The sequence below is a fragment of the Kitasatospora sp. NPDC101176 genome (assembly GCF_044768035.1).
Taxonomy (GTDB): Bacteria; Actinomycetota; Actinomycetes; order Streptomycetales; family Streptomycetaceae; genus Kitasatospora.
Genome location: NZ_JBIWPA010000007.1, coordinates 201,356 through 259,026, shown reverse-complemented (window position 1 = coordinate 259,026; position 57,671 = coordinate 201,356). Strand labels below are relative to the sequence as shown.

Genomic DNA, 57,671 nt, shown 5'->3' with positions numbered 1-57,671 from the left:
CGGCAGGCCGACCGTGCCCACCGGCCGCGCCCGCCTGCCCGCCCGGGGCCGGCCCGGCCGTGCCGGCGGCGCTTCCGCCGGCGCCGGTTCTGCCGCTTCTTGCCGCCTGACCTGCCGCCCGACCTGCCGCTTGCCGGGCCCGATCGTTCCTAACGTTCTCCCCGGGGCCGGGGCCGCCGCGGAACACGCGCCGGAGTTCCCGGACCGCCGGCCGGGGCGTCGGCGGCACGCCATCGACGATCTCTACCGATGAGGGCTGAGTTGTGGAGCACGGAAATGCCGAACAGACCGGGCTGGACGTCGTCGTGACGACGATGGCCTCGGACTCGCACACCTGGAACCTGGTCTTCCTGCAGTTGCTGCTGGAGGAACTGGGCCACCGGGTGACGAACCTGGGCGCCTGCGTCCCGGACGGGCTGCTGCTCGCCGAGTGCCGCCGGATCGAACCGGACCTGATCGTCATCAGCAGCGTCAACGGCCACGGCCACCAGGAGGGCCTCAGGGTGATCCCGGCCCTGCGGGCCTGCCCGGAGCTGCGGACCACCCCGACCGTCATCGGCGGCAAGCTCGGCATCGCCGGAGCCGACGACCCCGACCGCGAACGGACCCTGCTGGAGGCCGGGTTCGACGCGGTCTTCGAGGAGGGCGGCTCGGTGGCCGGGTTCCGCGAGTTCGTCGGCGGGCTGCGCTCCCGGGTCCTGCTGTGACGAGCTTCGGAGGGTTCGTGGCGCAGGCCGCGGAGGCCGGCGCCCTGGTGGTCCAGCCCCGGATGGGGATGGCGGAGGCGTCCCGGATGCGGGAGGGCCTGCTCGCCACCCGGGGGGCGGCCGCCGTCACCGTCGGCACCATCACGCTGGACAGCTACACCCGCACCGGCGACCTCGACGCGGCGCGGCGCGCCCTGGCGGCCGGGGCGGGCCTCAACGGCTACCCGATCGCCACCCATCCGGTCGAGGTCACCCGGGCGGTGCTGCACGGGGTGGCGGACGCGGGCTTCCCGGTGCAGGTGCGGCACGGCTCGGCCGCGCCGGAGCGGATCGTCGAGGCGCTGCTGGCCGTCGGCCTGGACGCCACCGAGGGCGGGCCCGTCTCCTACTGCCTGCCGTACGGCCGGACCCCGCTCCACAAGGCCGTGTCCAACTGGCAGCGCAGCTGCGAACTCCTGGCCTCGGTGCGGGAGTTCGGTGCGGATCCGCACCTGGAGACCTTCGGCGGCTGCATGATGGGCCAGCTCTGCCCGCCCTCCCTGCTGATCGCCATCAGCGTGCTGGAGGCACTGTTCTTCCGCCAGCACGGCCTGCGCAGCATCTCGCTAAGCTACGCCCAGCAGGCCGACGCGCGCCAGGACGAGGAGGCACTGGCCGCCCTCGGCCGGATCTCGGGCGAGCTGCTCCCGGACGTCGACCGGCATCTCGTGGTCTACGCCTACATGGGCGTCTACCCGCGCTCGCCCGGCGGCGCGCGGCTGCTGTTGGAGGACGCGGCGCGGCTCGCCGTGCGCGGCGGCGCCGCCAGACTGATCGTCAAGACCACGGCGGAGGCACACCGCATCCCGACCGTCGCCGAGAACGTCCGGGCGCTGGAGACGGCCGCGGCGGCGGCGGCCGCCGAGCGCGACCGCCCGCGGCCCGCCGCGCCGCCGGACACCGGCATCGAGGCCGAGGCCAGGGCGCTGATCGGCGCGGTGCTCGACCTCGACGCCGACCTCGGGCGGGCCCTGGTCCGGGCGTTCGCCGCCGGCTACCTGGACGTGCCCTACTGCCTGCACCCCGACAACGCCGGGCGGGCGCGCAGCTCGCTGGGCCCGGACGGGCGGCTGTACTGGTCCGCCGTCGGCTCGATGCCGATCGCCGGGCTCGTCGAGGGCGGCCGCCCGCCGATCCTCGGCTCGGCCGGACTGCTGACCGCCCTCTCCCACGTCCAGCGGAGCTACGACGGCAGGGCCGGGGACGCCTCCGAGCCGGCCGCCGCCCGCAACGTTCCGGCCGCGCGCTGAGCCGACCGTCGGCGCACCCCCCCGCCCACCGCTCACCACGGCCCGACCACGGCCCGCGCCCTTCCCCGGCCCCCGCCCCTCCCCGGGCGCGCCGCGCCGGGCCTCCCATCACCCAGCACCCGCACGCCCACCGACCCCCGCGAGAAGAGGACCCCGACCATGCCCGACGCCACGCCCCTGCCCCCGACCGACCCGGGCCGGCACCTGACCGCGCCGACCACCCGGAGCGCGCTCCGCGTCCAGCAGCAACTGCTGGTCTCTGCCCGCGAGTTCCTGCGCGGCCGCGGCTTCACCGAGCTGCTGCCGCCGATCATCGGCCCGGTCACCGACCCCGGTGCGCGCGGCTCCAAGCAGGTGGACATCGACTTCTACGGCCACCGCTACAAGCTGATGACCAGCGCGATCCTGTACAAGCAGGCCTCGCTGCTCGCCTTCGACAAGATCTTCTGCATCGCCCCGAACGTCCGGCTGGAACCGCTGGAGACCGCCGGGACGAACCGGCACCTGGCCGAGTTCCACCAGCTCGACGTGGAGGTCGCCGGCGCGAGCCGGGACGAGGTCGTCCAGCTGGCCGAGGAGCTGGTGGTGCACATGGTGGACGGCGCGGTGCGCGAGCTGCCCAAGGAGTTCGCCGAACTCGGCCGCGACCCGCAGGCGTTCGCCGAACTCCTGCAGGGCTCCTTCGGCCGGCTCCGGCACGCGGAGGCCGTCGAGGAACTGCGCGGGATCGGGCACCCGCAGAGCGCCGAGGCCGAACTCGACTGGGAGGGCGAGGCCCTGCTGTCGGCCCGGCGGGACCGGCCGTTCTTCGTCACCGACTACCCGAAGGGGTCACGCGGCTTCTACGACCGGGAGCACCCGGACGACCCGGGCCTGCTGCGCAACTTCGACCTGCTCGCGCCGGAGGGCTACGGCGAGCTGTGCAGCGGCAGCCAGCGCACCAACGACTACGCGGAGATCATCACCCGGATGCGGGAGACCGGTGAGAACCCGCAGAAGTACCGCTGGTACCTGGACCTGGTGCGCGAGGGCGTGCCGGCCAGCGCCGGCTTCGGCATCGGCGTCGAGCGGTTCACCCGCTACGTCGCCGGGCTGGACGCCGTCTGGCAGGCCAGCGCCTTCCCCAAGGTCGCCGGGGTGGTGTCGCCGTGACCGCGCCGAGCGAGACCCTCGCCGAGCCGGGCGGGCGAACGCCCGCCCCCGCAGCGCCGCCCGCCCCCGCCGGGCAGCCCGGCACCGCCGGTCCGGGCGGCGCGGACACCGAGCGGGACCTCAGCGCACCGGGGTTCCCGGAGCAGGAGGTCCGGCGCCGAGCCCGGGCCGGGGCGGCCGCCGCCTTCCCGCCCGCCGAGGACTACGGCCGGGTGCTGTTCGGAGCCGGCCGGCCCGGGCCGGCGGACGGGGCGGCGGCGGAGCCCGACGCACTGGACGCGCTGCGGATCGTCCCGCCGCTGTTCCTGCCGAAGCGGCTCGCCAAGCTGATCGACCTCGGCCGGGAGCCGGACTACCGGGACGTCGAACTCGCCACCCCCATCGGCGGGTTCGCCTCCTCCCTGCCGGTCTACGTCTCCGCGACGGGCTCCACCCGGGCCGCCGGCGGCGACGTCGGGCTGGCGCTGAGCCGGCAGGCCGGGGCGCTCGGGATCCCGATGGTGATCGGCGAGAACGTGGTGCCGGTCAACGGCTACGGCCGGCTCGGCGAGGCGGCCGACCGCACGCTGCTCGGCCGGCTGCGCGCCTACGCCGAGGAACTCCCGGACGGGCTCGGCGGCGTGGCCGTCCAGCAGAGCACCGAGGACGCCGACGCCGAGGTGTGGAACCTCGTGCACAGCGATCCGGCCGCGCTGCCGCTGCTGGAGTCCGGCCGGCTGGCCTTCGAGCTGAAGGTCGGCCAGGGCGCGAAGCCGGGCCTGGGCGGAATGACCGTGCTCGACGCCGCGGCCGCCGCGGCGCTCGGCGACCGCTTCGGGCTGGACCCGTTGTTCGGCGACGGCCGGGTGCTGCGCTCGGCGACCCCCGGCACCTTCACCGCGGAGATCCTGCGCCAGCAGATCCGGCTGATGCGCAACAACTACCCCCGGGTGCGGATCTGGGTGAAGCTCTACCCCGGCCGGGACGTGGCCGAGGCCGCCCGGGTGGCGCACGAGGCCGGGGCGGACGCCGTCGTGGTGGACGGCGCGGAGGGCGGCACGGGCTGGGCGCCCGGGGTGTTCCTGCCGCACGTCGGGCTGCCGCTCGCGGAGTGCCTGCGCCGGCTGGCCCCCGCGCCGCCGCCCTCCCTGCTGGTCTCCGGGCGGATCTGGGAGGGCGCCCGGGCGGTCAAGAGCCTGGCGCTGGGGGCCCGCGCGGTGGGCCTCGGGCGTGCGGCGCTGATCGCCGCCGCGGAGGACCGGGAATCCGGGCTCCGCCGTTTCGCGGAATGCCTGGCGCTGGAACTCCGACTGCTGATCAGCGCGCTCGGGAAATACGCTCCGGAGGACCTGGAGCGGGAGGACGTGTGGTCCCCCGCGGATTTCCCGGAAACCCCGAACCGGTAGTTCCTGCCGCACGTCCTGCCTGTTCGGGAGGCAGCACCAGGAAACTGCCGATTTCCCTCCGCTCATTCTGCCGATAGGGCCACGACATTCCCCCTATCGTCGTTCTCGTCGCCGAACATTCTCACGATCTGGGGTGGATGATGTCCTCACGCGGATTCCCTGCCGAATTCACCGCACACAAACTCGCGGACGGTGGACCGGCGGAAGCCGGATGCACGGAGACCGGATTCACGGAGACCGGGTTCGCGGAAGCCGGATTCGCGCCCTTCGCCGCCGCCGTCCGACGCTTCCCGGAGCGGCCGGCCGTCCGGACCGGCGGCCGGACGATCAGCTACCGGGAGCTGGACGGCCTGATCGCCGCCCTCGCGGCCCGGCTCGCCCCCGGGCGGACGGTCGCCGTCTCCGGCCGGGACCGGCTGGACCACGTGGTCGGGCTGCTGGCGGTCCTGCGGGCCGGCGGCACCTACCTGCCGCTGGACCGGAAGGCCCCGGAGGACCGCAACCGCTGGATCGCCGAGGACGCCGGCGCCTCGCTCGTCCTCGACGGCGAGGAGCCGACCGGGCGCGCCGGGGCCGGTGAGGCGTCCGGGCCCGGGCGCCCGGCGGCGGGCGGCGCCGGCTACGTCATCTACACCTCCGGCACCACCGGCCGCCCCAAGGGCGTGCACGTGCCGCTCGCCGCGCTGACCGGCCACCTGGCGGCCGTGGTCGACACCTTCGGGCTCACCGAGCGCGACGTCGTCCTGCAGTTCGCCCGCCCGACCGTGGACGTGGCCGTGGAGCAGGTGCTCGGCGCGCTGTCCGTCGGCGCCTGCCTGGTCCTCCCGGAGGACGGGCTGCTCGCCCCGACCGCGCTGGCCGACCTGCTGGACTCCGAGGGCGTCACCGTCGCCAACCTGGCCGCCGGCTACTTCGGCGACGTGGTCGCGGCCCTCGGGGGCCGGGCGCCGCGCACCCTGCGGCTGATGATCTCGGGCAGCGACAAGCTGGAGCCCGCGACCGCCGCCGCCTGGTGGGATGCGACGGGGGTGCCGTTGCTGAACGCGTACGGGCCGACCGAGACGGTCGTCACCGCCACCACTCACCGGCTGGCGGGAGAGGAGCCGCAGGCCCTGGTCCCGATCGGTGACGCGGTCGGCGCGCGCCGGCTGTACGTCCTGGACGAGCGGCTGCGGCCGGTGCCGCCCGGCACGGCCGGCGAACTGTACGTCGGCGGGCCGCTGCTGGCCTCCGGCTACCTGGGGCGCCCCGGCCTCACCGCCGAGCGCTTCGTCGCCGACCCGTTCGCGGCGGCCGTCGCGCAGGAGCCCGTCGAGCCGCCCGCCGGAGCACCCGCCGACGCCGCCACCGGCCGCGCCGGCGCCCGGATGTACCGCACGGGGGACCTGGTGCGCCGCACCGTCGAGGACGGGCCGCTGGAGTTCCTCGGGCGCAGCGACCACCAGGTGAAGATCCGCGGCTTCCGGGTCGAGCCCGGTGAGATCGAGCAGGTGCTGGCCGGGCACCCCGGCGTCACCGGCAGCGTCGTGGTGGCGCACGAGGGCCGGCTGGCCGCCTACGCGACCGGCGAGGTGCCGGGGTACGCCGAGCTCCGCGCCTGGCTGGCCGAGCGGCTGCCCGAGCACATGGTCCCGGCGACGGTCACCGCGCTGGAGGCGTTCCCGCTGACGGCCGGCGGCAAGGTCGACCGCGGGGCGCTGCCGGAGCCGCAGACCGTGCCCGAGGGCAAGCCGGTCGGCCGGCCGCCGCGCACCCCCGCCGAGCAGCTGATCGCGGCGGTCTGGGCGGACGTGCTCGGCGTGCCCGAGGTGGGCGCCGACGACAACTTCTTCCACCTGGGCGGCGATTCGCTGACCGCCGTGCGGGTGGTCGGCCGCGTCTTCGACGTCTTCGGCATGGTGTCGCCGTACACCATCTTCGACGCGCCGACGCTGGCCGAGTTCGCCGCCGCGGTGAGCTCCGCGGCCGGCGGCGAGCGCCCGGCGCTGGAGCGCTCGGGCGCCACCGAGGCCCCGCTGTCCAAGTTCCAGCGCGGCCTCTGGTTCCTCGACCAGTGGAACCCGGACGCCCCGACCTACGTGGTGCCCTGGGTGTTCCGCTTCTCGGGGCCGGTCGAGCCCGAGCTGCTGCGGCGGGCGCTGGAGGGGGTGGTGGCGCGGCACGAGAGCCTGCGGACGACCTTCGAGCTCGCCGAGGACGGCCCGCGCCAGGTCGTCCACCCGGCGGTGGAGCTGCCGTTCACGCTCACCGAGACCACCGCGGACCGGGTGGACGACCTGGTCGCCGAGGCCGCCCTGGAACCCTTCGACCTCGCGCGGGGCCCGCTGCTGCGGGCCCGGGTCTTCCGCGCCGACGGCGCGACGACCCTGCTGCTGCTCCTCCACCACATCGTCTGGGACGAGGGCTCGCTGCCCGTGCTGGAGGCCGAACTCCAGGAGCTGTACGCCGCCCTGGCCGAGGACCGGCCCGCCGAGCTCCCGGACCTCGCCGTCCAGTACGGCGACTACGCGGCCTGGCAGTACCGGGACGACATCGCGGAACGCCAGCTCGACTACTGGCGGGAGACCCTGCACGACGCGCCGACCGCCCCGGCGCTGGTGCCGGACCGCCCCCGGCCCGAGGAGCAGGCCTTCCGCGGCGCCTTCCACCGGTTCACCATGCCGGGCCCGGTGGCCGAGTCCGTCCGGGCGCTCGCCCGGAGCGAGGACGCCACCCCGTTCATGGTGCTGCTCGCCGGGCTGGCCCTCACCCTGCAACGCCGCTCCGGGCAGCGCGACCTGGTGCTCGGCTCGCCGGTGAACGTCCGCGGCCGGGCCGAACTCGACGGCCTGATCGGCTACTTCGTCAACCTGCTGCCGCTGCGGCTGACCGTCGAGGAGGGTGTCTCCTTCCGCGAGCTGGTCCGGCACGTGCGGGAGGTGTCGATCGGCGGCTACCGCCACCAGGAGGTGCCCTTCGACGACATCGCCAACGCGGTGCTCGACGAGCGCCCCGAGGACCGCAACCCGCTCTGCCAGGTGCTGCTGGAGCTGCACCCGCTGGACTCCCGGCCGTTCACCGTCGGCGGGCACGCCGTGACCCGCGCCCTGCACTCCAACCCGGTCTCCCGCTTCGACCTGTCGGTCTCGGTGGACGACCGCGGCACCGGGTTCACCGGCCGCTTCGAGTACGACAGCGACCTCTTCGACGCCGCCACCATGGCCGGCCTGTGCGAGGAGTGGCTGGGCACCCTGGCCGCCGCCGTCGAGGTGCCGGTGCACGCCCTGTTCGAGGCGCAGGCCGCCCGCGCGCCCCGGGCCACCGCCCTGGTCTCCGGCGAGCGGACCGTCACCTACGGCGAGTTGAACGCCTCGGCGAACCGGCTGGCCCGTCACCTGGCGGGCCGGGGCATCGGCCGCGGCGACACCGTCGCGGTGCTGGCCGAGCGCGGACCGGACCTCGTCACGGCGCTGCTCGCCGCGCTCAAGACCGGCGCCGCCTACACCCTGCTCGACCCGGACTTCCCGGCCGAGCGGCTGGCCGGCGCGGTCGCCGACACCGGCGCCGCCACCGTGATCACCCACCGGAACGGACCGGTGCCGTTCGCCGTGCCGAACCGGGTCGACCTGGACGCCTCGGCCGCCGAACTGGCCCGGTACGCCCCGCACGACCTCGGCCTGCCGGTGGACGGCGCCGACCTCGCCTGCGTGATGTTCACCTCCGGCTCCACCGGACGCCCCAAGGCGACGGCCGTCCCGCACCGCGCCCTCACCACCACCTACCTCGGCCAGGACTACGCCCGCTTCGGGCCGGACGAGGTCTGGCTGCAGTGCTCGCCGGTCTCCTGGGACGCCTTCGCGCTGGAGCTCTACGGCGCGCTCTGCTTCGGCGCCGTCTGCGTCCTGCAGCCCGGGCAGCGGCCGGAGCCGCAGACCATCGCCGAACTGACCCGCCGCCACGGCGTCACCCAGCTCCAGCTCTCCGCGAGCCTGTTCAACTTCCTGCTGGAGGAGTTCCCGGAGACCTACGACGGCCTCGGGCTGGCCATCACGGCCGGTGAGCGGGCCTCCGTCACCCATGTGGCCAAGGCCCTGGAGAACCACCCGGGCCTGGCGGTCGCCAACGGCTACGGCCCGGTCGAGAGCCTCGGCCTGACCACCTGCCACCAGGTCGGCCCGGAGGACGTCACCGGCGCCTCCGTCCCGATCGGCAGGGCGCTGAACGGCAAGGGCGTCCTCGTCCTGGACGAACTGCTGCGCCCGGTCGAGCCCGGGGTGACCGGCGAACTGTACGCCTCCGGCGGCGGACTCGCGTACGGCTACCTCGGCCGGCCCGGCCTGACCGCGGAGCGCTTCGTCGCCTCCCCGTTCGGCGCCCCCGGCGAACGCCTCTACCGCACCGGCGACCTCGGCCACGTCGGCGCCGACGGCCTGCTGGAGGTCACCGGCCGGATCGACGACCAGGTCAAGATCCGCGGCTTCCGGGTCGAGCCGGGCGAGATCGAGGACGCGCTCACCCGCCACCCGGCCGTCCGGGAGGCCGCCGTCACCGTCCACGAGCCCGCCCCGGGCGACCGCCGCCTCGCCGCCTACATCACCGTCGGCGCCGGCGCGCCCGGCCCGGACGCCCTGCTCGACCACCTGGCCGGCCTGCTGCCCGAGCACATGGTGCCCGCCACCCTCGACGTCCTGGACGCGCTGCCGCTCAACCACAACGGGAAGGTGGACCGCCGGGCGCTGCCCGCCCCCGCCGGGCGCCGGGCCGCCGCCACCGAGCCGCTGACCGGGGCCGAACGGCTGGTCGCCGACGCGATGCGCGAGGTGCTCGACCTCGCCGAGGTGGGCCGGGAGGACAACTTCTTCCGGATCGGCGGCAACTCGCTGGCCGCCGTCCGGGTCGCGATGCGGCTGTCCCGGGAGACCGGCACCCGCGTCCCCCCGCAACTGGTGTTCCGGGCCCGGACCGTGAGCGCCATCGCCGAACGCCTGGCCGCCCGATGACGGGCCGGACCGCACACGAAGGGAACGAGGCCGTGAGCCCGTCCGACCACCCGGAGCGCACCGCGCCCGTCTCGGGGCTGCAGCGCGGCCTCTGGTTCCTCGACCGCCTCGACCCGCAGGCCGTCACCTACTGCACCCCCTGGACGGTGGACGTCACCGGCCCGCTCGACCTGCCGCTGCTCCAGGGCGCGCTGGACGCGGTGGTGGCCCGGCAGGAGGCGCTGCGCACCACCTTCGCGCTGCACCCCGACGGGCCGCGCCAGCAGGTGCACCCCGCCCTCGCCGTCCCGCTCGCGGTGACCGACCTGCGGGCCGCCGGCCCGCGGCAGGCCGAGCACCTGGAGGAGCTGCTCGCGGCCCGCTGCGCCGAGCCCTTCGACCTGGCCACCGGCCCGCTGCTGCGCGCCGAGGCCTTCCGGCTCGCCGACGAGCGCACCACGCTGCTTTTCACCGTGCACCACATCGTCTGGGACGGCTGGTCGGCGGAGGTCTTCGGGCGCGAGCTGGCCGAGCTGTACGGCGCCGCCGTGGCGGGCCGGGAGGCCGTGCTGCCGGAGCTGACCGTGCAGTGCGCCGACCACGCCGAGGAGCTGCTCGGCACCTCGTACGAGGAGCACCTGACCCACTGGAAGGAGCAGCTGGACGGCGCGCCCCCGCTGCTGGAACTGCCCACCGACCGGCCCCGTCCGACCGAGCGCGGCGCGGCCGGACGGACCGAGGCGTTCGGCCTCGCCCCCGGCACGGCGGCCCGGGTGCGCGCCCTGGCCGAGCAGGAGGGCGTCACCCCGTTCACCGTCCAGCTGGCCGCCTTCGCCCTGCTGCTGAACCGCTGGACCGGCGCCGACGACCTGGTCATCGGCACCCCGGTCACCACCCGCGACCGCCCCGAACTGGAGCACCTGCTCGGCTACTTCGTCAACCTGCTGCCGCTGCGCCTGCGGCTCGCGCCGGCGATGGGCTTCCGCAGCCTGCTGGAGCACGTCCAGGACGTCGCCTTCGAGGCCTACGGCTACCTCGACGTGCCCTTCGACCAGCTGGTCGACCACCTCGGCGCCCCCCGCAGCGCGCAGCACCCGCCACTGGTCCAGGTGGTGTTCGGGGCCCACAGCGAGGACCGCACCCCGCTCGCGCTCGGCCCGGCCACCGCCGAGACCCGGGTGCGTTCCAACGGCACCAGCAAGTTCGACCTCACCTGGTCCGTCTTCGACGGCGGCGACGCCGACGGCGGTGACGGCGAGCTGCGCGGGGAGGCCGAGTACCGCAGCGAGCTGTTCGACCCGGAGACCGTCCGGCGCCTCGCCACCGAGTTCGACGCCCTGCTCACCGCGGCCCTGGACGAACCCGACGCCACCGTGCTGCGGCTGACCACCCGCGGCGCCGACGCCCCCCGGGCCACCGACACCCCCGGCCACTGCCTGCACCACCTGTTCGAACGGGCCGCCGACGCCCACCCCGACCGGCCCGCCGTCAGCGACCCCGACCGCACCCTGGACTACGCCGAGCTCGACCGCCGGGCCAACCGCCTGGCGCACGCCCTGCGCGCCCGCGGGGCCGGCCCCGGCGACCGGATCGGCATGCTGCTGGACCGCACCGCCGACGTCCTGGTCACCGTCCTCGGCGTGCTGAAGACCGGCGCCGCGTACGTGCCCGTCGACCTGGCCGCCCCGGCCGGCCGCGCCGCGCTGGTCTTCGACGACGCGGACGTCACCCTCGTCGTCACCGACCGACCGGACCGCGTGCCGGAAGGCCCCTGGCAGGCCTACGACCTGACCGCCGAGGCCGCCGACCTGGCCGCCCGGCCGGACACCCGCCCGCCCGCCGCCGGCCGCCCCGGCGACGTCGCCTACATCATCTTCACCTCCGGCTCCACCGGCCGCCCCAAGGGCGTCGCCGTCGCCCACGAGCACGTCAGCCGCCTCATGGCGGACGGCGCGGAGCACTTCGGGTTCGGCCCGGAGGAGACCTGGACGCTCTTCCACAGCTACGCCTTCGACTGGACGGTCTGGGAGATGTGGGGCGCCCTGCTGCACGGCGCCCGCCTGGTCGTCGTCCCCTACGTGACCAGCCGCTCGCCCGAGGAGTTCGCCCAGCTGCTGGAGGAGGAGCGGGTCTCCTTCCTCTGCCTCACCCCCTCGGCGCTGCGCCAGCTGGAGCCCGTGCTGCGCCGCAGCCCGCGCGACCTGTCCGCACTGAAGTGGATCATGCTCGGCGGGGAGGCCCTGGACCCGGCCGTCGTCCAGCGCTGGTTCGAACTCGACCCGCCCCCGCCGGCCCGGCTCTGCAACCTGTACGGCATCACCGAGACCACCGTCCACGTCACCACCCACGACCTGGCCGGCAGCACCGGCTTCGAGCGCAGCCTGATCGGCGCGCCCATGCCGCACCTGACCGCGCAGGTCCTCGACGACTGGCTGCGGCCGGCGCCGCCCGGCGCCGCCGGCGAGCTGTACATCGGCGGCGGCAGCCTCGCCCACGGCTACTGGGGCCGCCCCGGCCTCACCGCCGGCCGCTTCGTCGCCGACCCGTACGGCCCGCCCGGGGCCCGGCTCTACCGCACCGGAGACGTCGCCCGCCGACTGCCCGACGGCGGACTCGAGTACATCGGGCGCGCCGACTTCCAGGTCAAGCTGCGCGGCTTCCGGATCGAGCTCGGCGAGATCGAGAACGCGCTCGCCGCCCACCCGGACGTCGACGCCTGCGTCGTCACCGTGCACGAGGACCGGCTCGCCGCGTACGTCACCGGGCGCGAGCCCGCCGACGTCCGCGCCTTCCTCGGCCGCACCCTGCCGCCGTACATGGTCCCGGCGAGCTACACCGTGCTGGAGTCGCTGCCGCTCACCGTCAACGGCAAGGTGGACCGCGCCGCGCTGCCCGCCCCCGGCCAGCGCAGCACCGCCGCCGGCGGCCACCACGTCGAGCCGCGCACCCCGGAGGAGGAGGCCTTCGCCGCCGTCTGGACGGAGGTCCTCGGCGTGGACGGCATCGGCGTCCACGACGACTTCTTCCACCTCGGCGGCGACTCCATCCGGGCCGTCCAGCTCGCCGGCGCGCTGCACGAGCGCGGCTGGGGGGTCACCCTGCGGGACGTCTTCAACGCCCCCACCGTCGCCGCCCTGCTGCCCCTTGCGCAGCCCGTCGAGGAGGACGCGGACGCCCGCGAGCCGTTCGCCCTGCTCACCCCGGAGGACCGCGCCGACCTGCCGCCCGGGCTCGCCGACGCCTACCCGATGGTGTCCATGCAGCTCTCCATGGTCTTCCACATGGAGATCGCCGGCGGCACCGACAGCTACCACAACGTCAACTCCTACCGGATCTCCGGCCACCTCGACGAACAGGCCTTCCGCCGCTCCGTCGCCGAGGCCATGGAACGCCACGCGGTGCTGCGCACCGGCCTCGACCTGTCCGGCTACGGCGAACCCCTGCAGCTCGTCCACGGCCGGCTGCCCGCCCCCGTCGACTTCGCCGACCTGCGCGGCGAACCCGACCAGGACGCGGCCGTCCGGGAGGTCTTCGACACCCACCGCCGGACCCCCTTCGACCTCACCGCCCCGCCGCTGTTCCGGATCACCGTGCAGCGCCTCGCCGAGGACGCCTTCCAGCTCACCGTCTCCGAGCACCACGCCATCCTGGACGGCTGGAGCTTCACCTCCCTGCTCACCGAGATCCTGGAACGCCACACCGCCCTCGCCGCCGACCCGCTCGGCGCCCCCACCCCGCCGCCGCGCACCGCCTTCCGCGACTTCGTGGCCGTCGAACGGCGGGCCGCCGGGGACGAGCAGTCGCTCGCCTACTGGCGCGACCGGCTCTCCGGCGCCAGCGGCCAGCTGTTCCCCGGCAGCGAGGACGTGCACGAGGCGCCGCGCACCGTCGAACGGGTCCTGCCCGAGGCGCCCGACCAGCTGCGGGAGGTCGCCGACGCGCTGGCCGTGCCGATCAAGTCGGTCGCGCTCGCCGCCCACCTGCACGCCCTCGCCGCCATGACCGGCCGGCGGCGCGTCACCACCGGCCTCGCCGTCAACGGCCGGCTGGAGCGGCTCGGCGGCACCGAGGTGTACGGGCTGTTCCTCAACACCGTCCCGCTCAGCTGCGAGCCCCCCGACGACCTGCTGGCCCTGGCCCGCGAGGTGCACCGGGAGGAGCTCGACATGATGCCGCACCGACGGGTGCCCTTCGCCCGCCTGGCCCGGCTGATGACCGACACCGCGCTGGACAGCCAGTTCGGCTACCTGCGCTTCCACGCCCTGGGCCGGCTCAGCTCGGCCCGCATCGTGGACGGCCGGATCGGCTGCGAGCCGACCCTGCGCCACGAGCCCAACAGCTTCGCCTTCGGCGCCTCGCTGATCCAGGACCCGGTCTCGCAGCGCGTGCTGCTCGCCGTCGACCACCAGCGGTCCCTGGTCACCGACACCGCCGCCGAGCAGTTCATCGACGCCTACACGGCAGCCCTGCACACCATGGCCACCGCGGCCCGAGAGTCCTGAGGAACCGTCATGACCGACCTGCTGCACCGCCTGCGCACCGCCGTCGCCGCTCACCCCGCGCGCACCGCCGTCCTCGCCCCCGCGGGGGAGACCGGCACCGCCCGCCTGGACTTCGCCGCCCTCGACCGCCGCACCGCCGCCCTGGCCCGCGCCCTGCGCGGGCTCGGCGTCGGCCGCGGCGACCGGGTCGGCGTCCACCTCCGCCGCACCGCCGACCTGCCGGTCGCGCTGCTCGCCGTCTGGCGGGCCGGCGCCGCCTACGTCCCGCTCGACCCGGCCTACCCGGCCGAGCGCCTCGCCTTCATGGCCTCCGACGCCCGGCTCGCCGCCCTGATCAGCGCCGACGGCCTCCCGGCCGCCCAGGGCGTGCCGGTGCTGCACCCCGACGCCGCCGCCGAGGACGGCCCCGAGCCGACCGCCGGCGACCTCCCCGGGCAGGTGAACCCGCTCGACCCGGCGTACGTCATCTACACCTCCGGCTCCACCGGCCGCCCCAAGGGCGTCGAGGTGTCCCGCGGCGCCGTCGCGGCCCTGGTGACCGCGCTGGAGGCCGCCGGCGCCTACCGCGCCGAGCCCGGCGTGGTCGGCTGGAACGCCAGCGTCTCCTTCGACGCCTCCGTCCAGCAGTGGGCCCGGATCTGCCGCGGCGACACCGTCCTGGTCATCGGCGACGAGCAGCGCGCCGACCCGGCCAGGACGGCCGCCCTGCTCGCCGAGCACGGCGTCACCGACCTCGACCTCACCCCCTCGCACTGGGAGCTGCTGCGCGAGCCGCTCGGCGGCGCCCGGGTGCCGCGGCTGTTCATGGGCGGCGAGGCCGTCCCCGAGCGCACCTGGCGCGAACTGGCCGACGGCGGCATCGACGCGCTCAACCTGTACGGGCCCACCGAGTGCACCGTCGACGCCGTCACCGCGCCGATCAGCGGCCCCGGCCCGCACCTCGGCGAGCCGCTGCCGGGCGTGCGCCTGCACCTGCTCGACGAGAAGCTAGCCCCGGTCGCCGACGGGGTCGTCGGCGAGGTCTACCTGGCCGGGCCCGGGCTCGCCCACGGCTACCTCGGCCGGCCCGGCCTGACCGCCGAACGCTTCGTCGCCTGCCCGTTCGCCGACCCGTCGGACGAACCCGGCTCCCGCATGTACCGCACCGGGGACCAGGCCCGGCGCGGCGAGGGCGGCCGGCTGGAGTACGTCGGCCGGGTGGACCGCCAGGTCAAGGTGCGCGGCTACCGGATCGAGCTCGGCGAGGTCGAGCACGCCCTGGCCGGGCTGGACGGCGTCCGGGCCGCCGCCGTCACCGTGCACGAGCCCGCCCCCGGCGACCGCAGGCTCGCCGGCTACGTCACCGGCGCCGTCACCGCCGCCGAGCTCACCGAGCGGCTGCGGGCCGCGGTGCCGGCCCACCTGGTGCCCTCGGTGATCACGGTGCTGGACGCCATGCCGCTCACCCCGAACGGCAAGGTCGACCTCGTGGCGCTGCCCGCCCCCGCGGCCGCCGCCGCGGAGCCGTCCGCCGCCGACGCCGGGGCCGAGGGGGCCGGGGGACTGGCGGAGCAGGTCGCCGAGGTCTGGAGCACCGTGCTCGGAGTGAGCGGCGTCCTGCCCACCGACGACTTCTTCTCCCTCGGCGGGCACTCCCTCGCCGCGCTGCGGGTCGTCCACCTGCTGCGCCGCCGGCTCGGCATCGAGCTCCAGCTGCGCCACCTGCTCGACTCGGCCGACCTGGCCGCCTTCACCGCCACCGTCGGGCGGGCCGTCGAGGCCGGCACCGCCGCGCCCCGCCCCGCCCTGACCGCCCGGGCCCGGTGAGCGGCGCATGACCACCGCCACGCGGGTGCGACCCCGCGTCGAGGGGGACTGGCTGTTCGTCCCCGCGCCCCAGCCCCGGCCCGCGTTCCGGCTGTTCTGCTTCCCGCACGCCGGGGGAGACGCCACCGCCTACACCCCGCTCGCCCGCGCCCTCGCCCCGGCCGCGGAGGTCTGGGCGCTGCGCCCGCCCGCCCGCGGCGGCCGCTTCGGCCACCCGATGCCGGCGAGCTTCGACCTCCTGGTCGACGAGGTCGTGGAGGCCCTCACCCCGCACCTGACCGGTCGGTTCGGCTTCTACGGGCAGAGCTTCGGCGCCCTGCTCGGCTACGAGGTCGCCCGGGCGCTGCCCGCCGAGCGGCGGCCCGAACTGGTCGTCGCGGCCTCCGCCTCGCCGCCCGCCACCTGGACCGGCCGGGACCGCCCCCAGCACACCGCCGACGACCTGCTGCGCCTCGCCGGGATGGGCGAACTCGTCCAGAGCGAGGCGGAGTTGAAGGAACACGCGCTGCACGGCATCCGCACCGACCTCGCCGTGGTCGCCACCTACCGGCCCCGCCCGCACCCCCCGATCGGCTCCGACCTGCACACCGTCATCGGCGCCGACGACCCGATGCTCGGCGCCGCCCGGCTGGAGGGCTGGGCGGAGCACACCCGCGGCGGCTCCGGCCACCACGTCGTCCCCGGCGGACACCTGCTCGCCACCGTCGACGGGCCCGGCCCGGTCGACCTGCTGACCTCCCTCATCGCGCGGCGCGGCGCCGCCCACCAGCCCACCACGGAGTACTCATGCTGACCACCACCGCGATCGACCTCACCGACCCGGACCTCTGGGCCCGCCCCGACACCCCCGAGCTGGTCGCGGAGCTGCGGAGCGAGGCGGCCGTCCACCGCACCGACACCGTCGACGACGGGCCGGTCTGGTCGGTGCTCTCGTACAAGCACTCCGCCGAGGTGCTGCGCAACGCCGCCCTCTACAGCTCCGAACAGGGCTCGCTGCTCGGCGCCGGCGAGGGCAACGTGCCGGTCGGCTCCGGCCGGATGATGGCCCTCACCGACCCGCCCCGGCACCGCGAACTGCGCGCCCCCGCCAACCCGTTCTTCGCCCCCGGCCCGGTGCGCGGCGCGGCGCGCGGCATCACCGACCTCGCCGCCTCGATCGTCGACCGGGCCGTCGAGCTGGGCGAGGTGGACCTCGTCGACGCCGTCTCCGCCCTGCCGCTGTCCGTCATGTGCGACCTCCTGGACGTCCCCGAGGGCGACCGGGAGATGGTCGAACGGGTCTGCGACGTCGCCTTCCTCGGCCGCACCCCCGAGGAGCGCCGGGCCGGCCACCAGCAGCTCATCCCGTACCTGCTGCACCAGGTGATGCTGCGCCGCACCGACCCGCGCGACGACCTGATCAGCAAGATGGCCACCTACCGGGTCGGCGGCCGGCTGCTGCCGATCGAGGACGTCGTCCTCAACCTGGACAACATCGTGGTCGGCGGCGTGCAGACCGTCCGCCACACCGCCGCCATGGGGCTGCACACGCTCGTCCAGCACCCGGACCTGTGGCGGCAGCTGCAGCGCGGCGAGGTCGGCATGGACACCGCCCTGGACGAGCTGCTGCGCTGGACCTCGGTCGGGCTGCACACCCTGCGCACCGCCAGCCGGGACACCGAACTCGACGGCCGCACCATCCGCCGCGGCGACCGCGTCGCGGTCTGGGTGTGGTCCGCCAACCGGGACCCGGAGGCCTTCGACCGGCCCGAGGAGATCCTGCTCGACCGCGCCCCCAACAAGCACCTCGCGCTCGGCCTCGGCGCCCACTACTGCATCGGCGCGCCGCTGGCCAAGGCCGAACTCGGCGCCCTGTTCACCGCGATGCTCGACCGCGTGGCCACGATCGAGCCGACCGGCCCGGTCACCCACAACCGCTCGATCATCAACTTCGGCCTGGACCACTTCCCGGTCCGGCTCACCCCGCGCTGAGCCCGGCCCGCGCCCGACCCCGGCCCGCGCCGGCCGGTCCCGCCCGGGCGGTCGTCCCGCACCGGCCGAACTGCCCAGTTCCTGCCTCGACTCCTGCCCTTCCGTCCCCCGCCCCGGCCATACCTTCGAAGCAACCCAAGGAGGACACCATGAGCAACCCGTTCGAGGACGACAACGCCGGCTACCTGGTGCTGGCCAACCACGAGGACCAGCACTCCCTGTGGCCCGTCTGGATCGACGTCCCGGCCGGCTGGACCACCGTCCACGGCGAGGACACCCGCCAGGGCTGCCTCGACTACATCGAGGCCAACTGGACCGACATCAGGCCCGCCAGCCTGACCGCCTCCCTCGCCGGTCAGTGAGCGCCACCATGCCGACCTGGGAACTGAACCCCGGCCGCCCGGCCCTCGCCCACGCGCCGCGCACCGCGGACCTCGGCGAGGCCTGCGAGTGGCTGCGCGAGAACGAGGCGGGCCTCACCGAGGCCCTACACCGGCACGGCACGATCTTCCTGCGCGGCCTGCCGGTCGCGAGCACCGAGGACGTCGCCGCCGTGCGCGACGTCCTCATCCCCGAGCGCACCCCGTACCGGGAGAAGGCCACCCCGCGCAGCGACTACGGCAACGGCGTCTTCTCCTCCACCGACCTGCCGCCGGCCCAGCCGATCCGGATGCACAACGAGAACAGCTACACCCTCACCTTCCCCGGCCGGCTGCTCTTCGCCTGCCTGGTCGCCCCGGAGGAGGGCGGGGCCACCCCGACCGCCGACTGCCGCCGGGTGCTCGACGAGCTGCCCGCGCACCTCGTCGAGCGGATGCGGGCCTCCGGCTGGACGCTCACCCGCAACTACTCCGACTACGTCTCGCTCGGCTGGCGCACCGCCTTCGCCACCGAGGACCGGTCCGAGGTCGAGGCCTACTGCCGGGAGAACGGCATCACCTGCGAGTGGCTGCCGGACGGCAACCTGCGCACCCGGCAGCTGCGCCCCGGCACCATCCGCCACCCGGCCACCGACGAGGAGGTCTGGTTCAACCACCTCGCGTTCTGGAACGAGTGGTCGCTCGACCCGGACATCCGCGAGGCGATGACCGACGAGTTCGGACCGGACGGCTTCCCGTTCAACACCGGCTTCGGTGACGGCGAACCGCTCGGACGCGCCGACGTCGACGCCCTCAACGAGGCCTACCACGCGGCGACCGTGCGCGAACGCTGGCAGGTCGGCGACGTGATGCTGGTCGACAACGTGCTCTGTGCCCACGGCCGCGACCCGTACCGCGGCGACCGCAGGATCGCCGTCTCGATGGGGCAGCCCGTCGACGTCCTGGACTGCCGGCCCAGTGTCCGGCCCGTCCTGGCCGACGCCTGACCCCTCCGAACACCCCGTGCCGTGACGTGAGTAGAGGAAGCACCGTGATCCCGGTTTCGTACGCCCAGCAGCGTCTCTGGCTGATCGACCAGATCGAGGGGCCGACCGCGCTGTACAACCTGCCGTTCGCCCTGCGTCTGCGCGGCGAGCTCGACACCGCCGCGCTGCGCGCCGCGACGGCGGACGTGGTCGCCCGTCACGAGTCCCTGCGCACGGTGTTCCCGGTGGTCGGGGGAGTCCCGGTGCAGCAGATCCTGCCGGCCGAGGAGGCGCAGCCGCGCTTCCGGGTCGTGGACTGCGCACCGGCCGACTACCCCGGCCACCGGGACGCGGCCGCCGCCGAGACCTTCGACCTGAGCGGCGAACCGCCCATCAGGATCACGGTGTTCACCCTCTCACCGACCGAGCACGTGCTGCTCGTCGTCCTGCACCACATCGCCGGTGACGGCTGGTCGCTCGGCCCGCTGCTGCGCGACCTCGCCACCGCCTACCGGGCCCGGCTCGCCGGCCGCGGCCCCGACTGGGAGCCGCTGCCCGTCCAGTACGCCGACTACGCGCTCTGGCAGCGCGACCTGCTCGGCGACGAACACGACCCGGAAAGCCTGCTCGCCCGCCAACTCGACCACTGGCGAACCGTCCTGGCCGCGCTCCCGGAGGAACTGGAGCTGCCGACGGACCGCCCCCGACCGCCCGCCCCCAGCGGCGCCGCCGACGCCGTGGACCTCGCCTGGGGCGCGGACCTGCACACCGCCCTGCTCGACCTCGCCCGCACCCACCGCACCACCCTGTTCACCGTCCTCCAGGCCGGCCTGGCCGCCCTGTTCACCCGGCTCGGCGCCGGCACCGACATCCCGCTCGGCACCGGTGTCGCCGGCCGCTCCGACGAGGCCCTGGACGACCTGGTCGGCTTCTTCGTCAACTCGCTGGTGCTGCGGGCCGACACGTCCGGTGACCCGGGCTTCGCCGAGCTGCTCGGCCGGGTCAGGGAGGCCCAGCTGGAGGCCTTCGCCCACCAGGACATCCCCTTCGACCGCCTGGTCGAGGAGCTCAACCCGCCCCGCGCCCTCGGCCGCCACCCGCTGTTCCAGACCCTGCTCGTCCTGCAGAACCACGGGCAGGACGCCGGACTCGACCTGCCGGGGCTGGAGTCCGCCCCCGAACCGATCGGCCTGCGGGTCGCCAAGTTCGACCTCAACATCGGCATCGCCGAGCAGCACGGCCCCGACGGCACCCCCGCCGGGCTCACCGGCTCCATCGAGTTCGCCGCCGACCTCTACGACCGCACCACGGTCGCCGCCCTGGCCGACCGGCTCGGCCGCCTCCTCGCCGCCGCCGCGGCCGACCCGCACGCCCCCATCGGCACGCTGGACGTCCTCGCCCCCGAGGAGCGGACCCGCATCCTCACCGAGTGGAACGCCACCACCGCCCCGCGCCGCACAGGCACCCTGGCCGAGTCCTTCGAGCAGCAGGCCGACCTCACCCCGCACGCCACCGCCCTCGCCCACGACGGCGGCACCCTCGACTACGCCGGGCTCGACGCCCGCGCCAACCGGCTCGCCCACCACCTGATCTCCCTCGGCGTCGGCACCGAGACCCCCGTCGCGATGCTGATGGAACGCTCCGTCGACGTCGTCGTCGCCACCCTGGCGGTCCTCAAGGCCGGCGGCTGCTACGTGCCCATGCACCCCGGCCTGCCGCCCGAGCGGATGGCCGACGTGCTCGCGGACACCGGCGCCCCCGTGCTGCTCACCGACCGCGCCGACCCCGGCTTCCCGCACCGGGCCGTGGTCGTCCGCCCCGGGGACGAGAGCGGCGCCCCGGCCCACCGCCCCGGCGTGCCCGTCCACCCGGACCAGCTCGCCTACGCGATGTACACCTCCGGCTCCACCGGCCGGCCCAAGGGCGTCGCCGTGCGCCACCGCGACGTCCTCGACCTGGCCGCCGACCGCCGCTGGCAGGACGGCCGCCACCAGCGGGTCCTGCTGCACTCCCCGCACGCCTTCGACGCCGCCACCTACGAGATCTGGACGCCGCTGCTGGCCGGCGGCACCGTCGTGGTCGCCCCGCCCGGCGCCCTCGACGCCGCCGCCCTGCACGCCGTCACCACCCGCCACGGCGTCACCGCCGCCTTCCTCACCAAGGCCCTGTTCGACCTGGTCGCCGAACAGGCCCCGGAGACCTTCGCCGCCCTGCGCGTCGTCTGCACCGGCGGCGAGGCCGCCTCCGGCGTCCTGATGCGCCGCGTCCTCGACGCCTGCCCCGACCTGCTGCTCGCCCACGTCTACGGACCCACCGAGACCACCACCTTCGCCACCCACCACCCGCTCACCCACGCCGACCTCGACGGCCCCCGGGTGCCGATCGGCGGCCCGCTGGACAACATGCGCAGCCACGTCCTCGACGCCCGGCTGCAGCCCGTCCCGCCCGGCGTCCCGGGCGAGCTGTACATCGCCGGGGCCGGCCTGGCCCGCGGCTACCTCAACCGGCCCGGTCTGACCGCCGAACGCTTCGTCGCCTGCCCGTTCGCCGACCCGTCCGACGAGCCCGGCTCCCGCATGTACCGCACCGGCGACCTCGTGCGGCTGCGCGCAGACGGCGCCGTGGAGTTCCTCGGCCGGATCGACGGCCAGGTCAAGCTGCGCGGCTTCCGGATCGAACTCGGCGAGATCGAGGCGGCGCTCTCCCGCCACCCCGCCGTCCGCCAGGTCATCGTGATCGCCCGCGAGGACCGCCCCGGCGACACCCGCCTCGTCGCCTACTGCACCGCCGACGCCTCGCTCACCCCCGAGGAGCTGCGGACCTTCGCCGGCACCTCGCTGCCCGGCTACATGGTCCCCGCCGCCGTCGTCGTCCTCGACGCCCTGCCGCTGAACGACAACGGCAAGGTCGACCGCCGGGCCCTGCCCGCCCCCGACCTCGCCGCCGACGGCACCGGCCGCGCCCCGCGCGACGAGCGCGAACGGGCCCTGTGCGAGCTCTTCGGCGAGCTGCTCGGCATCGACGACATCACCATCGACGACGACTTCTTCGCGCTCGGCGGCCACTCGCTGCTCGCCACCCGCCTCACCGGGCGGGCCCGCACCGAGCTCGGCGTCGAGCTCTCCATCGGGGACCTCTTCCAGGCCCCCACCGTCGCCGGACTCGTCGAGCGGCTCGCCGACCGCGCCGCCGACGCCCCCGCCCCGGCCCGCCCCGCCCTGCGGCCCGTCGCCCGGCCCGAGCGGGTGCCGCTCTCCTTCGCCCAGCGCCGGCTCTGGTTCCTCGCCCAGGCCGACGGCCCCTCGGCCACCTACAACGTCACCCTCGCCCTGCGGCTGCACGGCCCGCTCGACCCGGCCGCCCTGGAGGCCGCCCTCGGCGACGTCGTCCGGCGGCACGAGGCCCTGCGCACCGTCTTCGGCGAGCAGGACGGCACGCCGTACCAGCGGGTCCTCGACGCCCCCGCCACCGGCCTGCTCACCGTCACCGACCGCCCGACCGACGAGCTCGCCGGCCACACCTTCGACCTCGCCGCGGACCTCCCCGTCCACGCCTACCTGCGCAGCGAGGGAGCCGGGGAGCACGTCCTGGTCCTGGTCGTCCACCACATCGCCGGGGACGGCGCCTCGCTCGGCCCGCTCTACCGCGACCTCACCCGGGCCTACCGCTCCCGCGTGGACGGCGACGCCCCGCAGTGGGCGCCGCTGCCCGTCCAGTACGCCGACTACGCGCTCTGGCAGCACGAACTGCTCGGCTCGGAGGAGGACCCGGACAGCCCGGTCTCCCGGCAGCTCGCGCACTGGCGCGAGGCGCTGGCCGGCGTCCCCGAGGAGCTGCCGCTGCCGCTGGACCGCCCGCGGCCGCCGGTCGCGACCCACCGCGGCGCCGTCGTCCCGCTGGAGTTCGACGCCGCCCTGCACGCCCGGCTCACCGCACTCGCCGCCGAGCACGGCGTCACCCTCTTCATGGTCCTGCGGGCCGCGTACGCCACCCTGCTGCACCGCTTCGGCGCGGGCACCGACGTGCCCGTCGGCACCCCGCTGGCCGGGCGCCTCGACGAGGCCGTGCACGGGCTGGTGGGCTTCTTCGCCAACACCCTGGTGCTGCGCACCGATCTGTCCGGCCGGCCGAGCTTCGCGGACCTGCTGGCCCGGGTGCGGGAGACCGACCTCGCCGCCCACGCCCACCAGGACGTGCCGTTCGAGCGGCTGGTGGAGGAGCTGAACCCGACCCGGTCGACCGCCCGCCACCCGCTGTTCCAGGTGATGCTGGCCTTCGCCGGCGCCGCCGAGGACGGCCCGGACCTGCCCGGCGTGACGGTGACGGAGGAGCCGGTCGACTTCGGCACGGCCACCTTCGACCTCACCCTGCGCCTGGTCGAGCGGCAGGGCGCCGGCGGCGCCGGCGAGGGGCTGGCCGGCGTCCTCGAGTACGCCACCGACCTGTTCGACCGCGAGACCGCCGAACGGCTCGCCGCCGCCCTGGACACCATCCTGCGCCAGGTCGCCACCGACCCCGGCCGCTCCGTCGCCGAGTTGGACGTCCTGACGGAGCAGGAGCGGGCCGCGGACGCCCACACGCCGCTGCCCGGGCAGGTGCCGCTGGTGCCGGCCGCCTTCGAGGCGCAGGCCGCCGCCACCCCGGACGCCGTGGCGCTGGTCTGCGGCGAGCTCTCCCTGACCTTCGCGCAGCTCAACGCCCGGGCCAACGGCCTCGCCCACCGGCTGATCGCCGCGGGCATCGGCCCCGAGCGCGTGGTGGCGCTGGCCCTGCCCCGCTCGGCGGAGACGGTGGTCGCCGTCCTCGCCGTGCTCAAGGCCGGCGGCGCCTACCTGCCGCTGGACGCCGAGTACCCGGCCGACCGCACCGCCGACACCCTGGCGCAGGCGGGCCCGGCGCTGGTCCTCACCGACGGGCGCTGGCCGCTGCCCGAGGTCCTCCACGGGCACCCGGTGCTGGACCTCGGCGACGACGCCGCCACCCCGGATACCGACCCGGCCCCGCGGGCCGCGGCGTCCGACGCCGCCTACGTCATCTTCACCTCCGGCTCCACCGGCCGCCCCAAGGGCGTCGTGGTCCAGCACGGCAGCATCGCCGCGCTGCTCGCCGCCCACCGCACCGGCGTGATGGCGGGCACCGCCCGGCAGCGGGTCGCGCTCACCGCCTCGCTCTGCTTCGACGCCTCCTGGGACGGCCTGCTGTGGCTGGTCGCCGGCCACGAGCTGCACCTGATCGGCGGCGACGTGCGGCGCGACCCCCGGGCCCTGGTCGGCCACGTGCGCGAGCACGGGATCGGCGTGCTGGAGGTGACCCCCTCCTACGCGGAGCAGCTGATCGAGGAGGGCCTGCTGGAGGAGCCCGCACCCGCCCTGGTGCTGCTCGGCGGCGAGGCCGTCGGCCAGGCGCTCTGGACCAGGCTGCGCGAGGCCCCGGGCACCGCCGCCCACAACCTGTACGGCCCCACCGAGTGCACCGTCGACGCCCTGACCCACCCGCTGGCGGCGACCGGGCGGCCCGTCCTCGGCCGCACCGTCGCCGGTACCCGCGCCCACGTCCTGGACGGGCACCTCAACGCCGTCCCGGTCGGCGTGCCGGGGGAGCTGTACCTGGCCGGCGCCGGCCTGGCCCGCGGCTACCTGCACCGCCCGGGTCTGACCGCGGAGCGCTTCGTCGCCTCGCCCTTCGAGCCGGGCGCCAGGATGTACCGCACCGGTGACCTCGTCCGCCGCACCCGCGACGGCGAGCTGGAGTACCTGGGCCGCACCGACGACCAGGTGAAGATCCGCGGCTTCCGGATCGAGCTCGGCGAGATCGAGCGCGCCCTGACGGCCCACCCGCAGGTGCTCCAGGCCGCCGTCCTGCCCGACGCGGACGGGCTGCGGCTGATCGCCTACGTGGTCGCCGACGGCCCGCTGGACACCGCCGGGCTGCGCGCCGCCGCGGCCCGGACGCTGCCCGGCTACATGCTGCCGGCCGCGGTCGTCGCCCTGGACGCGCTGCCGCTCAACGCCAACGGCAAGCTGGACCGCTCCGCCCTGCCGGCCCCGGACTTCGGTGCGCTGTCGGCCGGCCGGGCGGCGCGCACGGCGCAGGAGGAGATCCTCTGCGGGCTGTTCGCGGAGGTGCTCGGGCTGGACTCCGTCGGCATCGACGACGACTTCTTCGACCTGGGCGGGCACTCGCTGCTGGCGACCAAGCTGCTCAGCCGGGTGCGGGTGGCGCTGGGCGCCGAACCGGGCATCCGGGACGTCTTCGAGGCGCCGACGGTGGCCGGGCTGGCCGCCCGCCTGGGCGAGGGCTCCGGGCGCCCGGCGCTGACCGCGGGCGGTGCGCGGCCCGAGCGGCTGCCGCTGTCCTTCGCCCAGCAGCGGCTCTGGCTGATCGACCGGATGGAGGGCCCCAGCCCCCTCTACAACGCCCCGCTGGCGCTGCGCCTGACCGGGCCGCTGGACACCGCCGCGCTGGAGCTGGCGCTCGGGGACGTGGTGGCCCGGCACGAGAGCCTGCGCACCCTGATCGCCGAGGAGGACGGCACCCCCCACCAGCGGATCCTGCCCGCCGGTGAGGCCGCCGTCGGGCTCGACACCCGGGAGTGCCCGGCCGACGAGGTGCCCGACACGGTGGCCGGGCTGTGCCGGCACGCCTTCGACCTGCGCACCGAACTCCCGCTCCGCGCCACCCTGTTGCGGGTCTCCGCCGAGGAGCACGTGCTGGTCCTGGCGCTGCACCACATCGCCAGCGACGGCTGGTCCCTCGGCCCGCTGGTCCGCGACCTCACCTCGGCCTACACGGCCCGCACCGACGGCGCCGCCCCCGGCTGGGCGCCGCTGCCCGTCCAGTACGCCGACTACGCGCTCTGGCAGCGCGGGCTGCTCGGCGAGGAGAGCGACCCGGAGAGCCTGGCCGCCCGCCAACTCGCCTACTGGCGAGCGACCCTGGCGGACCTCCCGGAGGAGGCCACGCTGCCGGCGGACCGCCCCCGCCCGCCCGTCGCCTCCCACCGCGGGGGCCGGGTGGCGCTCGGCCTCGACGCCGGACTCCACCGTGCGCTGGGCGAGTTGTCCCGCGAGCACCGGGTGACGATGTTCATGACCCTGCAGGCCGCGCTTGCCGCCCTGCTCACCCGTCTCGGCGCGGGCACCGACGTGCCGATCGGCTCCGTGGTGGCCGGGCGCTCCGACGAGGCCCTGGACGACCTGGTCGGCTTCTTCGTCAACACCCTGGTGCTGCGCACCGACACCTCCGGCAACCCGAGCTTCACCGAGCTGCTCGGCCGTGCCCGCGAGACCGCCCTGGGCGCCTACGCCCACCAGGACACCCCGTTCGAGCGGCTGGTCGAGGAGCTCAACCCGGCCCGCTCACTCGCCCGTCACCCGCTCTTCCAGATCATGCTGGTGCTGCAGAGCAACGAGCAGGCCGAGCCGGCCACGGCGGGCCTGCGCGTCGAACCCCTCGGCGCGGGCAACGGATCGGCCAAGTTCGACCTCAGCCTGATCGCCGAGGAGTCCTTCGGCCCCGACGGCGAGCTCACCGGGATCGACTGCGCCCTCGACTACGCCACCGACCTGTTCGACCGCGCGACGGTCGAGGCGATCGCCGTCCGGTTCGGCCGGCTGCTGGCCGCGGTGGCCGCGCAGCCCGGGCTGCCGATCGGCCGGGTCGAGCTGCTCTCCGCCGAGGAGCGGGCCGCCCTGCCCTCGGCCGGCCCCGCCCTGCCGGCCGAGGCTCCGCTGCTGCCGGCCGCCTTCGCGGCCCAGGCGGCCGCGACCCCGGAGGCCGTCGCCCTGGTCTGCGGCGACACCCGGCTGACCTTCGCCCAGCTGAACGCCCGCGCCAACCGGCTCGCCCACCGCCTGCTGGCCGCCGGCGCGGGCCGGGAGTCCGTGGTCGCCCTCGCCCTGCCGCGCTCGGCGGAGACGGTGGTCGCCATGCTGGCCGTGCTCAAGGCGGGCGCCGCCTACCTGCCGCTGGACGCCGAGTACCCGGCCGAGCGCACCGCCCACATGCTGGCGGACGCCCGCCCGGCGCTCGCCCTCACCGACGACCGCTGGCCGCTGCCCGAGGTCCTGGCCGGGCTGCGGACCCTGGACGTCACCGGACCCCCCGCGGACGGCGCCGCCGACCCGCGCTGCACCGCCGACCCGCAGCACGCCCTCGACCCGGACCGCTCCGCCGACCCGCAGTGCGCCGTCGACCCGGGCGACGCCGCCTACGTCATCTACACCTCCGGCTCCACCGGCCGCCCCAAGGGCGTCGTCGTCCCGCACGGTGCCGTCGCCGCCCTGCTGGCCGCCCACCGGGCCGCCCTGATCCAGGGCACCGAACAGGCCCACGGCCGGCAGCGGATCGCGCTCACCGCCTCGCTCTGCTTCGACGCCTCCCTGGAGCCCGTGCTCTGGATGTACGCCGGGCACGAGCTGCACCTGATCGGCGACGAGCTGCGCCGCGACCCGGGGGCGCTGGTCCGCCACACCGCCGCGGCCGGCATCGACGCCCTGCACCTCACCCCGTCCTACACCGAGCAGCTGATCGAGGAGGGCCTGCTGGACGCGCCCGCCCCGCGCCTGCTGCTGCTCGGCGGCGAGGCGATCGGCCAGGCCCTGTGGCAGCGGCTGCGGGAGCACCCCGACACCGCGGGCCACAACTTCTACGGCCCGACCGAGGCCACCGTGTACGCGCTCACCCAGCCGCTGGACGCGGTGGAGCGCCCCGGGCTCGGCGGCCCGATCGCCGGTGTGCGGGCGTACGTCCTGGACGAGCACCTCAACCCGGTGCCGGTGGGCGTGCCGGGGGAGCTGTACCTGGCCGGCACCGGTCTGGCCCGCGGCTACCTGGCGCGGCCGGGCCTGACGGCGGAACGCTTCGTCGCCTCGCCCTTCGAGCCGGGTGCCCGGATGTACCGCACCGGCGACCTCGCCCGCCGCACCCGCGACGGCGGCGTGGAGTACCTCGGCCGCACCGACCACCAGGTGAAGATCCGCGGCTTCCGGGTCGAACTCGGCGAGATCGAGCAGGTGGTGGCGCGCCACCCCGCCGTCCGCCAGTGCGTGGTCACCGTCCGGGAGAGCGAGACCGGCGACCGGCTGGTCGGCTACTGCACGGTGGACCGGCACACGCCCGAACTCGCCGCCGAGCTCCGCCGGTTCGCCGCCGAATCGCTGCCCGGCTACATGGTGCCCGCCGCCGTCGTCCTGCTCGACTCGCTGCCCCTGACCGGCAGCGGCAAGGTCGACCACCGGGCCCTGCCGGCCCCGGACTTCGGTGCGCTGTCGGCCGGCCGGGCGGCGCGCACGGCGCAGGAGGAGATCCTCTGCGGGCTGTTCGCGGAGGTGCTCGGGCTGGACTCCGTCGGCATCGACGACGACTTCTTCGACCTGGGCGGGCACTCGCTGCTGGCGACCAGGCTGCTCAGCCGGGTGCGCTCCACGTCGGGCGCGGAACTGGGCATCCGGGACGTCTTCGAGGCGCCGACGGTGGCCGGGCTGGCCGCCCGCCTGGGCGGCGAGGGCTCCGGGCGCCCGGCACTCACCGGGGGCGGTGCGCGGCCGGAGCGGCTGCCGCTGTCCTTCGCCCAGCAGCGGCTCTGGCTGATCGACCGGATGGAGGGCCCCAGCGCCCTCTACAACCTGCCGCTCGTCCTGCGCGTGGCGGGGGAGCTGGACACCGCCGCGCTGGAGCTGGCGCTCGGGGACGTGGTGGCCCGGCACGAGAGCCTGCGCACCCTGATCGCCGAGGAGGACGGCACCCCCCACCAGCGGATCCTGCCCGCCGGGCAGGCCCGGGTCAGCGTCGAGCTGCTGCCGCCCGGCACCGCGCCGGCGAGCTGCACCGCCCGGCCCTTCGACCTGGCCGCCGACCTGCCCGTCCGCGCCCACGTCATCCCGTCCGCGCCCGGCGAGCACCTGCTCGCCCTGGTCCTGCACCACATCGCCGGGGACGGCTGGTCGATGGGCCCGCTGCTGCGGGACCTCGCCACGGCCTACGCGGCCCGCACCGACGGCGCCGCCCCGCAGTGGGCGCCGCTGCCCGTCCAGTACGCCGACTACGCGCTCTGGCAGCGCGGGCTGCTCGGTGCCGAGGACGACCCGCAGAGCCTGCTCTCCCGCCAACTCGGCTACTGGCGCGAGGCGCTGGCCGGTCTGCCGGAGGAGCTGTCGCTGCCCGTGGACCGGCCGCGCCGGGCGACCGCCGGCCACCACGGCGACCGGGTCGTGGTGCCCTACGGCGCCGAACTCCACCGTGCGCTGGGCGAGTTGTCCCGCGAGCACCGGGTGACGATGTTCATGACCCTGCAGGCCGCGCTTGCCGCCCTGCTCACCCGTCTCGGCGCGGGCACCGACGTGCCGATCGGCTCCGTGGTGGCCGGGCGCTCCGACGAGGCCCTGGACGACCTGGTCGGCTTCTTCGTCAACACCCTGGTGCTGCGCACCGACACCTCCGGCAACCCGAGCTTCACCGAGCTGCTGGCCCGGGTCCGGGAGACCCAACTCGACGCCCACGCCCACCAGGACGTGCCCTTCGAGCGGCTCGTCGAGGAGCTCAACCCGGCCCGCTCGCTGGCCCGCCACCCGCTGTTCCAGGTGGCGCTGCTGCTGGAGGGCCAGGGGGACTCCGCGCCGTTCGCCCCGGCCGGGCTCGACGCCTCCGTCGAGTCCTCCGACGGGACGGTCGCCAAGTTCGACCTGAGCGTGGGCCTCGGCGAGTCCTTCGACGCGGACGGCGCGCCCGCCGGGCTGGAGTGCGCGATCGACTACGCCACCGACCTGTTCGACCGCGCGACGGTCGAGGCGATCGCCGTCCGGTTCGGCCGGCTGCTGGCCGCGGTGGCCGCGCAGCCGGGGCTGCCGATCGGCCGGGTCGAGCTGCTCTCCGCCGAGGAGCGGGCCGCCCTGCCCTCGGCCGGCCCCGCCCTGCCGGCCGAGGTCCCGCTGCTGCCGGCCGCCTTCGCGGCCCAGGCGGCCGCGACCCCGGAGGCCGTCGCCCTGGTCTGCGGCGACACCCGGCTGACCTTCGCCCAGCTGAACGCCCGCGCCAACCGGCTTGCCCACCACCTGATCGCGGCGGGCGTCGGCCCCGAGTCGGTGGTCGCCCTGGCCCTGCCGCGCTCGGCCGGGAGCGTGGTCGCGATCCTCGCCGTGCTCAAGGCGGGCGCCGCCTACCTGCCCCTGGACCCGGACCACCCGGCCGAGCGCACCGCCGCCACCCTCGCCGACGCGGGCGCAGCCCTCGTCCTCACCGACGAGGGCTGGCCGAAGCCCGAGGCCCTGACCGCACGGCCCACCCTGGACCTCGGCGCGGCCGACGGACCGGACACCGACCCGGCACCGCGCGCCACGGCCGACAACGCCGCCTACCTCATCTACACCTCCGGATCCACCGGCCGCCCCAAGGGCGTCGTCGTCCCGCACGGGGGCATCGCCGCCCTGCTGGCCGCCCACCGCGGCGGGCTGATCGCCACCGCCGAGGCCGCCCACGGCCGGCTGCGCGTCGCGCTCACCGCCTCGCTCGGCTTCGACGGATCCCTGCAGAGCCTGCTCTGGCTGTTCGCCGGGCACGAGCTGCACCTGATCGGCGACGAGCTCCGCCGCGACCCGGCCGCCCTGGTCCGGCACGTCCGCGCGGCCGGCATCGGGGCCATGGACGTCACCCCGTCCTACGCCGAGCAGCTCCTCGCCGAGGGCCTGCTCGACGCCGCCGCACCGCCGGTGCTGGTGCTCGGCGGCGAGGCCGTCGGACAGCAGCTGTGGACGAGCCTGCGCGCGGCACCGGGCACCGCCGCCCACAACCTGTACGGCCCGACCGAGGCCACCGTCTACGCCCTCGCCCAGCCGCTGGACGCGGTGGAGCGCCCCGGGCTCGGCGGCCCGATCGCCGGTGTGCGGGCGTACGTCCTGGACGAGCACCTCAACCCCGTCCCCCCGGGCGTGCCGGGGGAGCTGTACCTGGCCGGTCCGGGTCTGGCCCGCGGCTACCTGGGCCGGCCGGGCCTGACGGCGGAACGGTTCGTCGCCTGCCCCTTCGATCCGGAAACCGGGCCCCTGCTGCCCGGTGGCGGGCAAGCCGGGACCCTCCTGCCCGGTGGCGGGCAAGGAGGGAGGATGTACCGCACCGGCGACCTCGCCCGCCGCACCCGCGACGGCGGCGTGGAGTACCTCGGCCGCACCGACCACCAGGTGAAGATCCGCGGCTTCCGCATCGAACTCGGCGAGATCGAGCACGTGCTGACCCTCCACCCGGGCGTGGGCGCCGCCGCCGTCCTGCCCGACCCGGACGGCCTGCGGCTGGTCGCCTACGTCGTCACCGACGGCCCGGTCGACACCGCCGAACTGCGCGCCTTCGCCGCCGGACACCTGCCCGGCTACATGGTGCCCGCCGCCGTCGTCCCGCTGGCCGCGCTGCCGCTCACCGGCAGCGGCAAGCTCGACCGGGCGGCACTGCCCGCACCGGACTTCGGACTGCTCACCGGCGGCCGCGCCCCCCGGACACCCCAGGAGGAGCTCCTCTGCGAGCTGTTCGCCGAGACCCTCGGCCTGGAGACCGTCGGCATCGACGACGACTTCTTCGACCTCGGCGGCCACTCGCTGCTCGCCATGAAGCTGCTCGCCCGCGTCCGCACCGCCCTCGGCACGGACCCCGGCATGCGGGCGCTGTTCGAGGCGCCCACCGTGGCCGGGCTCGCCCGGCGGCTCGACCACGGCCCGGCCGCCGACGCCCTGGACGTCCTGCTGCCGCTGCGCACCGGCGGCGACCGCCCCCCGCTGTTCTGCGTCCACCCGGCGGCCGGCATCAGCTGGGTCTACTCCGGCCTGCTCCGCCACCTCGGCCCCGACCAGCCGGTCTACGGCCTCCAGGCCCGCGGCCTGCGCGGCGGCGCACCGGCGAGCGTCGCCGAGATCGCCGAGGACTACGTGCGGCAGATCCGCGCGGTCCGCCCCGACGGCCCGTACCACCTGCTGGGCTGGTCCTTCGGCGCGGTCGTCGCGCAGGAGATGGCCGTCCGCCTGCAGGCGGAGGGCGCCGAGGTCGGCCTGCTCGCCCTGCTGGACGGCGCGCCGGCGGCCCGCACCGACGACGCCCCGCCCGTCGAGGCCGTCGACACGCTGGCCGAACTGCTCCACTCGCTCGGCTACGACCCGGCGGACGGCCGGGGGCTCGCCGACCTGCGGGCCGTGCTCGGCGAGGCGGTCGCCGTCCTGCCGGAGGTCTTCGACCGGCACCGCAAGCTGATGGCCGAGCACGTGCCCAGCCGCTACCGGGGCCCCGTCGTCTTCTTCGGGGCCACCACCGGCAAGCCCGCCGACTGGCCGTACGAGCAGGCCTGGCACCCGTACCTGGACGGGGCGGTCGAGCCCCACCGCCTGGACTGCGCGCACGGCGAGCTGGCCGGGCCGGAACCCCTCGCACGGATCGCCGCCGTGCTCGCCGAGAAGCTTGGAGCGTGATCCGCGATGACCACCACCGTCCCGATCGAGTCACCGGCGCCGCCGCGCCCGCCGCGCCGCCGGTGGGGGCTCTGGGCCCACGGGGACTTCCGCCGGCTCTGGATCGGTGAGACCACCAGCAACCTCGGCACCGCCGTCGGGAGCGTGGCGCTGTCCCTGGTGGCCGTGGTCACCCTGGGCGCCGGCCCGCTCGCGGTGGGCGTGATCAACGCAGCCGCCTGGCTGCCCTGGCTCTTCCTCGGCCTTCCGGCCGGCGCCTGGGTGGACCGCTGGCCGCGGCTGCGGGTGATGCTGGTCTGCGACCTCCTGCTGCTCCTGTTCTTCGGCAGCGTCCCGGTGGCCGCCTGGCTGGGGGCGCTCTCGCTCGCCCAGCTGGTGGTGGTGGCCCTGCTGACCGGAGCGGTGAAGGTGTTCTTCTCCACCGCGTACGGCGCGGTGCTGCCCACCCTGGTGGCGAAGGCCGACCTGCTGGAGGCCAACGTCAAGCTGCGCTCCGGGGCCTCGGCGGCGGAGATCGCCGGGCCGGGCGCGGCCGGTCTGCTCTCGCAGGCCTTCGGCGCCGCCAGCGGGATGCTCGTCGACTCGCTGACCTACCTGGTGTCGGCGATCTGCCTGCGGCGGATCAGGACGCAGGAGCACCCCCCGCCGGCGTCAGAGCGGCGCGGCATCCCGCGCGAGATCGGCGAGGGCGTGCGGTTCCTGCTGCGCGACCCGTACCTGCGGACCTTCGCCTGCTTCGCGGCGGTCGGCAACCTGGGGCTGAACGGCATCCAGGCGGTGCAGACGGTCTTCCTGGTGCGCAGCGTCGGGATCGAACCGGGCGCGGTGGGCGCGGTGTTCGCCCTGGTGAGCGTCGGCGGCCTGGCCGGGGCGATGCTGGCCGGGCGGATCGCCCGCCGGCTGGGCACCGCGCGCGGCCTGCTGGCCTGCGAGCTGGTGGCCGCGCCGTTCATCCTGCTGCTGCCGCTGGCGGGCGAGCGGCTGCCGCTGGCGGTGAGCGCGCTCGCCTGGGCCGTCGCGGTCTGCGGCGTGGTCGCCGGCAACGTCCTGGCCGGCAGCTTCTCCCAGGCCTACTGCCCGCCCGAGCTGATCGGCCGGATCCGGGCCAGCTCCGCGACCCTCAACTACAGCGCCATCCCGGTGGGCGCCCTGCTCGGCGGCTACCTGGGCGAGGTGCTCGGCGCCCGCACCACCATCTGGGTGATGGCCGGGGTGCTGCTCTCGGCCGGTCTGCTGCTGCTGGCCAGCCCGCTGCGCGGCCTGCGGGACTTCCCGACCCGGCCGTCCACGCCCGCAGCCTGACCGACCGTCATCTGCTCCTGCCGTCCCCGCCGTTCCCCGTCCCCTCCCCCGCCGTCCCCCCGACCTCTCCCCGCCCCGCTTCCGGAGGACCCCGATGACCCGCACCGCCCGTCCGCGCCGCTACCTGATGTGCCGGCCGACCCACTTCGACGTCACCTACGCCATCAACCCGTGGATGGACCCGGCCAAGCCGGTGGACACCGACCTCGCCGTCGCCCAGTGGGAGCGGCTCTACGCCCTCTACGCCGAACTCGGCCACCAGGTCGACCTGATCGACCCGCTGCCCGGCCTGCCCGACATGGTCTACGCGGCCAACGGGGCCACCGTCGTGGACGGCAGGGTGCTCGGCGCGCGCTTCCGCAACACCGAACGGGCCGCGGAGGGCCCCGCCTACCTGGAGTGGTTCCGCGACCGCGGCTTCGCGACGCACGACCCCGAGCACGTCAACGAGGGCGAGGGCGACCTCCTGCTGACCGCGGGCTACGTGCTGGCCGGCCGGGGCTTCCGCAGCGTGGCGGAGGGCCACGCCGAGGCGCAGGAGTTCTTCGGCCGGCCGGTGGTGGGCCTGGAGCTGGTCGACCCGCGCTTCTACCACCTCGACACCGCGCTGTCGGTGCTCGACGGGGACGAGATCATGTACTACCCGGAGGCGTTCTCGCCCGGCAGCCGGGCCGTCCTGCGCCGGCTCTTCCCGGACGCCCTGCTGGTGAGCGAGGCCGACGCCGAGGTCTTCGGGCTCAACGCGGTGAGCGACGGCCTGCACGTGGTGCTGCCGGAGGCGGCCGTGGGCCTGGCGGCGCGGCTGCGGGAGCGCGGCTTCCGGCCGATCGGGATGGACCTGAGCGAGCTGCTCAAGGGCGGCGGCAGTGTGAAGTGCTGCACCCTGGAGATCCGCGCGGCCGCCTGATCCGGCGGTCGGTGACCATCGGTGCTCCGCCGTAGATCGGCCGTTGAACGGCCCCCGCAAGACTGGTGCCACACCACGAAGGAGCCCTTCCCTACCAGGGAAGCGACCAAGGGAGCACCAGAGATGACGAAGCGTCCGGCCACCGCCTCCGCCCGCCGCCTGTTCGCCGCCGGCCTCGGGGTGGCCCTCGCCCTCGGCGCCGGCGTCACCGCCACGGCCGCGGTGGCGGGGGCGGGGGCGGCCGGCACCGGGTCGGCGACGGTGGTGGTCGGTGACGCGACCCCGACTCCCACCCCCGCCGCCCCGACCCCGACCCCGACCTCCACCACCGTGCACGGCAGCACCGGCGACTGGAACAGCACCGGCTCCTGAGCGGGCGGGCCCGACTGCAGGATCGATTCTTCCTGGGACATCCGGCCCGGCGGTGACCCCCTGGGGATCACCCGGCCCGACAGTGGCCCCTACCCGTCACCCGGCCCGGCGGTGACCCGGCCCGGCGCCATTCGGCGGGTGACCCGCCCCCGCGGCGCCTCGACCGCCGCAGCAGGTCAACTCCCCGGCCGGCAGCCCGTCAGCGGCACGACCGCCGCCTCCCGGCCCTTCCCCCGCCGCTCCTCCCGGACCGACGCGACGGCGTCCCCCTCCCGGACCGACGCGACGGCGTCCCCCTCCCGGACCGACGGGCCCCCGTCCCCGCCCGGTACCGACGGGCCCTCCCCGGAACCCCGGGACAGCAGCCCCGCCACCTCCCGGGCGTCCGGCAGCCCCAGCCGGACGAAGATCGCGTGCGCCGCCCGCCACCGGCCCCGCGCCTCGGCCCCGCGCCCGAGGTCCGCCAGCGTCCGGCCCAGCACCACCAGCGCCTGCGCCTGGTCCCGCTCCGCCCCCAGCTCCTCGCACAGCTCCAGCGCCCGCCCGGCGTGCTCGAACGCCTCCTCCGTCCGGCCCAGCGACCGCAGACTGTCCGCCAGCCGGTAGCGGGCGTGCGCGGCCCGGGCCTGCAGACCGGCCGCGGTGGCCACCGCCAGGCACTCGCCGAACCAGGTCACCGCCTCCTCGTGCCGTTCCAGCCCGTGCAGCGCCAGCCCCAGCACGTACAGGGTGTACGCCCGGCCCGGATCGTCGTGCCGGGTACGCAGTTCGGCCAGCGCCTCGTGGCAGATCTCCACCGCCTCGGCGGCCCGGCCGCTGCGCACCCGCGCCAGCGCCGCGTTCACCGTCGTCACCAGCGCCCCCGAGCGGTGGCCGAGCTCGCGGGCCAGCAGCAACGCCTCGTCGTAGTGCTCGACGGCCTCGTCGTAGCGGCTGAGGAACTGGCAGACCAGACCGAGGTCGTTCAGCGCCTGGCGCAGGATCACCGTGTCTCCCGCCGAGCGCGAGGCGGCCACGGCGAGGCGGCCCGCCGCCTCGGCCTCCTCCAGCCGGGTGGTGGCCAGGGCGACGTTGCCGCGCAGGAAGTGCGCCCGGCCCGCTGCCCGGGGGTCGGCGCGGTGGTCCGCCGCGGCCGCCAGGGCGTCCGCCGTGGCGGCCAGCCGGGCACCGGGCGGGGCCAGCACGAAGGGCGTGAGCGCGATCAGCAGGTCGATCGCGGCCCGCAGCGGATCCGGGAGGGTGCCCTGCGCGCCGGTGCCGTCCGGTGCCGCCGGCGCCTCGGCCATCGTCCAGGCGGCGACCTGGGCGGCGACCGCGATCGCCCCCGAGCCCTCCGCCTCGGCCCAGGCCCGGGCGCCGTCCGGGCTGCCGAGCGCCACGCCCGGCCCGCGCGCCGGACCGAGCGCGCCGGCGGCCGGGTCCCCGGGGACGGCGTACTGGAAGGCCGAGCAGGCGGTGGCCAGCAGGTGGTCCAGCAGCCGGTCACGGGCCTCCAGCGTCGTGCCGGGGCCGTCGGGTCGTCGCCGGGCGAAGGCGCGCAGGAGGTCGTGGTAGCGGTAACGGCCGGGGAACGGCGACTCCATCATCGCCACGTCCACCAGGGCCTCCAGCAGGTCCTCGGCGTCGTACTCGTCCAGGTCCAGCAGGGCGGCCGCGGCGGGCAGCCCGATGTCCGGCCCGTCCACCGAGGCGACCAGCCGGAACGCCCGGGCCTGGGCGGGCGACAACTGGCGGTAGCTCAGTTCGAAGGCCGCCTCCACCTCGAGGTCGCCGATGCGCAGCTCGTCGATCCGCCGGCGCTCGACCGCCAGCCGGCGGCCCAGCGTCTGCACCGTCCAGCTCGGCCGGGCCGCCAGCCGGGCCGCCACGATCCGGACCGCGAGCGGGAGGTGGCCGCAGACTACCAGGAGGTCCCGGGCGGCCTCCGGCTCGGCCGCCAGCCGCTCCGCGCCGATGGTGCGGCCCAGCAGCTCCAGGGCCTCCTCCGGTTCGAATACCCCGAGATCGGCCTGGACGGGCGCGGGCAGGCCGGACAGCCGGGTCCGGCTGGTGGTGAGCACGGCGCAGCCGACCGCACCCGGCAGCAGGGGTCTGATCTGCGCGGTGTCGTGGACGTTGTCGAGCACCAGCAGCAGGCGCCGGCCGTCGACGACCGAACGGAACAGCGCCGAGCGGGCGTCCAGCCCCTCCGGCACCGCGTCGGCCGGCACGCCGAGCGCCACCAGGAAGCCGCAGAGCACCGCCTCCGGGTCCGCCGGGGTGGCGTCGGCGCCCCGCAGGTCGGCGTAGAGCTGCCCGTCCGGATAGGTGTCGCGGACCCGGTGGGCGACGTGCAGGGCCAGCGCGGTCTTGCCGACCCCGCCCATCCCGACCACGGTCGCGATCACCAGCGCCCGCCGGTCCGGGGCGCCGAGCGCTTCGCCCAGCCGCTCGACCAGTACCGTGCGGCCGGTGAAGTCCGCAGCGTCGGGCGGCAGTTGGGCCGGGCGGGGGGCGGTCGCCGGGGCCCCGGCGGGTGTGGCGGCCGACTCCCTGTCCGTCACGGCGGGCGCGGCGGGCGGGTACGGCGGCTCGACCCGCGGCTCGGCCGACCCGTTCGGGGCGCTCGGGCCGCTCGGGCCGTGCACGCCGTTCGGCCCGATCGCGCCGTTCAAGCCGTTCAAGCCGTTCGCGCCGTCCGGGCCGGACACGACCACCGCCGACGGCGCCGGCGCGGCGAGCGACGGGTCGCCCTCCAGGATCCGCTGGTGCAGCAGCTCCAGCTCCGACCCGGGCTCCACCCCCAGCTCCGCCAGGAACAGCTGACGCGCGCTCCGGTACACCGCCAGCGCGTCCGCCTGTCTTCCGGCCTGGTACAGCGCGCGCATCAGCAGCCCGTACGCCCGCTCGTGCAACGGGTGCTCGGTGGTCAGCGAGGTCAACTCCGGGATGCACCGGGAGAACCGCCCCAGCGCGAGGTCCAGGGCGATCCGCTCCTCCAGCAGCGTCAGCCGCAGCTCCTGCAACCGCTGCCGCTGCCGCTGCGCGAACGGCCCCGGGATGCCGACCAGCGGCTCGCCCTGCCACAACTCCAGCGCCTGGTTCAACAGATCACGCGCCTGTTGCGGCCCCCCGGCCGCCGCCGTCCGCTCGGCCTGCGCCGCCAGCTCCTCCGCCTGCGCCGCGTCCACGGCGTGCTTCGGCAGCACCAGCCGGTAGCCGTCCCCGACCGAGGTCAGCACGTTCGGTGCGTCCGGCCCCTCGCCGTGCAGCACCTTGCGCCACCGCCAGGCGTACGTCCGGACCGTCGTCATCGCGGTGCTCGGCGGCTCCTCGCCCCACAGGGCGTCGATCAGGTCCGTGGCGCTCGCACCGTGCCCCGGCCGCAGCAGCAGCACCGCCAGCATCGCCTGCTGCTGCGGGCTGCCGACCTTCAACACGGTGGTACCGCGCTGCGCCCGCATCAGCCCCAGCACGGAGAACCGGAAATCACCCATTCCTGCACCTGCCCGCTTCATGTGCTCGCCCCCGCCCCAGCACGTGCCCGCCCCCGATTGATGAGCCCCTATCAACCCACGGCACCCGTCGAAATGTCGAGGGATCGTAGAGCCCGTGGTGATCCGGTGTTGATCGGCGCCCACCACAATCACCGGTGTGGCGTCCACGGTCGGCCCGGCACGCACCGCTGGACCCGCCACACCCCCGGTCGCCCCGCCACCGCCCGGCGACCACCCACGGCCCTCGGAGGCGGACACCCATGAACACCGACCTGCTCTACCGGCTGCTCGAGCTCGACCCGGGCGCCGGCCCGGTCGAACTGCTCCACCGGGCCCGCGCAGGCCGGAACCTCCCCTACCTGGTGCTCGCCGCGCTGGACCGGGAGGGCGTCCGGATGGGCGAGCACGCCCGCGCCGAGCTGCAGCGCGCCCGCGAACGGGCCCGCTGTTACGCCGGGATCGCCGACGACCTCGCCGATGCCACCGGGGTCCGGCCGATCCGGGACCTGCCGCTGGCCGCCCACTACCCGTCCGACCTGCCGCGGCCGCTGGGCGAACTCGCCCTCGTCAGCCCGACCGAGGCCACGCTCTGGCAGGCCGTCAACCGGCTGGTCACCGACCACCCGGTGGAGTCCGTCGAGGTCACCCTGCTCGGCGAGCGGCCCCGGCACACCGCCGTCACCCTGCGCTGGCCGGCCGAGGACCCGCTGCTCGACCCCTGGTACCAGGTACGGGTCGCGACCGCAGCCCTCACCGGCGACCTCGCCACCGTCCCGGTCCGCCCCTACCTGGCCGCCGACGACCACGTCGAGTGCCTGATCGCCCTCGCCGAGGACGGGCTCCGCCGCCCCTTCGGCCCGGGCGACGTCATCGACGTGGCGCAGCTGGCAGGACAGCCCTTCGAACCCGTCGAGACCGCCGCGGTGGTCGCCGCCTACCGGCTGGCCCCGGAGGCCGTCGCCCTGCTCGACCTCGCCGCCGAGCACGTGCCGCTGGGCCCGCTGGGCGGAGTGCGCACCGTCCTGGAGGCCGAGGTCGGCCCCGAGCTCCGGCGCCGCCGCACCGAGGCCCGCCCGCTCCGGCCGCGGCACGGCACCCTGCTGCGCCGCACCGTCATCCGGCACCGCTGGGACGAGGCCCTCCTGCTGCCGGCCGGCGCCGCCACCCTGCTGCTCACCCCGGTCGCCGACTACCTGCTCACCCCGGAGGGCGACCGGCCGGCCCCGGCCGAACGCGCCGCCGCCCTCGCCGCCCTCCAGGCCTGGGACGCGACGGCCCCCACTACCCCGCACCCGTCCCCCTGCCTCGGCGCCCCGCAACCCCACCGCCGCTGACCCCCACCGCCGTTGGCCCCGCGGCCGCGGGCCGTGCCGCGGTCGGCCGGGCGCGGCGATCAGGCCGCCAGGGGGAACTCGCACCAGACGTTCTTGCCGCTGCCGAGCGGCTCCACGCCCCAGCTCCCGGCGAGGGCGTCCACCAGCAGCAGGCCGCGGCCGGAGGTGGCGGTCTCGCCGGGGGCCCGGCGGCGCGGCAGGACGCTGGAGCGGTCCCGGATCTCCAGGCGGATGCAGGGGGCGGTTCCGGCCCGCAGTTCGATGGTGAGCAGTGCGCCCCCGTCGGTGTGGACCAGGGCGTTGGTGATCAGTTCGTCCGCCGTGAGTTCGACGTCGGACAGCAGGTCGGTCGCACCCCACGCGGCCAGGGCCTGGCGGAGCATGGCCCGGGTCTCCGCCAGCCCCTCCGGGTCGGCCTGGTGGACGTGCTGGGTCATCTGCCGGGTGGTGTGGGCGCCGGGTACGGCTGCGCGGTGCAGCAGCAGGAGCGCCAGGTCGTCGCTGTTGTCGAGGCGGCTGGGGTGGCTGCCGCAGAGGTGGTCGGCGAGCGCCTCGGTGTCGAGCGGGCCGGTGCGCAGGGCGGCGGCGAGCGCGTCGAGGCCGTCGGTGATGTCCCGGCCGGGGTGTTCGACCATTCCGTCGGTGCACAGCAGCAGGGTGTCCGCGGGGTTGAGGTCGAGGCGGGTCTCGGGGTAGGAGTCCTGGCCGAACACCGTGGCCACGCCGAGCGGCAGACCGCCGCGGACGCCGGCCCAGGCGGTCAGGCCGGTGCCGCGCCGCACGAGCGGTTCGAGGTGGCCGGCCCGCACCAGGCGCAGTGTTCCGGTCTCCAGGTCGGCGTCGACGTAGATGCAGGTCGCGGACCGCTCGGTGTCGAGGTCGGCGAGGAACCTGGACACGCGGGCCATCACCGTGGCGGGCGTGTGTCCCTCGGTGGCGTAGGCCCGCAGGGCGATCCTCAACTGGCCCATGATCGCGGCCGCGTGGCTGTCGTGCCCCTCCACGTCGCCGACCACGAGACCGACCCGACGCCCGGGCAGGGGGATGACGTCGTACCAGTCCCCGCCCACCTCGCGTCCGCTGTGGCCGGCACGGTAGCGGACGGCCACCTCGCCGCCGGTGATCTCGGGGATGCGGCGCGGCAGCATGGTGTGCTGGAGCGTGGTCGCGAACTCCCGCTCCTGGTCGAAGAGCATGGCGCGTTGCAGGGACTGCGCGACGGCACTGCTGAGCGCGATGCAGATATTGCGGTCCTCGGTGCTGAAGGGGCGCCCGTCCCGGTAGAAGAGGCCCAGCGCGCCGATGGAGCGGGCCTGGGCGGCCAGCGGCAGGAAGGCCGCCGCCTCGATCCCCATCTCCTCGGCGTAGGGCAGCAGCCGCGGGTAGCGGGTGGTGAGCTCCTCCCTGGTGCTGACGAACCGCGGGCGCCGGGTGAGGACGGCCTCGGACAGCGGCAGGCCGTCGCCCAGGTGGGTCAGCGACAGGTCGTCCCGCGCCCTGAGCTCCGCCGACGGCTGCTCGGTCGCGGCGACGAGGCGCATCACGTCCCCGTCGACCAGCCCGAGGGCCAGCCCGTCCGCGCCGAAGCGTCGCAGCCCTTCGCTGTCGGTCAGCACGCCGGTCACGTCGCGGACGGTGATGGCGCGGGCGAGGGCCTCGGTGGTGGCGCGCACGGAGTCGGTCTGGCGGCGCCGGTCGGCGGCGAGCGTGCGCATCCCCTCGGCGTGGGCCAGCTCCTCCTCGGCGTTGCGGACGATGCCGACGATGCGGTACGGCCGGGCCTGCGGGTCGCGCAGGACGCGCCCCTGGGTGTGCGCCCAGCGCAGGGATCCGTCGCGGCAGACCAGGCGGAAGTAGCACGCGAAGGTCAGGTGCCCCTCGCGCAGCGCGAGCGAGACGGCCTCGTCGAGCCGCTCGCTGTCCGCCGGCAGCACCCTGGCGGAGAGTGACGAGGGGTGTCCGTCGAACTCGTCGGCCCGGAGGTCGAACACGTCCAGGCCCACGTCGTCGAGGTGGTAGGTGCCCTTGTCGAGGTCCCAGTCGAAGCTGCCCATGCCGTTGAGCGCCAGCCGGTCGTTGGCCGCGGTCGGCTCGGCGGTGCCCTGGCGGGCCGCCGACGACGACGGGGCGCGGGCGGACACGGGGCGGGTGATCCGGGGGTCGTAGCCGCCCGGAGACCTGGACGCGTTTGCCATGGCAGGGCTCCCGTCCGATCGATGGCCCGCCGCCGGATCCTCCACGACCGGCTCGCCCCTGCCCGCTGCGGTCACGGAGAGTGGCGTACACGCGCGACGGCGTGGCGCCGTAGGTGCTCCGCCGCCCGCGCCCGGTCCGTTCCTGGAACGCCTGGTCAGTCTATCCACGGGGCGCGGGCTCGGCATCGACGCGCACACCGCGGAGCGGTCCCGCACCTCAGCCGCCGACGTCGGACACCACGGTGACCGGCGCGTGGCCGCTCCGGCGCTCGACGCGGGCGTCGGTCGCCCACCCGGCGAGCCCGGACGAGACGACCCGGAGGCCGGTCCACCAGCGGATGAACGCCGAGCGCCGGGCCGACGTCGAGCCCGACCCGTCCCAGCCCCGCGAGCAGGAGCAATCCCCGCGAGCGCATGGCCGACTCCGCCGCGTCACCGAGGTCGTCGAGGAACCGAGACCAACCCCCGCCAGCGCGGGGCCGACGCTTGCCGACCTGCAGCGATTGGTGTCAGAGGGCGCTGGTTGATTCGGTTCGATCGAATGGCAGCCCGCGGGGGAGCTGATGTCTTGCCGCCGTCTCTCCTTCTCTGAAGCGAGCTACCAGTGCGGTGTCCTGCGCTCTCGAAGCGTAGTGGCACAGGGAGGTTGGGTGACGGATGGGGGCCGATGGTGGTGGGTCGGCCCCGTATACGCGGCGGTCGATGGTGGCGCTCGACGTCTCGCTGGGCTGGGAGGGGTCGGCCTCGCGATCCTGGGCCGGTGCCCACAAGGACTCCCGGGGGTAGCCGGTCGCGGGGGGGGCGGGGGGGGGGGCGGGCGCGGGCGAGCCGGGAGGCCGCGGGGTGGGGGCGGGGAGCGGGGGGGGGGGCGCGGGGGCGGGGGGGGGGGGGGGGGGGGCGGCGGGGGGGGGGGCGGGGCCCCCCCCCCCCCCGGGGGGGGGGCGGGGGGGGGCCCCGGGGGGGGGGGCCCCCGCGACGATTCGACCTGGCGAACCGGTTGTGCGGGATCGCATCCTCGTGTGCCCGTGTAAGTGGTCCTGGGGCGGCGGTTGCCGCAGGTCGGGGCTGCTTCCGGGGGCTGCGGATCAACTGCAGCTAGGTGACGGTCGGTTGTCGTCGACTTCGTACGCCACGGTGACCGGCGCGTGGCCGTTCCGGCGCTCGGCGCGGGTGTCGGCGCGCTCGACCCGGGCGTCGGTCGCCCGCCCGGCGAGGCCGGGCGAGGCGGCCTGGAGGTCGATGCGCCAGCGGATGGACACCTTCGCCGGCGAATTCTCCGACGAAAGAGCCCGTCTGCTCGATCACGGCCTGTTCGAGGGTGCCCGCCGGCTTGGGCGGCAGCGGACCTCCGGTGGGCGGCATGCCGGCGTCGGCACCGGCTCGGGCGCTCGTGGGTTCGCGGGCGGCGGGCACGCGCCGGGAGGAGGGCAAGGCCTGGCGCCCGGTGCAGGCGGAGTGCGCGGCCGGGCACGCGCTGTCGAAGGAGCGGGAGACCGTCGGGTCCTTCGAGGACCAGGACGCTTCCGCCGCTGACGGTCGCGGTCTCCGTCCGGGTTCCGTTCTCCGGGCCGGCCGCGTGCGGCCCCCGGGCGGTCGAGCTGCCCGCCGGTTCCGGGGGCGGCGGCTCACCGGCGTCGTACGGGGCGGGGGAAGAGAGCTGATGGCCGATCAATATGGCGCCACGGTTCTATAGTTCTCTCGTCGGACGGCCGCCCGCGAGCTGTCCGACCACGCACAGGACTGAGGGGAGTCGGCCCGTGGGGGACGTCATCACGGTGGATCTCGGCGAGGGCGCGTTCGTCCATGCCGAGGTGACGGTGCTGGACCGGACGGAGACCGGGCCCGCGCCGACGAGCGCCGGGCGGGGCGGCGACGCCGGGGTCCGGGACGCGGCCGCTCGGGCGTTCGCGGAACTGCCGCAGCGGCTGGACGCGGTGCGCGAGGTGGTGCGGGGTGTCGGGCGCTGGGCCGCCGACGGCATCGCGGGCACGGGGCCCGCCGTTCCGGACACGCTGGAGGTCGAGTTCGGGCTCAAGCTTGCCGTCAAGTCCGGTGCGCTGGTGGGCGTGCTGGCCGAGGCGGGCGGTGAGGCGTCGTTCACCGTGCGGATGAGCTGGGACACCGCGCGGGTGGCGGCGGCCAGGGCCGCGCGGGACGCGAGCCCCGACGGCGAGCGTTGACCGCGTCGGCAGCCCGGGCCGCCGTCGAGGTGTGGGACGGGCCGTCCTTCCTGGGCAGCGGCTTCCTGGTGGCACCCGGTACCGTGCTGACCGCCGCCCACGTAGCCCGTCGGGCGGTGAACGAGCCCCTCGTGCGGGGCCGTTGGGGAAGCGTGACCGTGGCGGACCCGGCCCGGCTGTTCCCGGCCGACCCCGGGGCCGGCCGCTTCCACGCCTTCCCGGACCTCGCCCTGGTCACCCTGCGGGTCCCGGTCGCACCGCCCGAGCTGGTGCTGGACGCCGGGACGCCGCCCCCGGGGACACCGGTCCTGGTGGCCGGGTTCTCGCCGCACACCCCGGCCGCCGGCGTCCACGACGACTCCCTGCTGCTCACCGTGGCGGGGCCGGCCGCCGGCTTCGTCCGGGCGACCGGCGACGAGGTGCGGGACGGCTTCAGCGGCGGCATGGTGGTCCGCCTGGACACCGGAGCCGTCTGCGGGGTGCTCAAGGGCAGCCGGGACTTCGAGGGCGTGCGGGGCGGATGGTTCACCCCGCTGTCCGCGCTGGCCGACGTACTGGCGGCCGACGACCCGCTGCGCGCGCGGCTCACGGCGGCGGTCGCCCCCGCCGCCACGGCTGCCCCGCCCGTCGCCCTGCCCACCGTGCGCCGACTGCTGCCGGTCCTGCTGCGGGTGCCCGGCACGGACGACCCGGACTTCCGCCGGACCGTCGTCCGGGCCGCGAACGAGACCCTGGCCGACCCCCTCACCGTCGCGTACCGGGCCGTCGCCACCGACCACCTGCTGGAGCTGGCGCAGACCTGCCTCGGCCACCGGGACCCGTGGGCCGCCCTGGCCGCGGTGGCGGACGCGCTGGACCTGCTGCGCCCCGGCTCCGCCGCCGTCCGCGAACTGCGGGCACTCGCCGGCCTGCCGGAGGACGGCCCGTGAAGGACGTGCGGATCCTGCTGGCGAAGCTGAGACCCCGGGCCGAGGCCGAGCCGGCCCCCGGCGGCCCGGCGGACCGGGAACCGTGGTCGGGCGGGGCGGACGCGGTCCTGCACGCCTTCCTCTGCCAGGTCCCCGACCTCCACCAGCCGGACTTCCGCCACCTCGTCCTGGTGGACCTGGGCCGCCGCCTCGGGCTCGCCACCCCGTTCGCCGTCCCGGACAGCGCGCTGGCCGTCGACCACCTGATGGACCTGGTCCACGCCTGCCGCCGCTGGCACGACCCGCTCGACGCCCTCACCCGACTCGCCGACGGCCTGCGCACCCTGCGGCCCGGCACCGCCGCGGTCGGCTGGCTGGACGCCGCCGTCGACGCCGTCACCGAGAAGGGCCTGCTCGCCACGGACGCGCAACTCGCCCTGCTCCGCACCCTGCGCGCGCTGAGTCCGCAGCCCCGCCCGGCCGAGGTGCTGCGCCTGGTCGAGGCCACCTGCGCCGGGCGGACCCACCCGGTCCGCCCCCAGGACGGCCTGCCCGAGGCGGTCAGCCGGCTGAACCAGGCCCGGCTGGACGACGCGCCCCCGCCGCTCCTGGGTTTCCTCGCGCAGCTCGCCGCGACCCGCCCCGGGCCCGAGGCGGCCCGGTTGACGGAGCTCGTCGACCGGCACGCCCGTGACCTGGGGCTGACCGAGCACGAGGTGGCCGGACCCGCCCGCGCCTGCCGCGGCGCCCCCGGCGCCCGCGCCGCCGCCACCGGCCCCGCGCAGCACCACCCGTTGGTCCTGCAGATCGCCCTGGACGACGTCTCACCGGTCGGCCCGGACGTCGAACCCGTCTACACCTTCGAGGCCGTTCTCTACGACACCACCGAGCAGCCGTGGCGGCTGATCTCCAAGTGCGCGGGCGACGAACCCGTGCCGCAGTCCGCCCTGCGCGCCCGCGGCAGCCGCCACCTGACCACCTGGCGCGAACTCGCCGCCGCCGCGGCCGACGCCGACGGCCTGCGGGTGGAGTTCCTGCTGCCCTGGTCCCTGCTCGGCCACCCCGCCGAGCTCTGGCCGATGGACGAGGACGACTACCCCGTCGGCATGCACTTCCCCGTGATCGTGCGCTCGCTGGACCGGATCAGGGCCGCGTTCTGGCACACGGCGTGGAGGAACAAGTGGCGCGCCCTGGAGGCCACCCTGGAGAGCTGCGGTCCGGGCACCGTCGCCGACCTGCCCGGCTGGTTCGTCCACTGCGAGGGCGCGGCCCCGATCGACGCCGAGGTGACCGGCCGCACCCTGCACATCGGCGGCACCAAGGGCGACGTCCGGCGCTGGCTGGACAGCCGGCCGCAGACCGCGCTCCTGGCGCTGTCCTTCCCGTACGCCTACCACCCGAAGCGGCGTGCCGTCCCCTACCAGGCCGTCAAGGACGCCGTCCGGGAGGGCATCCCGGTGATGATCTGGCGGCGTGACGCCGACGGCAGCCCGACCGAACTCCACGCGCTGATGGGCGAGCTGGACGTCGACCAGCTGTCCGCGCTGGCCACCCACGTCCAGCGTCGGCGCCGGGCCGCCAGCGAGGACGACCGGTCGGACCTCGGCCACCACATCACGCTGCTCTGGGACGAACCCGGCCATGCGGCCTGGCTCACCCCGGCCCCGTTCCGTGCCCCGGCCGCCGCGTCACCCGGGGCCGCTCCGCCCCCGGCCGTGCCGGCGGTGCCGGCCGAACCGCCCCTGCCCGCCCCGCCCGTGCCCGTACCCCCGACGCCGGAAGGACCCCCCGAATGACCACCGCCCAGGACGACGCGGCGATCCCGGACTGGTGGATCTACCGCTCCGCCGGCACCCCGCACGACGGCATCCACGACCTGCCCGACGCCCCGCCCTGGCGGTCCTTCCGCCGCGAGGACGAGGGCCGCGCCGAGCTGCCCGTCCCCCCGGAGATGGACACCTCGACGGCCGCACGCAAACTCGGCCGGGCGCACCAGGCCGCCGCCTACCAGGCCGACGAGAAGGAGATCCACCTCGTCAACATGGCGCTCCACCTGCGCCGCCCGCTGCTGGTCACCGGCCCGCCCGGGGTCGGCAAGTCCACACTCGCCTACAGCGTCGCCCACGAGCTGCGGCTCGGCCCGGTGCTGCACTGGCCGATCACCAGCCGCTCCACCCTCCGCGAGGGCCAGTACCACTACGACGCGATCGGCCGCCTCCAGGACACCGGCCTGCGCCCCGCCGGCGCCGACGGTCGGCCCGGCACCGCCCCCGGCATCGGCCCCTACCTGCGGCTAGGCCCGCTCGGCACCGCGCTGGTGCCCTGGGACCGGCCCCGGGTGCTGCTCGTCGACGAGATCGACAAGGCCGACCTCGACCTGCCGAACGACCTGCTCACCGTCTTCGAGGAGGGCGAGTTCGTGATCCCCGAACTCAGCCGCCTGGACGACGAGCAGGCCAGGGTGATGACCGCCGACGACGAGGGCTGGGCCGCCCTGCACCGGGGCCGGGTGCGCTGCACCGAGTTCCCGCTGGTCGTCCTGACCAGCAACGAGGAACGCGAGTTCCCGCCCGCCTTCCTGCGCCGCTGCCTGCGCCTGGAGATCCCGCGCCCGGGCCCCGACAAGCTGGCCCGGATGGTCGCCGCCCACCTGAGCGGCCCGGCGGCCGTCCCCGCCGAGGTCCGCGAGAGGCTGATCGCCCGATTCCTGGCCAAGCAGCAGGAGGAGGGCGCCGACCTCGCCAACGACCAGCTGCTCAACGCCCTGCTGATGGCCGGCCGCGGTCTCTGGGACGAGCACGCCGGGCAGCAGCTGGTCGACCGTCACCTGCTGCGCTCCCTCGAGGAGCGCTGACCCGGTGGCCACCGCCCGCCCCGTCCCCGCCGAGCTGCTGCGCTGCCTCGGCAGCCTGCTGACCGCCGACGGCGCCGAGCCGGCCGGCAGCACCGACCCGCGCGACCTGGCCGACGTGCTGTGGCTCGCGCGGGTCTGCGGGCTGCGGCCGGACGAGCCCGCCGACGGGACGGGGGAGGGGGCGGTGCAGCCCGCCGCGCTGCCGCCGCTGCCCGCGATCGACGCGGAGGCGGACGAGCGGGCGACGGCGGCCTGGAACGCCGCACTGCGGGAGGCGGTCGACCGGGTCCTGGAGGAGCAGGCGGGGCAGGGCGCCGCCGCCGCGCAGGAACGGCCGTCGCCGCCCCGGTCCGCAGCGGTGGTCAGGGCGGTGCCCGCCGCGGCGGTGGAGACGGGGTCGGACCCGGTCGTTCCGTTCTTCCTGCCGCCCGTCCCGGGCCCGGCGGAGTCTGCCAATGCACCCGCCGCCACCGTCCGCACCCCCGCCCGGCCCGCGCTGACCGGCACCCTCGCGCTCTCCCGCGCGCTGCGCCCGCTGCGCCGCACCGTCCGGTCGGCCCACGACCTGGTGCTGGACGAGGAGGCCACCGTCTCCGTCTCCGGGCAGGCCGGACTGCTGCTCCCGGTCTGGCGGGGCGCCCCCGAGCGCTGGCTCGACGTGGACCTGGTGGTGGACGGCGGTCCGACCATGGCGGTCTGGTCCACCCTGGGCGACGAACTGGCCGGGCTGCTCCGCCGGCACGGCGCCTTCCACCGGGTGCGCGCCTGGTCGGTGCACGACCGTGCCGGGACGCCGGTGCTGACCCCGCGCGGCGTGGCCTCGGTGCAGGGCGGGGGCGGCGGCGGTCCGGCCGCGGATCCGCGCGGCCGCCGGATCGTGCTGCTGCTGACCGACGGCGTCGGCCCGCTCTGGCACAGCGGCGCCCTGCCGGCCGCGATGCGCGGGTGGAGCCGGCGCGCGCCGGTCACCCTCCTGCAGGTGCTGCCGCGCCGGCACTGGCACCGCACGGCGCTGCGGCCGGTCCCGGCACAGGCCAGGGTGCGGCCGGGGGTGGGGCCGACGGTCCACTACATCCCGGACGACGAAGGCTGGGCCGAGCCGGGGACCGCCTGGGCGGGCGTCCTGGAGCTGCGGGCGGACTGGCTGGCGCCGTGGGCCCGGATGCTGTCGGGGCGGGCCTCCGGCTGGACCCCGGTGCTGGCGCTGCCGCTGACCGGCACTCCGCGCTCCGCCGAGCCCGGGCCGTCCGTCCGGGAGGACCCCGCCGAGGTGCTGGCCCGGTTCCGCCGGGAGGCCTCGCAGACCGCGTACGAGCTGGCCGGGTTCCTGGCTGCCGCGCCGCTCAGCCTGCCGGTGATGCGGCACGTCCAGGCGGCCATGCTCGGCGACTCGTCGGCGACCCACCTCGCCGAGATCTACCTGTCCGGGCTGCTGGAGCGCCGCTCCCCGGAGCGCCCCGGGGAGGACCCGGAGGCGGTGCTGTACGACTTCCGCCCCGGGCTCCGGGAACGGCTGCTCGGCACCCTGACCAGGAGCGAGTCGGCGGCCGTGCTGGGCGTGCTCGTCGGGGTCTCGCAGTCGGTGGCGGGCTCGTTCGGCGGGACGCTGGACTTCCGGGCGTTGGCCGCGCTCGCGGACGGCGGTTCGGGCATCGGTCCCGGCCTGCCGCCGGAGAGCGTGCCGTTCGCCGAGGTCGCGGTCGAGGTCCTGCGGGGCCTCGGCGGCGCGGACCGGGCGCTGGCGGAGCGGCTGGCCGTCCGCCTGCCGGCCGGGTCACGGGCGCGGTCCGCGGCGGTGCGGGCCGAGCAGGGCGGGCCGCAGGGGCCGGTACCGGGGGAGCGGCGGGCGGAGCCGGACGAACCGCTCCCGGAGCGGCCCGGGTTCCTCGGTGCGGACGAGGCCGGAGCCCCCCGTCCGGAGCGGCGCTGGTGGCAGCGGCGCCGGACGACGGCCACCGGGGCCCTCCCCGGGGCGGCCGCCGAACCGCCGGGGGCGCAGGTGCCCGTACTCGGGTCCGACACCGCGCCCGCACCGCCGACCTGGAACAACCTGCCGCCGGGCCTGCCCGACGTGACCGGCTGGGAGGGCCGGCTGCTCCAGGTCGAACGCGTGCTGCACCCCGGCGGCTCCGCCGCGGCCGTGCGGCGGGCGGTGCACCCCCTCGAAGAACGGTCGCTCTGCCTCGTCCAGGGCCAGGACGGCACCGGCAAGACCACGGTGGCCCTCGCCTACGCGCACCTGCACCTGGCCGACTACTCGCTGGTCTGGTGGGTCGATGGCAGCAGCCGGGAGACCGTCTCACAGTCCCTCGACCAGCTGGCCACCCTTCAGGGCCTGCCTTTGGAGGAGGACGTCCCGGCCGCGCTGAACCGATGGCTCACCGAGCACCCCGGTTGGCTGATCGTCATCGACGACCTCGGCCGGGACTTCGCCGAGGAGGAGCGCTGGATGGCCGGCTACTCGCCGCGCACCCTGGTCGGCGACCGCTGGCCGCCCGACGGCTACGGCAGTGTCCTGATCACCTCGAGGGTGGTGACCAACGACGGCGCCGTCCTCCAGGGGCACACCGTCCAGTTCCTCGCCGACCAGTGGCGGGCCGTCCCCGCGGAGACCGCGGCCACACCGGACGACGACCTGGCGGCGCTGCCCGGCCTGCTCACCCGGGCTGCCGACGGCGCCGTGCCGCCGGGGGCGGGGGCCCGCCCGGCCGCGCCGCAGCCCGAGTCCGAGGAGCGGGTCGGCTACGGCCCGCTGCTCGACCAGCTGGCGGCGGAGGACGGGCCGGCGCTGGACGTGCTCAGGGCCTGCGCGTTCCTCGCGGCCACCGGCCTGTCGATCGAGCTGATCAACCAGGGCCTGCTCGCCGCCGGCGGCGAGCCGGGCACCGGCGTCGAGTCGGACGCCTTCCGGCTCTCGGCGCCGGTGATCGGCCGGCTGTCCGCCCGGCGACTGCTCAGGATCACCCCGAACCACCGCGGTTCGGCCGCCCTCGCGGTGCCCGCCCGGCTCCAGCAGGCCGTCCGGTCCGGGCTGACCGCCGCGGAGCGGAAGGCCTGGGCGGTCGCGGCGGTCCGGGCCCTGGTGGCGAGCTTCCCGTCGGACCCGGCGCCCACCGAGCGGTGGCCCGTCTGCACGGCGCTGCTGCCGCACGCCCACACCGTGCTCCAGCTGCCCGGCCTGGACGACCGCTCGCTCCGGCCGCGCGCCGAACTCCTGCACCAGCTCGCCCGGTTCCGGTCGGCGCAGGGCGAGTTCGACTCGGCCGAGGCCTACCTGCGCCAGCGCCGTTTCCTGGTCCGCGGCCTGCCGGCCGGCTCGGCGGACGTGGACGCCGCCCTGCTGATGGCCAGGGTCCTGTACGGCGCGGGCCGCTACGCGCACGTCCTCGAGTACGTCACCGAGGTCCTGGACGGCGACGGCGAGCGCAACCTCCGGAGCGTGCAGGCCCACCGGCTCGCCGCCGCCGTCCTCCGCGAGTCGTACCTGCTGGACGAGTCCCGGACCCAACTGCACGCAGCCAGGACGCTGTTGACGCCGGCCGTGCCGACCGGGCCGCTCGTTCGGATCGAGATCCGGCGGGAGACGGCCCTGACCGAGCTGGAGGCCGGCCGGCTGGCCGAGGCCGAGGAACAGCTGGAGCTGGCGTGGACCGAGCTCCTGCGCCTGGGATCGGACCGGCCGCGGGACGCGGACCTCCTGGAGGTGGCGATCCGTCAGGACCGCGCGCGGATCTCACTGCTCCGCGGCCGCCCCGGCCTGTCGACCTGCGAGGTCCTCGCGGCGAGCATCCGTAAGGCGGGAAAGCGGCTCGATCCCGAGGGTCTCGACGTGATCATGAGGGCCAGCGAGACGCTGGTCGACATCACCCGGGCTGCCCTCGACGAACTGAAGCCCCGCGAGGAGGCCGGCACGGTCACCTACCGCAGCCTCTGGGAACGGCGACTGGCCGCTCTGACCGCCATCGCCGAGGCCGTCCTGGCCTACCGCCGGGAGCACGCCCGGGAGCAGCCGCACCGGCTGGCCGCCGCCCTCGACATGAACGGCATGCTGCTGTCCGCCCTGGGCCGGTTCGTGCCGGCCGCGGAAGCCCTGGAGGAAGCCGCCGGGCTCACCCTCGGGGTACACGGCGACCACCACCCGGCCTGGGCCGAGAACCGCTGGCGCCTCGCCCAGGTCCTCGCCGCGGCCGGGGACCACGAGTCCGCGCGGACCCTCGCCGAGCACGCCCGGCACCTCCTCGCCTACCGCCTCGGCGCCGACCACCCCCGCCTCGTCCCGATCGCCCGCATGTTGGCCTGACGGCCCTGCAGCGGCGCGGGCGACCCACTCCGCGACCGTCCGGCCGCAGGGCACCTTGGGGAAGCCGTCCGCGGAGGACTCGCCGACGGCGTACGAGTCGTTGAGTGCGGTGAGGCCCATGAGCAGGGCCGGGGCCGACCTGCGGGGAGGGCAGGGCGCCGGGCGGTCCTCGCCTCGGTGGCGCCGGGCGAGTGGGCGGCGAAGATCCGGGCGGCGAACCCCTTCGACACCACCGTCCGCAAGCTCGACGCCTGCACAGCGCCGGAGACGCCGTCGGCTCAGGTCTTCGACGGGGTGGACCTCGTGGACATCGCCGGTGGGCCGATGGGCGTATACGGGGTGCGCAGGTTCGACGGCAGCCCGGTGCGGTTCGACTCGGTCGGCCGGCGGTGGAACCCGATACCCGGTACCGGACTGCCGGGCGGTGGCCTGAACCGCATCGCACCCGGCAAGGACATCGTCTGGGGGCTGCGGGCCGACCGGACGGTCGTGTACTTCGACGGGACCACCTGGAAGGCCGACCCGCAGGGCTTCAAGGGGCTGGGGATCGCCTGCGGCCCGGACGGCACGCTCTACATCGTCGGCGGGGACAACTCGCTCTGGCAGCGCACCCTGAACACCGCGTGGCAGCCTCTGAACGTTCCCCAGGCCGACGAGGTCGCCGTCACCAGCAGGGGCAAGGTCTGGTACCTGCGCCAGGGGAAGACCTACGAGCGCACCGAGACCGGCTGGCAGGAGCTGTCCCCGTCACCGGCCACCGTCCAGCGTCTGTCCGCGGGTGCCGACGGCACGCTCTGGGCGTCCCTGGCGGACGGCAGGACCGCGCTGCTGCCGTCCGGTGCAAACCGCCTGGGCCGTCACCGGCAGCACTGCTCCCGCCGGCAGCGTCGTGACGACGAAGGCTGCCTCGGCCGCCAGCGCGGATGTCTGGCTGCTGCGCAGCGACGGTGCGCTGGCCCGGAACCTCAGCACCGGGACGACGCCGCGTGAGGCGCCGATCCCCTTCGACGCGCAGCCGAAGGGCGACGCCTCCTACGCCTCCAGGATCGACGTCTGGTACGACGAGGCCGGCATCCGCAGCATCCAGATGGTCTTCCCCGGCCACACGTTCCGCTTCGGCGACACCGGCGGCTCCGGAGTCCAGCAGCGCGCCTCCTACACCTTCGGCGGCGCGGACGAGCTGATCTCCGTCGACGCCTGGTCCGGCACCGCCGCCCGCGGCAGCCTCGCCGGACTGCGCCTGACGATGACCTCCGGCGTGGCCGACTTCGGGGTCGCCGAGACCACCACCGCCGCGCCCGACCTGAGCGAGGACGCCGGCGGGGCCTCCGCCATCTGCGGACTCTTCGGCACGACGGTGAAGCTCGGCAGCCGCACCTACATCGAGTCCCTGGGTTTCTACGTGCGCGGCGGGAACGTCTCCCAGGCGGTCCTGGACCACCTGAACGACAACCGCCGCCACTACAGCCAGGCCGTGTGGGCCAACGCCGACGAGCTCACCCTCAGCCGCATCCTCGCCAACTACTCCTACACGCCCCAGGGTTCGACCGCGCCGGCGGTTCCGCTCGGCATGCTGCTGGACCCCAAGCCGATCGCCGCCACCGGCAACTACCTGGGCTTCCGGTGGAACTTCGCCAGCGAGCAGGAACGCGAGGCGTGGACCAAGACCCGCCAGGCAGGCGACAACACCTTCGGGACGCCGGTGACCACCACGGTCGCGATCGCGACCAAGGGCGTCTTCGTCGAGGCCGTCCTGGGCCGGGCCAACTCGGCCGAGAAGATCGACCTCACCCGGTTCTGGAACTGGAAGGACTCGCCGATCCAGATCACCCCGGCCGACATCGCCCCGGTGTCCACCGGCTCGCGCGCGCAGAACCTCGACACCACGGTCGCCACCCTGGGCGCCACCCAGGCGAAGTTCACGCCGCTGGCGGCGATGCCCGACCCGGTCGGCCTCCAGACCGCCCAGGCCATCGCCACCGCCAACCTGTTCCGCGACATGAGCGGCATCAACACCGTCGGCCAGGTCCTCACCAAGGGCATCGAAGCCGCCGCGAGCAACGACAAGGCCGCCGGCGAGCGTGCCCAGGAAGCCTTCAAGACCGCCACCGAACACACCCAGAAGATGAGCCAGATCGCGGCTGACACCATCGCCAAGATCATCCCGGGCATGGCCGGAATGCCCGGTGGCGGCGGCAACCTCAGCGCCCTCGGGGGCATGCTGAACCAGGGCGGCAAGGCCGGTGCGGACACCAAGGCCGACACCAAGGCCTGACCACCGACCGGGGGCGGGCCCGGGCCGCAACCCGGGCCTGCCTGCAAGCCGAACCGCAACACCCAGCACGTGGGTGCGCCGGAAATTCACGGCCCGTACGTCCCTGTCCGTGCCTTCATCGCCCTTGGCCGCGTTCCTCGGACAGGAGACGCTGTCTCGTCCAGGTGCCTGTGACAGGTGGCTTGAACAAGCGAGGCTTAGCTGCGCAGTCGGACTCCTGGTGCTCGGGTGCGCGCGTGAGCGCGCCCCCGGGCCGGAGCCGCCGATCAGGCAATGCCTCGTTCAGCACCTGCGCCTGACGGGGCACTTCTCCCAAGGGACTCGTCAGAAGTCGTGGTCGTACACCACGGTGACGGGGGCGTGGTCGGACCAGCGCTCGGCGTGGGTCTCGGCGCGTTCGACGTAGGCCTCGACGGCCTTGGCGGCGAGGCTCGGGGTGGCGACCTGGAGGTCGATCCGCCAGCCGGAGTCGTTGTCGAAGGCGCGGCCGCGGTAGGACCACCAGGTGTAGGGGCCGGTGCGGTCGGGGTGGAGGGCGCGGACGACGTCGACGTAGCCGGCCTCGTCGTAGACGCGGGAGAGCCAGGCGCGCTCCTCGGGGAGGAAGCCGGCGGCCTTCTGGTTGGCCTTCCAGTTCTTGAGGTCCTCGGGGCGGTGGGCGATGTTCCAGTCGCCGCAGACGACGACCTCGCGGCCCTCGGTGGCGGCGCGGGTGCGGAGGGCGGTGAGGTGGTCGAGGAATTCCGCCATGAAGCGTTCCTTCTCGTCCTGGCGCTCGGTGCCGACTTCGCCGGAGGGGAGGTAGAGGCTGGCGACGGTCAGGCCCGGGAGGTCGATTTCCACGTACCTGCCCGAATTGTCGAATTCCTCGGACGCGAATCCGATGACGCTCCGCAGGGGCTCCTGCCGGGACAGGACGGCGACGCCGGCCCGGCCCTTGGCGGCGGAGGGGGCCCAGACCGCGTGCCAGCCGTCCAGGTCGCGCAGTTCGACGGGCAGTTGCCCGGGCTCGGAGCGCACCTCCTGCAGGCAGATGACGTCCGCCTCGGTGGCGGCCAGCCACTCGATGAAGCCCTTCTTGGCCGCCGCCCGGATTCCGTTCACGTTCACACTCGTCACCACGATCACCCGGGCAGCCTACCGAGCGTCCGGGCCGCGGCCGAAGCGTGACGCGCGAGGTCGCGGTATGACGTGAACGCGGCATGAATATGTGCGACAGTCACACCAAGGCCTGCCATTGGTCTTGACCATCTCCGGACGAAGCCCCTACTGTCGCTTACTGCAAAGACCTTTAATAAAGAAGGACGGATAAAAGCCCGCTCTCCCACCTGCCGCAACAGCGGACAGCGGGCCCGGCATCCGCCCTCCTCGGTGCAGGGCGGACAGAACCAGGTGGAGGACACGGTGGGGACGACAGGACAGCTTTCGGCGGTGCCGGAACCGAAGTACTGGCACCTGCGCACGGTGCTGCTGCGGGCCATCGACTCGGAGTTCTCCACCGGCCAGGTCCTGCCCAACGAGCGCGAGCTGTCCGCCCGCTTCGGCGTCGCCCGCGCGACCCTGCGGCAGGCCCTCGACCAGCTGGAGCTGGAGGGCCGTCTGGTCCGCCGCCGGGGCATCGGCACCCTGGTCGCCGCCCCGCGCGTCGGCGTCCCCGTCAACCGGCAGGAGGAGGGCTGGCCCGGCGCCGCCCGCAGCCACGCCTGGCGGACGGTCGACTGCACCACCGCCCCCGCCTCCGCGCAGCTGGCCAAGAACCTGGGCATCCCCGAGGGCGCCACCGTGCACACCGTCCGCCGGGTCCGCCTGGTGGAGGGCCGGGCGGTGGCGAGCGAGTCGCTGCACGTCCCGGCCGCCGCGCTGCCGCACCTGCCCGGCTTCCGGGCCGAGAGCGACCGCGCCCGCTCGGTGCTGCGCCAGCTGGAGCGCCTGGAGGTGGACGGCGAGTCCCGCTCGGTCGAGCTGGGCGTCGCCGAGGCCAGCGAGGCCGTCCTGCTGGAGCGCCCGCCGGGCTCGCCGGTGCTGGTGATGACCACCCAGTACGCCGCGGCCGGCCGTCTGGTGGCACTGGCCGTCTCCACCTACCGGGCCGACACCTGCAAGCTGACCTTCGGCGAGACCGGTCTGGTGGAGGTCACCCCGGTCGCCGCCGGCTCCGAGGTGCGCACCGCCTCCTGATCCACCCTCCGAAAACCCTCAGGGCGAGGCCCGGACACCCGCGCGGTGTCCGGGCCTCGCCCGTGTCGGAAGCCCGTGTCGGAAGCCCGTGCCCGAAGACTGCCCGGGCCCGCCTCCCGTGCCCGAAGGCTGCCCGCGCCCGAAGCCCGGGCCCGGCACGCGTCAGGCGCGCCCGTTGCCGGTGGTCGGCGGGTCGACGGCGAAGAGCTGGTCCTCGACCTGGTCGAGGGCGACGCGCAGCGCGCCCATGGCCACGACCTCGGAGCCGAGCGCGGCGAGCGCGACCTCGGGGGCGCGCAGGGTGAACTGGGCCAGGCGTTCGCGCAGCGGTTCCAGGACGCCGTCCAGGCCGGCGGCCCAGCCGCCGATCACCACCAGCCGGGGGTCGATGGCCAGGACGAGCGCGGCGACGCCCTGCACCAGCCGGGTGAGGAAGCGGTCCATGGCGACCTTGGCCACCTCGTCGCCCTCCCGGGCGAGCCGCAGGACGCGGGCCACGGCGGCCTCGTCGAGCGGGTTGAGCGGCTTCCCGGTGGTGGAGAGCAGGCGCTCCGGGGTGACCTCCTGGCCGAGCAGGTGGAGGGCGCCGATCTCGCCGGCCGCGCCGCCGAAGCCGCGGTGCAGTCGACCGTCGATCAGGGAGCCGGCACCGGGGCTGAGGCCGGCCATGACGAAGACGACGTCGCCGGCGCCGACGGCGGCGCCCTGCCAGTGTTCGGCGATGGCGGCGAGGTTGGCGTCGTTCTCGATCAGGACGGGGCAGCGGAAGGAGCGGCGCAGCCGGGCGCCGAGGTCGAGTCCGGTCCAGCCGGGCATGGCGGTGCCGAGCTGGA

At 75.7% G+C, this 57,671-nt stretch carries 29 protein-coding genes (1 of these 29 cut by a window edge); 24 read left to right on the top strand and 5 right to left on the bottom strand.

The genetic code is table 11. The features are described 5' to 3' along the window. Nucleotides 1-314: 314 nt before the first annotated feature. From ACIRS1_RS14050 to ACIRS1_RS13980, 15 genes are all read left to right on the top strand, one after another. Nucleotides 315-707, top strand: coding sequence for a cobalamin B12-binding domain-containing protein (locus ACIRS1_RS14050; protein ID WP_387900015.1), 393 nt, complete (start codon nucleotides 315-317; stop codon nucleotides 705-707). Then, nucleotides 704-1,996 (top strand): methylaspartate mutase, encoded by a 1,293-nt coding sequence (locus ACIRS1_RS14045; protein WP_402839237.1) that lies wholly within the window; start codon nucleotides 704-706, stop codon nucleotides 1,994-1,996. The genes ACIRS1_RS14050 and ACIRS1_RS14045 overlap by 4 nt, the downstream gene beginning before the upstream one ends. Nucleotides 1,997-2,155: 159 nt before the next feature. Continuing rightward, nucleotides 2,156-3,148 carry an asparagine synthetase A gene (locus tag ACIRS1_RS14040; protein ID WP_402839235.1) on the top strand — a complete coding sequence of 331 codons (993 nt, stop codon included), beginning with the start codon at nucleotides 2,156-2,158 and terminating at the stop codon, nucleotides 3,146-3,148. After that, the gene (locus ACIRS1_RS14035; protein ID WP_402839234.1) at nucleotides 3,145-4,533 is read left to right on the top strand and encodes a glutamate synthase-related protein; all 1,389 of its coding nucleotides are present in this window, start codon (nucleotides 3,145-3,147) and stop codon (nucleotides 4,531-4,533) included. The genes ACIRS1_RS14040 and ACIRS1_RS14035 overlap by 4 nt, the downstream gene beginning before the upstream one ends. Before the next feature lie 137 nt (nucleotides 4,534-4,670). Continuing rightward, a complete protein-coding gene (locus ACIRS1_RS14030) occupies nucleotides 4,671-9,512 on the top strand; it encodes an amino acid adenylation domain-containing protein (protein WP_402839232.1) in 4,842 nt (1,613 codons plus the stop codon). A 32-nt stretch (nucleotides 9,513-9,544) separates the two neighbouring features. Next, nucleotides 9,545-13,993: an amino acid adenylation domain-containing protein gene (locus ACIRS1_RS14025; protein ID WP_402839231.1), complete on the top strand. Its 4,449-nt coding sequence runs from the start codon at nucleotides 9,545-9,547 to the stop codon at nucleotides 13,991-13,993. A 9-nt stretch (nucleotides 13,994-14,002) separates the two neighbouring features. Further along, nucleotides 14,003-15,799, top strand: coding sequence for a non-ribosomal peptide synthetase (locus ACIRS1_RS14020; protein ID WP_402839229.1), 1,797 nt, complete (start codon nucleotides 14,003-14,005; stop codon nucleotides 15,797-15,799). A gap of 7 nt (nucleotides 15,800-15,806) precedes the next feature. Beyond that, on the top strand, nucleotides 15,807-16,592 hold the full coding sequence (locus tag ACIRS1_RS14015) for a thioesterase domain-containing protein (protein ID WP_360211037.1): 786 nt from the start codon (nucleotides 15,807-15,809) through the stop codon (nucleotides 16,590-16,592). Continuing rightward, entirely contained in the window at nucleotides 16,586-17,770 is a 1,185-nt protein-coding gene (locus ACIRS1_RS14010; RefSeq protein WP_360211035.1) for a cytochrome P450, read from the top strand. Before ACIRS1_RS14015 ends, ACIRS1_RS14010 begins: the two co-directional genes overlap by 7 nt. 149 nt (nucleotides 17,771-17,919) lie before the next feature. Next, nucleotides 17,920-18,132, top strand: a complete 213-nt coding sequence (locus tag ACIRS1_RS14005) for an MbtH family protein (RefSeq protein ID WP_360211033.1) — start codon at nucleotides 17,920-17,922, stop codon at nucleotides 18,130-18,132. A gap of 8 nt (nucleotides 18,133-18,140) precedes the next feature. Beyond that, nucleotides 18,141-19,136 (top strand): TauD/TfdA family dioxygenase, encoded by a 996-nt coding sequence (locus ACIRS1_RS14000; protein ID WP_360211031.1) that lies wholly within the window; start codon nucleotides 18,141-18,143, stop codon nucleotides 19,134-19,136. A 44-nt stretch (nucleotides 19,137-19,180) separates the two neighbouring features. Next, nucleotides 19,181-32,557, top strand: a complete 13,377-nt coding sequence (locus tag ACIRS1_RS13995) for an amino acid adenylation domain-containing protein (protein WP_402839225.1) — start codon at nucleotides 19,181-19,183, stop codon at nucleotides 32,555-32,557. Between the two features lie 6 nt (nucleotides 32,558-32,563). Further along, on the top strand, nucleotides 32,564-33,859 hold the full coding sequence (locus tag ACIRS1_RS13990; protein ID WP_402839223.1) for an MFS transporter: 1,296 nt from the start codon (nucleotides 32,564-32,566) through the stop codon (nucleotides 33,857-33,859). A 94-nt stretch (nucleotides 33,860-33,953) separates the two neighbouring features. Continuing rightward, nucleotides 33,954-34,766 carry a dimethylargininase gene (gene ddaH / locus ACIRS1_RS13985; protein ID WP_402839221.1) on the top strand — a complete coding sequence of 271 codons (813 nt, stop codon included), beginning with the start codon at nucleotides 33,954-33,956 and terminating at the stop codon, nucleotides 34,764-34,766. Nucleotides 34,767-34,889: 123 nt separating this feature from the next. Further along, nucleotides 34,890-35,138, top strand: coding sequence for a hypothetical protein (locus ACIRS1_RS13980; RefSeq protein ID WP_402839219.1), 249 nt, complete (start codon nucleotides 34,890-34,892; stop codon nucleotides 35,136-35,138). A 176-nt stretch (nucleotides 35,139-35,314) separates the two neighbouring features. Here the strand turns inward: ACIRS1_RS13980 and ACIRS1_RS13975 are convergent, their stop codons facing one another. Continuing rightward, nucleotides 35,315-38,614: an AfsR/SARP family transcriptional regulator gene (locus ACIRS1_RS13975; protein WP_402839218.1), complete on the bottom strand. Its 3,300-nt coding sequence runs from the start codon at nucleotides 38,612-38,614 to the stop codon at nucleotides 35,315-35,317. Nucleotides 38,615-38,874: 260 nt separating this feature from the next. Between ACIRS1_RS13975 and ACIRS1_RS13970 the strand changes: the two genes are divergently transcribed. Continuing rightward, nucleotides 38,875-39,948 (top strand): hypothetical protein, encoded by a 1,074-nt coding sequence (locus tag ACIRS1_RS13970; protein WP_402839216.1) that lies wholly within the window; start codon nucleotides 38,875-38,877, stop codon nucleotides 39,946-39,948. A gap of 59 nt (nucleotides 39,949-40,007) precedes the next feature. On the opposite strand, the gene ACIRS1_RS13965 is transcribed toward ACIRS1_RS13970, so the two are convergent. Together ACIRS1_RS13965 and ACIRS1_RS13960 are read right to left on the bottom strand one after the other, a co-directional pair. After that, entirely contained in the window at nucleotides 40,008-42,143 is a 2,136-nt protein-coding gene (locus ACIRS1_RS13965) for a SpoIIE family protein phosphatase (RefSeq protein ID WP_402839214.1), read from the bottom strand. A gap of 1,085 nt (nucleotides 42,144-43,228) precedes the next feature. Then, entirely contained in the window at nucleotides 43,229-43,402 is a 174-nt protein-coding gene (locus ACIRS1_RS13960) for a hypothetical protein (protein ID WP_402839291.1), read from the bottom strand. Between the two features lie 498 nt (nucleotides 43,403-43,900). Here ACIRS1_RS13960 and ACIRS1_RS13955 point away from each other — a divergent pair, with 498 nt between their 5' ends. The 7 genes from ACIRS1_RS13955 to ACIRS1_RS13925 all read left to right on the top strand — a co-directional run bounded on the left by ACIRS1_RS13955 (nucleotide 43,901) and on the right by ACIRS1_RS13925 (nucleotide 54,660). Beyond that, entirely contained in the window at nucleotides 43,901-44,323 is a 423-nt protein-coding gene (locus ACIRS1_RS13955) for a CU044_2847 family protein (protein WP_402839212.1), read from the top strand. Continuing rightward, a complete protein-coding gene (locus ACIRS1_RS13950; protein ID WP_402839210.1) occupies nucleotides 44,320-45,252 on the top strand; it encodes a trypsin-like peptidase domain-containing protein in 933 nt (310 codons plus the stop codon). The genes ACIRS1_RS13955 and ACIRS1_RS13950 overlap by 4 nt, the downstream gene beginning before the upstream one ends. Beyond that, nucleotides 45,249-47,027, top strand: a complete 1,779-nt coding sequence (locus tag ACIRS1_RS13945) for a hypothetical protein (RefSeq protein WP_402839208.1) — start codon at nucleotides 45,249-45,251, stop codon at nucleotides 47,025-47,027. The genes ACIRS1_RS13950 and ACIRS1_RS13945 overlap by 4 nt, the downstream gene beginning before the upstream one ends. After that, a complete protein-coding gene (locus tag ACIRS1_RS13940) occupies nucleotides 47,024-48,085 on the top strand; it encodes an AAA family ATPase (protein ID WP_402839206.1) in 1,062 nt (353 codons plus the stop codon). Before ACIRS1_RS13945 ends, ACIRS1_RS13940 begins: the two co-directional genes overlap by 4 nt. A gap of 4 nt (nucleotides 48,086-48,089) precedes the next feature. Next, the gene (locus ACIRS1_RS13935) at nucleotides 48,090-52,385 is read left to right on the top strand and encodes an SAV_2336 N-terminal domain-related protein (protein WP_402839204.1); all 4,296 of its coding nucleotides are present in this window, start codon (nucleotides 48,090-48,092) and stop codon (nucleotides 52,383-52,385) included. Nucleotides 52,386-52,562: 177 nt separating this feature from the next. Then, nucleotides 52,563-53,375: a hypothetical protein gene (locus ACIRS1_RS13930; protein WP_402839202.1), complete on the top strand. Its 813-nt coding sequence runs from the start codon at nucleotides 52,563-52,565 to the stop codon at nucleotides 53,373-53,375. After that, entirely contained in the window at nucleotides 53,275-54,660 is a 1,386-nt protein-coding gene (locus ACIRS1_RS13925; protein WP_402839200.1) for a hypothetical protein, read from the top strand. Before ACIRS1_RS13930 ends, ACIRS1_RS13925 begins: the two co-directional genes overlap by 101 nt. A 324-nt stretch (nucleotides 54,661-54,984) precedes the next feature. On the opposite strand, the gene ACIRS1_RS13920 is transcribed toward ACIRS1_RS13925, so the two are convergent. After that, complete coding sequence (locus ACIRS1_RS13920; RefSeq protein ID WP_402839198.1) at nucleotides 54,985-55,788, bottom strand: exodeoxyribonuclease III; 804 nt, start codon at nucleotides 55,786-55,788, stop codon at nucleotides 54,985-54,987. 276 nt (nucleotides 55,789-56,064) lie between these two features. On the opposite strand from ACIRS1_RS13920, the gene ACIRS1_RS13915 reads away from it, so the two are divergent. Next, nucleotides 56,065-56,838, top strand: coding sequence for a GntR family transcriptional regulator (locus ACIRS1_RS13915; protein ID WP_360219507.1), 774 nt, complete (start codon nucleotides 56,065-56,067; stop codon nucleotides 56,836-56,838). 162 nt (nucleotides 56,839-57,000) lie between these two features. Here ACIRS1_RS13915 and ACIRS1_RS13910 read toward each other — a convergent pair whose 3' ends face one another. Next, nucleotides 57,001-57,671, bottom strand: partial view of an ROK family protein gene (locus ACIRS1_RS13910; protein ID WP_402839196.1) — the 3' portion only. It continues 508 nt past the right edge of the window; the window shows 671 of its 1,179 coding nt (coding positions 509-1,179); the start codon falls outside the window, past its right edge; it ends in the stop codon at nucleotides 57,001-57,003.

Excerpts from the sequence above, each read along its gene's own strand:
- ACIRS1_RS14050 (WP_387900015.1), top strand. The coding sequence starts at position 315 with ATGGCCTCGGACTCGCACACCTGGAACCTGGTCTTCCTGCAGTTGCTG.
- ACIRS1_RS14040 (WP_402839235.1), top strand. The coding sequence starts at position 2,156 with ATGCCCGACGCCACGCCCCTGCCCCCGACCGACCCGGGCCGGCACCTG.
- ACIRS1_RS14030 (WP_402839232.1), top strand. The coding sequence starts at position 4,671 with ATGATGTCCTCACGCGGATTCCCTGCCGAATTCACCGCACACAAACTC.
- ACIRS1_RS14020 (WP_402839229.1), top strand. The coding sequence starts at position 14,003 with ATGACCGACCTGCTGCACCGCCTGCGCACCGCCGTCGCCGCTCACCCC.
- ACIRS1_RS14015 (WP_360211037.1), top strand. The coding sequence starts at position 15,807 with ATGACCACCGCCACGCGGGTGCGACCCCGCGTCGAGGGGGACTGGCTG.
- ACIRS1_RS14010 (WP_360211035.1), top strand. The coding sequence starts at position 16,586 with ATGCTGACCACCACCGCGATCGACCTCACCGACCCGGACCTCTGGGCC.
- ACIRS1_RS14005 (WP_360211033.1), top strand. The coding sequence starts at position 17,920 with ATGAGCAACCCGTTCGAGGACGACAACGCCGGCTACCTGGTGCTGGCC.
- ACIRS1_RS14000 (WP_360211031.1), top strand. The coding sequence starts at position 18,141 with ATGCCGACCTGGGAACTGAACCCCGGCCGCCCGGCCCTCGCCCACGCG.
- ACIRS1_RS13990 (WP_402839223.1), top strand. The coding sequence starts at position 32,564 with ATGACCACCACCGTCCCGATCGAGTCACCGGCGCCGCCGCGCCCGCCG.
- ddaH (WP_402839221.1), top strand. The coding sequence starts at position 33,954 with ATGACCCGCACCGCCCGTCCGCGCCGCTACCTGATGTGCCGGCCGACC.
- ACIRS1_RS13980 (WP_402839219.1), top strand. The coding sequence starts at position 34,890 with ATGACGAAGCGTCCGGCCACCGCCTCCGCCCGCCGCCTGTTCGCCGCC.
- ACIRS1_RS13975 (WP_402839218.1), bottom strand. The coding sequence starts at position 38,614 with ATGGGTGATTTCCGGTTCTCCGTGCTGGGGCTGATGCGGGCGCAGCGC.
- ACIRS1_RS13970 (WP_402839216.1), top strand. The coding sequence starts at position 38,875 with ATGAACACCGACCTGCTCTACCGGCTGCTCGAGCTCGACCCGGGCGCC.
- ACIRS1_RS13965 (WP_402839214.1), bottom strand. The coding sequence starts at position 42,143 with ATGGCAAACGCGTCCAGGTCTCCGGGCGGCTACGACCCCCGGATCACC.
- ACIRS1_RS13940 (WP_402839206.1), top strand. The coding sequence starts at position 47,024 with ATGACCACCGCCCAGGACGACGCGGCGATCCCGGACTGGTGGATCTAC.